The following is a 56,698-nucleotide window of genomic DNA, read 5'->3' as shown; positions in this document are numbered from 1 at the left end:
GCCGCTCCAGATCCGCCCGCAGCACCACGGCGCGCAACTCGGCCACCGCTTCGACGTCCGCCACCGAGGCCGGCCGTAGCTCCCAGTCCGTCATGATCGCCAGGCTACAGCGCGCAGTTCCTCCCGCTCTCGTTGCTTCCCCGGCACCGCGAACCGGAAGGACAGCCCTTTGACGGAGCGCCGGCAGCGCGTGCTGACCGGGATGCCCGGCTGACCCGCCGTGGGTCTCTCCGAGACCCTGGCCGCCGGCCGACCGCTCACCTGACTCGGACGTGGTTCAGGCGGGGCGGCGCCAGGCGCGCAGCGCACGGTCCACCCGGTCGAGTCCGTCGTGCCAGGGCCACGCGGGCACCACTGGCATGCCGACAGCTTGGGCGCGCCTCGTGAGTTGCGCGTCGATGAGGGTGCTGACCCTCGCGCGGTGCCGCTGATCGCCCCCGTCGGGCTCCCGCGCCCGGAAATTCGCGGTGACCCGCTCATCGTCGGGTTCGCCGAGGACGACTGCGCGGGCCGCGCCACCGAACCCCGCCGCGAGCTCCGGAACCAGGTGGTCGCCTTCGAACACGACCGGGGCGCCGTACTCGATGTGGTCGGCGATCACCGCCTCGACTCCGGGACGCAGCGCGTCGGCCACCGCGAAATGCAGTTCGGCGATCCTCTCCGGAGCCCAGGACCGTGCCTCGGGGTGGGTGTCCCAGTAATGCAGGACGGGTGACTGCTGCGGGGTGGTCAGCGCTCGAAGCGCCGTGACGATGTCGTCCGCCTCGGCCAGCGGAGCTCCGTAACGCGCGGCCAGCGGAATCGCGATGCTCGACTTGCCGACTCCCGATGCGCCGCACACGAGGGTCACCGTCCAGGACCGCCGATCCGGCTGCGCCTGTTCTGCCATGACCGGTCATTCTCGCCGACCGGCCGTCCCACCCGCCACCGTCGTTCGCGGGGTGAGCGCTCCCTGAGGGATTCCTGATCGACTTCTGGGCGGGATCCTGACTGCCCCGGTGTTCTCCGGCTGCCTGTGTCGCGTACCGGCGCCGCCCCGGTCGACGTCACCGACGGAGGTGCGGCGTGCCGTGCGGCTCGGGCGGACGCGGCGCCCCGCGGGCCGGGTGCGTCAGGCTCGCGCGCATCCGCCGCGGGCCCCGCCCTTCGGGCGGCCGGCGCTGCTCTCGGAACCCGCCTTCGTGCCCGGCGACGGCGGCACGCGGGCGACATCGTCTGCAACGGCGTCCACCCCTACGTCGCCGGCGGTGAGAAGGCCCGGCCGTTCGCCGAACGGCGCCGCGACCGGATGCCCGGCCCGGGCAGCGCTGTCCGGCCCTCTCGACGTGCTCTACCCGGGCCTTCCGGTTCAGCGCTGACCAAGGTGACGGCACCCCGCCGAGCCGGGCCGAGGCCACGCCGACGCGACCGACCCGCACATGCGCGCGGGCGCGCCGGACAGGTCCGGCGCGCCCGAGAGCCGACTGCGGGGATCTACTTGGTGAGCGGCGACAGCTTGGGGTCGTTGGCGTATGCCTCGGCCGCGTTCTCCTTGGTCACGATGACCGGCGGGAGGAGGTACGACGGGACGATCTTGGTGCCGTTGTTGTACGACTTGGTGTCGTTGATCTGCGGCTTGTCGCCCTTCTGCAGGGACTGGACCATCTTGATGGTCTCGGCGACGAGCTTGCGGGTGTCCTTGTTGATGGTCGAGTACTGCACACCGGCCATGATGGACTTGACCGACTCGACCTCGGAGTCCTGACCCGTGACGACCGGGACCGGCTTTCCGGAGCCCTTCACCGAGGTGATGATCGCTCGGGCAAGGGTGTCGTTCGGGGACAGGACACCGTCGAGCTTCTTGCTGCCGTTGTACGTCGAGGTCAGCAGGGAGTCCATCCGCTGCTGGGCGTTCTCCGCCTTCCACCCCTGGGTCGCGGTCTGCTTGATGTCCGTCTGACCCGAGCCGACAACGATGTCGCCCTTGTCGATGAGGGGCTTCAGCACCTCCATCGCGCCGTCGAAGAAGACCTTGGAGTTGTTGTCGTCCGGCGAGCCGGAGAACAGCTCGATCGTCCAGGGGCCCTTCGGCTTCTTGGCCTTCATGCCGTCGATGAGGGCCTGGCCCTGCAGCTGACCGACCTTGAAGTTGTCGAACGCGATGTAGTAGTCGACGTCCTTCGTGTTGGTGATGAGCCGGTCGTAGGCGATGACGGTGGCGCCGGCCTGCTTTGCCTGCGCGACCTGGGTGGAGAGCTGCGCGGCGTCGGTCGCGCCGATGACGATCACCTTCGCGCCCTTGGTGACCATGGAGGAGATCTGCGCCTGCTGGTCCGCGACGGTGGTCGAGGCGCCCGCGTACTGCACGTCGGCCTTGAAGCCGGCGTCCTTCAGGCCGTTGGTGAACAGGTCACCGGCGAGCACCCAGTTCTCCGAGGTCTTCGCGGGGAGCGCGACACCGATCAGGGAGTCCTGAGCGAAGCCCTTGGCGTTGCTGCTGCCCTTCCCGTCGGTGGAGCCCTCGCGTTCGTTGGAGCACGCCGTGCCCAGAGCGAGCAGTGCGACGGCGCCGATCGCGGCGATGCCTCTGGTGATGGTTCTGCGCATGATGGGGATGAGCCCTTCCTCGTGATGCGGGGACAGTCGAGAGCCGCGCGGAGGCGGCACCGTGGGTTACGGCCGGCCGGTCAGCCTGCGACCGGAGCCTTGTCGGGGTCGGAAGCCGGTTTCTGCGGATCGGCCGGTGTGGTCGTCTCGTGCCGGCCGAACGGGCGCATCAGCGATCCGATGATGGAGAAACGCCCCTGGCTCTTGCTGTAGACGTCGAACGCGACGGCGAGGAGGAGGACCAGGCCCTTGATGATCTGGACCATGTCGGAGCCGACACCCTCGAGTTGCAGACCGTTGTTGAGCAGCGCCATGACGAGGCCGCCGACGATGGAGCCGCTGATGGTTCCGAGGCCGCCGGAGACCGCCGCGCCACCGATGAACACGGCCGCGATGGCGTCGAGTTCCCAGCTCAGACCGTCCTGCGGGCCGGATGCCGCGGACCGTGCCACGAAGATCATGCCGGCCAGCGCGGCCAGTACGGACATGTTCATCATGACGAGGAAGTTCACCCGCCTCAGCTTCACGCCGGACAGCTCGGCCGCGCGCGAGTTGCCGCCGACGGCGTAGATGTGCCGGCCGCCGATGGTGTTGCGGGTGTAGTAGGAGTACGCGAGCACCAGGACGATCAGGATGATGCCGGAGATGGGCAGGCTGGTGCCGATGCGACCACCGGCGAAGCGGAGCGTGGCGAAGACGATGACGGCGACCATGACGACCAGCCGTATCGCCGTCACCCACAGCGGCGCGGCGTCGGCCTTCATCTCGCGCCGGACCCGCCGTGCCCTCAACTCCCGCCACACCACGCCGAGGCAGGCCGCCAGGCCCAGCACCAGTGTCAGGTTGTTGTAGCCGGTGTCCGGCCCCACCTCCGGCAGGAAGCCCGCGCCGATGTCACGGAAGCCGGTGGGGACCGGCACGGTGTCGGCGTTGCCGATGTACTGGTTGCCGCCGCGGAACAGCAGCATTCCGGCCAGCGTGACGATGAACGCCGGCACCCCTACGTAGGCGACCCAGAAACCCTGCCAGGCACCGATCGCCGCGCCGACGAGCAGCCCGAGCACGATGCCCAGGGGCCACGGCAGGGAGTGCTCCTGCATCGTCTTGGCGACCACGATCCCGGTGAACGCCGCCACCGAGCCGACCGAGAGGTCGATGTGCCCGGCGACGATCACCATCAGCATGCCGATGGCCAGGATCAGGATGTAGGAGTACTGGCTGACCACGGCGATGAGGTTGCCGGAGGTCAGCGTCAGCCCTCCCGTCCAGATCTGGAAGAGCAGCACGATCGCGACGAGCGTGGCGATCATGCCGAACTGGCGGGCGTTGGAGGTCGTGCCTCCGAACAGGTTCTTCTGCAGCTCTGTGATACGGCTCATGGGCTCGGTGTCTTCTTCATAGAGGTCATCTGTTTCATGAGGAGTTCCGGGTTCGCGTCGCGGCGGGTCACCTCACCGGTGATGGCGCCTTCGAACACCGTGTAGATGCGGTCGCACAGTCCGATGAGCTCGGGCAGTTCCGAGGAGATGACGACGACGCCCTTGCCCTGGCCGACCAGCCGCTGGATGATCCCGTAGATCTCGTACTTGGCACCCACGTCGATGCCTCGCGTCGGCTCGTCGAGGATCAGCAGGTCCGGGTCGGTGAACATCCACTTCGCCAGGACGACCTTCTGCTGGTTGCCTCCGGAGAGCTTCACGACCCCTTCGTCGACGCTCGGGGTCTTGATCCGCAGAGTCTGCCGGTACTCCTCGGCGACCTGGTGCTCGCGGACCGGGTCGATGACCTTGTGCCGGGCGATCTTCGACAGTTTGGCCGCCACCATCGAGGACTTGATGTCGTCCAGCAGGTTGAGGCCGATGGACTTGCGGTCCTCGCTGACGTAGGCGAGGCCCTGCCGGATGGCGTCCGCCACCGACTTCAGCTGGATCTCCTTGCCGTCCTTGAAGACCCGGCCGGACAGGTAGGTGCCGTAGGAGCGGCCGAACAGGCTCATCGCGAGCTCGGTACGGCCGGCGCCCATGAGACCGGCGAAACCGACGATCTCGCCGCGCCGGACCGTGAAGCTGGAGCCCTTGCACACCAGCCGTTCGTCCGAGGCCGGGTGCCGCACGGTCCAGTCCCGGACCTCGAAGAAGACCTCGCCGATGTCGGGCGTGTGGTCGGGGAACCGGCTGTCGAGCTCGCGGCCGACCATGCCGCGCACGATGCGGTCCTCGTTGACCCCGTCGGCCCTGACGTCCAGGCTCTCGATCGTCCGGCCGTCGCGCAGGATCGTGATGGTGTCGGCGATCGCCTCGATCTCGTTCAGCTTGTGGGAGATGATGATCGAGGTGATGCCCTGCTCCCGGAAGCCCCGCAGCAGGTCGAGCAGGTGCTGGGAGTCGGTCTCGTTCAGGGCCGCGGTCGGCTCGTCGAGGATGAGCAGCTTCACGTCCTTGGCGAAGGCCTTGGCTATCTCGACGAGTTGCTGCTTGCCGACACCGATGTCCTTGACCAGCGTGTCCGGGTCCTCGCGGAGCCCGACCTGCTCCATCAGCTCGAGCGCCCGGCGCTGTGCGGCCTTCCAGTCGATCCCGCCGCGCCTGCGCGGCTCGTTGCCGAGGAAGATGTTCTCGGTGATAGACATCTCGGGGACCAGCGCCAGCTCCTGGTGGATGATGACGATGCCGGCCCGCTCGCTGGCGCGGATGTCGTGGAACCGGACCGCGTCGCCCCGGTAGACGATGTCGCCCGTGTAACTGCCGTGCGGGTGCACCCCGCTCAGCACCTTCATGAGGGTGGACTTGCCTGCGCCGTTCTCGCCGCAGATCGCGTGGATCTCACCCTCCTTCACCAGCAGGTTGACGTCGGCGAGCGCCGTCACGCCCGGGAACGTCTTGGTGATGGACCGCATCTCCAGCAGGACCGGATCATGGCTCATGCGCGGAGCTCCACGTGGCGGTCGCCGCGACGGCGGCGCGGATCCGCTTCTCCTGGGATGCAATCTTGCGTGGGCATCAACTTGCCTCCGATGACACTGCGCCGCGCCTCCATGTCGGGCGTGTTACCTCTGCGGCACCGGACTTTAAATCCATTTGTTTTACTAAGTCAACGCCTCGTAGCAGTATGTTCGTTGAGCCGAGCAGAGAGAGGAGCTCGTGTGCGGCAGGCAGGGACAAATCTTCCCAAGGTCGGGCGGTACAACAGGGCGGTGGTCCTGGACCAGATCCAACTCGTCGACGGAATCAGCCGGGTTGAGATCGCCCAGCGGACCGGTCTCACTCCGCAGACCGTCTCCGGCATCGTCCGCCGGCTGCTGGACGAGGGGATCGTGCGGGAGGACGGTGCCAGCCGCGGCGCCGGCGGCGGCAAACCCCGCACCACCCTGCGGGTCAACGCGGACGCGGGCAGTGCGGTCGGGCTCGTCTTCGACCCGGTCGAACTCACCTGCTCCGTGGTCGACCTGCTCGGGCGTCCGCTGGTCGTCAAGCGGCGCCCCACTCCTCCCGGCACCGATCCGTCGCACGTGGTGGCGGCCATGGCCGAACTGGTCGCCGATGTGCTCGCCGAAGCACGGATACCGCGCAGCAAGGTCCTGGGGCTGGGGCTCGCCACTCCGGGGCCGATCGACCAGCAACTCGGCGTGGTCGTCGCCCCGCCTCAGCTCGCGCACTGGACGCGGGTGCCCCTGCAGGAGATGCTGAGCGAGGTCACCGGCCTGCCGGTGACGCTCGACAACGACGCCACCGCCGCCGCGATCGGCGAGCGCTGGTCCGGCGCGGGTAAGGGCGTCGCGAACTTCGCCTACCTCTTCTTCGGCACCGGCATCGGCGGTGGCCTGGTCCTCAACCACCAGGTCTACAGGGGCGGTTCCCTCAACGCGGGCGAGTTCGGCCACTCCACCGTGCTGTCCGACGGGCCGGAGTGCTACTGCGGCAACCGGGGCTGCCTGGAGACACTGGTCAACCCGTCCGCGATCGTCGCCGAGGTGCACCGCCGGCTCAAGGACCGGTCCGACGGCGTCAGTGCGCTCTCGCAGTCGTTCCGCCGCGATCCGGCCTCCGTCGACCACGCGGCGATCCAGCTCGCGGCGGGAGCCGGCGACCCCGTCGCCGGTGCCGTCATCGACGAGGCCGCGCAACACGTCGCCTCCGTCGCGGTGAGCATCGCCAACTTCATCGACGTCGACCTCATCATCCTCGGCGGTCACGGCATCCAGCACGTGGAGTCCAGATACGTCGACGCCGTCGCCTCCGCGCTCGCCCGAAGACCGCTGGCCCGGCACATCCGGGTCGTCGATGCCGCGGCCTCCCCGCTCGGCACGGACGCGGCCGTCGTGGGCAGCGCCGCGCTGGTCCTGCACGCGACGTACTCGCCGCAACTGTCGGCGCTCGTCCTGGACTGAGGGGAGCGGGCGAGCAGAGCCCGGGACGGTCTCCGGCCGCCTCGGGCGCGTTCTGCCGGAGGTCCCGGCTCCGTCCCCTCCCGGCCGGCAACGCCCCGAACGGCACCACTGCGGCGGTGACCGGCACACCTTCGGCCACCTGCGGCACGACCGGGGCGGCGCAGTCCGGGCCGCTCCCGGCGCGGGCCGGGGTACGCAGTCCGGTGGGTCAGGCTCGCCAGATGTTGTCGAAGGCCGCCTTCTCGACCGCCCGCCGCTGCCGCACCGCCTGCAGCTCCTCCACCGCGTCGTTGACCGCGGCCAGCACGGTCGCCGCAGCGTCGTCGGTCACGTCCGGGACCTCGGCGGCCGGGCCTGAGCGAACCCCGGCGGCGGAGGCGAGGGCGACCAGAACGGGCTCCATGGACGTCCAGCGGGTGACCGCATCCTGGCGGGCGGGGGAGTCGACCAGCACCTGCTCTCCGGTCGCCCAGGGCCTCCAGCGGGGACGGTGCACGGTGGCCTGTCCTGCCGCCCGCAGGGCGGCGCGGTAGACCGTGGACAGATCACGGCCCCTGCGCCACAGCCAGTCCTCCACCGATTCGTACGGCGGCTGGTCGACGAGCACCGACGCGGCCTGGTCCAGCAGGGCGTCACCGGTGGCCGGCCGTAGGCCCGGCACCAGGTGGTCACCGTCCAGGGTGACGGCCTCCGCGCCGAGCAGATCGATCACCTCGGCTCCCGCGAGCGCGAGCGACAGGTCGCCCGACTCCACGGGAGGGCTGGGCGCCACCTCCATGGTGACGATCAGCAGATCCCGCGGTGTGGTCATTCCGGCTCCCCGTCGAAGAGATCAGCAAGGATACGTCGTCGGACAGCCGCGGCGCGTCTGGGACCTTCCAGCGTATGCCGGTACTCGATCGGACGCACACGGTCGTGGCTCGCAGCGCCCGCCGGGGAAGATGCCTCCGTTGGGCCACGTCATCGACGTGACCCTGCGCGGGTCGCGGGCCAGCGGTTCCGAGGCCGGCCTGTTCGAGTAACGGGTGGTCGTGCGGGCAGGGCTTGTCGCTCTCGCCGAGTCCGAGGAAGTCCGCCGTGGTCACGCGCAGGCCCGCGGCCACGAGCTGCGGCACGACGGCCGCCCAGTCGTGCGACGGGGAGGGGAACCCGTGGAGCACGGTGACGGGAGCGCCCTGCGGTGGCCCGTCCTGCCGTACGAAGACGGTGTGCCCGAATCCCGGGAGGGACGGGCGTGGGCCGCCGGCGATCCACTCCTGGCGGGACTGCGCGGTGTCGGCCATCATCGCTCCGATCGTGGGCGCGCGGCAGGCGGGAACGACTGGGCGGCGGGAGGCGCGCGGCAGGCCCCGCCTCTCGCACGGCAGGGCCTGACACGCCAACGAGGGCTCCGCTGGGGGAAGCGGGCCCTGTTGCTCCACCGTCCACCCTGGCCGTGGCGCGGCCGGCGCGCATCCCGGGACGCTCCGCCGGGTGACGGCGGGCGCACCGCGCGCCGGCGGTGCGCGCACCGCCGTCGGCGTTGACCAGGCCGACGGGCAGCTTGTGCAGGTGCCCGACCGGGTCGATGTCGGCGCCGACGTAGAGCACGGCGAAGAGCGTCGCCAGGACGCCCACGATGACGCCGTTGGAGAGCCACAGGGGTTTGCGGCGCAGTATTCGGAAGGGGTGGATGTTCAATGCTCATTCCGTTCTGGACAAACGCCACCCCCGCGTTCTGCGATGTGTGGCGTTCCGGGCCCTGGACGAAGCCGCCGTTCCCGCCGTCGCCGTTCCGCCAGGTCGCCTACGCCGCGGCCGGCCCGTAGGTGTGGAAGCCCTCGCCGGATTCCAGCCCGAGCTTTCCCTGGTCCAGGTAGGCGGTCTTCAGGTGATCGGCGAAGGCCAGCCCCTCGGCGTCGGGGAAGGCGGAGGCGACGGCGTACGCGGTACGCAGACCGATCTTGTCGAATACCTCGAAGGGGCCGGAGGGCGCGCTGGTGGCGATCTTCCAGGTGGTGTCGATGGTCGCGACATCCGCCACACCGTTGATCAGCAGCTTGGCGGCGGCGTGGAGCATCGGGATGAGCAGTGAGTTCAGGACGTGGCCGGGCTGCTCCTTGTGCAGTTCGATGGGCACCGTCCCGATCTCGCGGGCGAACTCGACGACCGCGCGGTACACGGCGGGATCGGTGTGCGAGGTGCCCATGACCTCGGCGATGTTGTGCCGCCAGATGTGCGTGGCGAAGTGCAGTGCGAGAAAGCGGTCCGGCCGGCCGGTGGCCTCGGCGAACCGGCTCGGCAGCAACGTCGAGGCGTTCGTAGCGAACACGGTGCGCTCGGGCGCCAGTTGGGCAAGCCGTCCGTAGACCTGTCGCTTGAGCTCGATGTTCTCCGGGACGGCCTCGATGACCAGGTCCGCGTCGGCCACCGCCTGACCCAGGTCGGTGGTGAGGTGGATGCGTGCGACCGCGTCCCGGGCGGGGGTCAGCTTGTCGGCGCCCAGCTCGGTGACGTACTGCTCGACGAGGGCGCCGAGCCGGCGTGAGCCCTGGTCGAGGGCGTCCTGGCTGATGTCGTAGGACTGTACGGGAATGCCGTGACGGGCGACCTGGAACGCGATCTGCGATCCGAGCACACCGGTGCCGAGAACGGTGACCGTCTTGAAGACCGCCATCGGATTTCCTTTCCGTGTTCGCCCGGGTGTTGATTCGCCCGGGCGCTGTGGCGTCAGCGGCGGCCTGCCGCCGAAGCGGCTGCTGCAGGACGTGGATGAGGGTGCGGGTGACTGCCGAGGTCCGGTGGGACGACTCTCAGGGAGAAGCGGTCACGTCCCCGAATCTAGGGCTGGAAATCCTCCGAGTTTTGACTCCGGACGACAATTTTTTGACCCTGGACGACATGGCCCTGATACGTTCGGCCGCTCTGCGGAACTTCCGCGCCGTCGTTGCCGAGCTCGGCGGGAACGCCGAGGCGCTGGCGTTCCAGGCGGGCCTCCCGGTGGCTGCGCTGGACGCCGACGAGATACTCGTCGACGGTGACGCGGTGGCCGCGGTACTGGAGCTCGCCGCCCTGAGCCTGACGTGCCCGGACCTGGGGCTGCGGCTGGCCGCGCGCCAGGACCTGGGTGTCCTGGGGCCGCTGGCGCTGGCGATCCAGAGTTCGCGGAGCGTCGCTGACGCGCTGGAGAGCACCTCCCGCTACCTGTACCTGCACGGACGGTCGCTGCGGCTCAGCGTGGAACCCGACCCGCGCCGCGCACGCGGGGTGGTCGCCGTGCGCTACGGCGGAGACGCAGCCCAGGCGCTCTCCGCGCAGAGCGTGGATCAGGCGCTCGGCTTCACCCACCGCGTGATCACGTGCCTGGTGGGCGGCCCGTACGGACTGCGCGGTGTCGAGCTGCAGCACCCACCGCTGGCCCCCGTCCGCGTCTACGAGTCGTTCTTCGGCGCCGAAGCACGATTCCGCCGGCCGGAGGGGCTGCTGCGTATGCCGCGCAGTTCACTGGCACTGCCGCTCAGCAGCCGCGACGAAACGTTGCGGGCACTCGCCCTGGCCTTCCTCGCCCAGCAGGCCCCGGAGCCGTCCGCGGAGCTGAGGCCACGGGTTCATGCCGCTCTCGCCCGGTCACTCGGCGCGGCCAACGCGTCCGGCATCGACCCGGTCGCGCGTCTGCTGTCGGTGCACCCGCGAACCCTCCAGCGCCGGCTCGCGGCTGAGGGCACCACGTTCGCCGCGATCCTCGACGACGTACGACGCGACACCGCCCGCCACTACCTCGCCGCCACCGACCTGCCGATGAACCAGATCGCGTCACTGCTGGGTCTGTCGGAGCAGTCCGCGTTCACCCGGTGCTGCCGCCGCTGGTGGAACCGATCCCCCTCACAGGTACGGCGCGACGCACGCCGGGACCGTAGCGGATAGTCCCCGGCGCAGTCCGTACCGGCGAACCCCCACCGAGCGGGCGCGCGGGCGGACCCTCGCATCGTCCTGAGGTTCCGCCCGGCACCCGGCAGCTGTGCCTGCGCCGTCGACGAAGGCGCGTCAGTGATGGTGGCCGTGCCGGCCGAGGGACTCCACGGGGGTCGCGCCGGGGCGGGTCCACTGCGGCACGGGGCGGCTGGTCGGGCCCCAGGTGGCCTTCCCGTCCGCGTCCGAGCGCCAGGACCAGCACGCGCTGCGTCCCTCGGGCCAGCCCTCCGGCTTGTCCTCCCACGCCTCGCCGCGGCCGTAGGGCGTCATGTCGAGCAGGGTCAAGGACCCGTTGACCGGCTCGTTGCCACGGCCCGTCGTGGCGTAGGTGAGGAACACGCGGTCGCCGTCGCGCAGGAAGCAGGTGAGGTAACCCATGCTGCCGCCGACCGGCGCCTCCACGTCGCGCACCGAGTACCAGGGCTGGGTGTAGCCCATGAACTCGACGTAGGAGGCCACCTCGTCCCACGGGCCCGTGGTGACGACGGCGAACGAGACGCCGCGGGCGTTGAGGTAGACGGCGTCCTTCAGGTGCCAGGCCGTGGTGGTGCAGCCCTCGCACTGCCCCTGGTGCGGCGCGCCGTCGTACCACATGTGCTTGTAGACCACGAGCTCGTCGCGGCCCTGGAACAGGTCGAGGAACGGGACCGGTCCGTCGGGTCCGACGACCTCGACCGAGCCGTCGAGCTCCACCATCGGCAGCCGGCGGCGGGCCGCGGCGAGGGCATCGCCCTCGCGGGTGTGGGCCTTCTCGCGGACCAGCAGCTCGTCACGGGCGGCCTGCCAGGTGGCCAGATCGACGACGGGCGGGCGGCCGGGCAGCGCGGTGGTCGGGTCGTCCGGCGTGGTCGTCATGGTGTCCTCCGAGATGTCTCGTGCCGGGCAGCGTCGTACGGCGTTCTACGACGGTCACCAGAACAGACTCGCGCCCCGGCGGGAACTCATCGCAGTGGGGTACGCCCTCGGCCGGGCCCGCACGGATCACCTCGGGCTGACAGGTCCATCGCCCCCATCCGCGCGGCAAGCCGTTCGGCCCGGCCGAGGCCGGCTACCGCAAGGCCCTCCACGACTACCGCGACATCAGATCCGGCCACCCGGACTCCCGCGCCGCCGCACGGGTGCCCGACCGGCTGAAGGCCTACTACGCGATGGTGGGCGCCGCCTACGGGCAGGAGGACTACTGCGCCGCGATACCGGGGCTGACGTACCTGCGCACAGTCCCGGCCACCATGGGCAGGAAGGAACTCGGCGCGCTGGCCGAGTGGCCCGACGACCGTCTGGCCACCTCCTTGTACGAATGCGGGTCGGACCACCTGGCCGGCAGAACCGCCGACTGGACGGAGCTCTTCGGCGACCTCCTGACCACCTTCCCCGACTCGGCACAGGCGGCGAAGGTCGCGCCGGCCGTCGGCTCTGCCGTGGACGGTGCCGCCAGGGCCGTGCGGGGCTCCGACCCGTGCGCGGCCGTCGAGCGGTTGCGCACCCTCGGCAGCCAGATCGGAGGCCTGCGGGGAGGTGCGGCGGGAGTGGCCGAGGCCCTCGCCGAGCACGCCGACCGGGCCGGAAGGAGCGCCGACTCGGGCGTCCACACCTGCGGGATCGACCAGTACAAGGACGGCGACTTCGACCAGGCGCGCGAGTCGATGAACCAGTTCGTCCGCGACCACAAGAGCGGCCGGAACCGGGCGATGGCGAAGAAGTTCGCCATCGCGGCGGAGATCGCGGACGAGCTGCCCGCGGCGGGCAAGCGCCTGCCCACGCTGGCGTCCGGCGGCAGCATCTCCGTCACGATCAAGAATGACAGCCCCCACGCCGTCACGGTGCTGTACACCGGCCCGGTGACCGGAAGCATCACGCTCAAGGCCTGCGGCGGCCGCACCTCCTACTCCCTCCCGGACAGCACGCTGCCGGGGTTCAAGCCCTGCCAGAAGAACGGCGGGAACTACCCGCAGCGGACCATCCGCCTGCCCGTCGGCACCACGTACTTCCTGCACAGGTCCACGGCGGCCGACGGCTCGACCCCCGCGTCCGACAAGGTCACCCTCAAGTCCGGCTACATCTACACCGAGTGCGCCTACACGACGAAGTCCCTGGGATTCTGACGAGCCGCCGCCCACGTCGCGGCGAGGCGGATCACGATGACCGGCGTGACCGTGACCGGGGGTTCTCGCGGGACTCGTGGTAACTCCGGTGAATTTCCGGGGCGGTTGAACACTCGGGGTGCCGCGTCCGTATGAGTCGGTGGCCTGTTGCGTCAGGCCGTCACCCATCGGGCGCACAGGAGGGTTTCCTTGGGACGCAATACGCGCAGACGTGCCACCGGCACTCGGAGCGGCACCTTTGTGGCGGTCGCCCTGATGCTGGGAGGCGGTGTCCTCGTCACGGCGAACGTGTTCGCCTCCGCGACCGAGGGAGACGCGACCGGCGTGTCGGCCGAGCCGTCGGCATCCTCGGGCTCGCAGGCCTTCACGGTCGACTGTCCGGACGTCGGCAACGAGCTGACCTCCGTCCCGGAGCAGGCGAAGGAGGACGTCGACAAGGAACTCGCCGGCCTGGACGCACAGATCGCCGAGGCCTACCAGCGGCTCAAGGAGTCCTCGGCGGCCCAGCAGCAGGACGCCGCCTTCGTCGACAACGCGATCCTGGGCCCGCTGAAGGACAAGCGCGCCGCGACGATCGCACGCATCGTGGAAGCCATCGACCGGGCCGGCGACCCTCCCCAGGGCGTCGACGGTCTCGCGCAGTGTACTCTGCGCCCGTCGGGCAACGAGGGCCGGCCGGGAAGCCAGCAGCCGACCGCGGGCGACGCCAACCAGGGCAACCAGGGAGGTCAGGGGGCCCCGGCCAACCAGGGCGGTGGGGGACAGGGCGGAAACGGCCCCGTCGCGGCGGACTACGCCGACATCATGAGCGTGAGCCCGAACGCACCGCGCGCACCGCAGCCGACGGACGCCTCTTCGGGTTCGTTCAGCTCCAGTTGCGGCGTGAACGCCAACGGCCTGTTCAACTCCGACAACATCATCGTCGCCCCCGGAGTGACCAACGGCGCCCACCACTTCCACGACTACATCGGCAACCAGTCCAACAACGGACTGGCCACCATCGACGACCTCCAGAAGGCCGACACCAGCTGCGAGGACAAGGGCGACAAGTCGTCGTACTACTGGCCGGTGCTGCGTCTGCAGAACGGCGCCAAGGAGCGGGACGCCGACGCCCCCGGCGGCGGAACCGAGGGCAACGCGGGCCAGATCGTCACCCCCAAGCAGGTCACGCTCACGTTCGTCGGCAACCCCGTCTCCAAGGTCACGCCCATGCCGCGCCTGCTGCGTATCATCACCGGTGACGCCAAGGCGTTCGTGAACGGCCCCGCCAACGCCAACGCCTCATGGAGCTGCACCGGTCACGAGGACCGGCAGCTGAAGGACAAGTACCCGCTCTGCCCCAGCGGCAGTGACGTGGTCCGCACCTTCAGGTTCCAGAGCTGCTGGGACGGCCAGAACGTCGACAGCGCCAACCACCGCACCCACGTGGCCTTCGCCGACGCCGCGGGCAACTGCCCCCAGGGCTTCCGCGCCATCCCGCAGCTGGTGCAGCGCATCGTGTACGGCGTCGACGCGCCGAGCCTCGGCGACGGCGGCCGCAGTGTCCCGCTCTTCGCGGTGGACTCCTTCCCCGAGAATCTGCACAAGCCGATCACCGACCACGGCGACTTCATCAACATCTTCGACGAGAAGCTGATGCAGGAGGTGGCGGACTGCATCAACGAGGGCCGCGTCTGCGGCGCCGGCAAGCAGCCGGCGGAGGAGCCCACGTCCGGCAACGGGAACGGGAACGGCAACGACAACGGCGATGACAACGGGAACGGCGGCGGCGCACAGGATCCCGGCGACGACGGGAACGGCGGCCAGGGTGCCGAGCCCCCGGCCGATACACCGGACGACGGGCAGAACGGAGGCGGCGCACCCACCGCTCCCGCCACGGTGACCCCCAAGGCCGCCCCGAGCCACACGGTGAACGAGAACCCGGCGGCCGAGCCGACCCGCACGGAGGAGCAGAACACCACGGCCGACCCGGCGGCCGGGGCCCCCGAGCACCACCACGGCACCCACGACCCGGCGTCGCCCGCACAGACCCCCGCCACCGGCGTGGTCGCCCCGAGCCCCGCCGGACAGGCCGACCAGCAGGCGATCAACGGCGGACTGGCCGACACCGGGGCCAACCTGTGGCCGGCCGCGCTCGGCGCGCTGCTCGCGGTCGCCGGATTCATCCTGCTCCGCCGCGTCAAGCGCGGCTCCCTGTAGCTCCGCCTCCGAGGAGGAGCCACCCGCGGGCTCTGTGGCGACCGGCACACCGCTCAGTCGCCACAGGCCCGCGGGATCGGCCCCCATGGCCCCCTAAGAAGCCGTGGGGGCCGATGCCGCTCCGGCGGCGACGTCCCGGGGGCCTGTTCCGGGGCGCTCACGTCTCCCGAGGCCGGGATGCGCGCCACCGTTCCGGCGTCCCGGAAGCGGCGGCGACTGCCGCCCGGCCGCGACGGCGCCGCGCACGCCGGCGGACATCACCGGCGCCGCCTATGCGACGGCTGCCGTCCGCCAATCGAGCACGGGGGAACCACCTTGAACCGCACACTCGCCCACCGCACTGCCGCGACCGCGCTGTCCGCCGCCGTCGCCACCACTCTGCTCGCCGTCGGCTCCGCCGACGCCGGGCCGCCGCGCCCGCCGCCCCGCATCCGGACAACGGCGGACGCGGGCCGCGACAGACCTCAGGAGAGGCGGCCGACGTGCGCGAGGGCCTGTCTCAACAGGACTCCCTGCCCGCCGGGCATCTCCTGCTGCAGTTGCGGTGACGACGCTTCCTGAGGGGTGAACCAGACCAGGTCGAGAGCGTCCTGCCGAGGGTGGCAGTCGCCCGCCACCGGGACGACATAGGCCAGGGAGACGGCGTGCTGCCGGGGGTCGTGGAAGGGCGTGACCCCCTGCGTCGGGAAGTACTCGGCGATGGTGAAGGGCTGCAGGGAGACCGGGATGCGCGGCAGTGCCATCGGGCCCAGATCCTTCTCCAGATGGCGGAGGAGCGCCTCACGGACGCGCTCGTGGTGGAGCACCCGGCCGGAGACGAGGGCGCGGCTGACGCTCCCGTCCGGTCCGATGCGGAGCAGAAGACCGACGTGCGTCACCTCTCCGCTGTCGTCGACCCGCACCGGCACGGCGTCGACGTACAGGATCGGCATACGTGCGCGGGTCAGCTCCAGGTCTTCGGGAGACAGCCAGCCGGGCGAGGTATCGGTCATGTCAGCCATCGAGTGATCGTAACGGGAGAGCCCGCGGCTCGGGGAGATCGTCGGCGCGGCGCCGCGAACCGGGGCAACCGTCGCCGAGGCGGGGAGTTGCCGGGGGCGGCTGTGACCGGGGGCGACTGGTCGGCTTCTCGCAGTACCCGTACGGTTCCGACACGAGGCCGACTTCTTCGACCGGCATCAGAGCTACGACCGCTGCTACACCGCCACGTATCTCGTGAACTGGCTCGTCACCGCTCTGTACGGATACCGGAGGGAGGACCGGGAGGGCCGCTACGCGCTGGTGCGCGCCTACGCGGAGGGCAAACGCCCCGCGGGAATCCCGGAGGCGGCCGCGGCGATCCTCGCCCGGCACGCGCCGATCGCCGCGGTGATGTCCGACTTCAACCGAAAGTTCCAGCGCGAGAGCAGGCAGACCCCGTACCCGCTCGAAGAGATCCGCCGGCTTGGCGGGACGTACAGCTCGTCCACCTGCTGACGGACGCCTCGCTCGAGGCCCGCACCCGATACGGGACGACAGCTCCTCCCGTTGCCGGCGGTCAGGCGTCCGGGCGGGTGCCGCGTGCGGCGCCCGCCGATGCGGCCACCACGCACAGCACCGCGATCCACTGCGACCAGCGCAGCGACTCCTGGAGCACGACGAGGCCGATGAGGGCCGCCATCGCCGGCTCGAGGCTCATCAGGATGCCGAACACGCGCGGCGGGATCCTGCGCAGTGCTTCCAGATCCAGCGAGTACGGGATCACCGACGACAGCAGTGCCACACCGAGTCCCACGACCAGGACCCACGGCTGAACCAGCGCCGTTCCGCTGTCGGCCACGCCGAACGGCACGGCCACCAGTGCCGCCACGGCCATTCCCAGGGCCAGACCATTGCCTTCCGTGGTGTGGCGGCCCAGCGCGGCGCCGACCAGGATGTACAGGCCCCAGCACGTTCCCGCGGCGAGGGCGAACAGAAGACCCGCGAGGTCGAGGTCGCCGCGTCCCTCCATCAGCAGGACCACACCGCCTGCCGCGAGCACGGCCCAGAACGCGTCCAGCCATCGCCTCGACCCGGCCAGGGCCACCGCCAGCGGCCCGAGGAACTCGACGGTCACCGCGATCCCCAGCGGGATCCGGGCCAGCGCCAGGTAGAAGCACAGGTTCATCGCGCCGAGTGTCACGCCGTAGCCGAGGACCACCGTCCACGTGCGACGATTCATACGCAGCGAGGGCCGCCACAACAGCATCAGCACCGCCGCGGCGAAGAACAGCCGCAACGCGACCGTCCCGAAGCTGCCCACTTCGCCGAACAGGTGCTTGGCCAGTGCCGAGCCCACCTGAACGCTGATGATGCCGAGCAGTACCAGTGCCGTCGGCGGGATCGCGTCGAAGGTACGTCCAGCCAGCGCGGTCAGGGCGGATCGGGGCGACGGGCCGCGTTCAGTCCTGTCGACGTTCATGATGGCCACGCGTGGATTGTCGACGATCAGGCGTCGCGCGGCACGTGGTTTTCCGGGGCTCCGGGACGCCGGGACCCGACTCCTCTCCTGCGTGTTCGGCCGTGCTGGGACCGGGCCGTGCTGTGACCGTCCGCCGATCCGGCCGCAATTCGCCTGACCCGGCCGCGGGTCAGGACACCACGGGTCGTGGTGGGGGTATACCGGGGAGGCAGCGGCAGCAATGGAGATCCGTTCCACGACCGACCAGGACCTCGACGTCTTCGCCTCTCCGCACTGCCTGCACTGGTTCTGACCGCGCGCCAGCCGACCCCGCGGAGTGTCGTGAGTAGTCATCTCATATGGCCAGCCTCGAACATGGTGGACGGAGGCGTCCGCGAGGAAGCATTTCGTCTGTCCCGAAAAGCGGGCGCTGTTCCGGGTGCGCTCTGGCTGCCGCCTTCCCCTTTCCCGTCGCCTCCTGCTCTGGTTCTGCTCGGACACGGAGGCAGCGGGCACAAGAGGAGCGAGCGGGTGAGCAGTCTGGCCCGCTGGTTCGCGTCACGCGTCGGAGTTGCCGCACTCGCGATCGATGGGCCGTATCACGGCGACCGTGTCCCCGGAGCGCTGTCGGCCGCCGAGTACCAGCCCCGCATCGTCGAAGAGGGGATCGAAGTCGTCCTCGATCGGATGACGGACGACTGGCGGACGGTTGTGGGTTCCCTCGGGGCACTGGGCATCGTGGACGCCGCCAACCTTGCTTACCTGGGCATGTCCATGGGGACGCGCTTCGGGCTTCCGCTGGCGGCTGCCCTGGGTGACCGAATCCGCTGTGTCGTCTTCGGCAAGTTCGGCCTCCGGCAAGGGCCCGGCATGCCCGTCGGCTTGAACGTGCCGCAACGCGTCGTGGCAGACGCGCGGCGGATCACCGCACCCGCTCTTTTCCACGTCCAGTGGCAGGACGAGGTCTTCCCCACGGAGGGCCAATTGGCGCTCTTCGAGGTGCTTGGATCGCCCGACAAGCAACTGATCGGCTACGCGGGCTCCCATGCGGAGACCAAGCCGGAAGCCATCGCGTGCTGGCGCGACTTCATCGCGCGCCACCTCCGCAACGGCGGGTCGGCAAGTCAGTGTTGACCGGATCGGCCACTGCCGGTGTCGAGATCGCTCACGGCTTGTACCGCGGTCGCGCAGTGAGGAAGCTCGGCCACCAGGGTGGGACGTTACCCGGGCACCAGGGGGCGGGGTAGGAGTCCGGCGTGCCGAGCCATGTCACGGGGAACCAGGTGAACCACAGGGTGAAGATGAGCCCTACGGTCAGTGCTGTCCGTCGGTGATGCGCGGCCGGCTGAAAACGGTGGCCCGGAACATCGTCGTCGACGGAAGCCGTAGCGCTGCCGCGCGGCGGGAGGCCGCGGCGGGTCCGGAGACCCTCGAGATCGTGCAGGCGGACCAGTCCGATGCGGTCATCGACGAAACGCTGACAACCAGCCTGCTGGGCCGGCTCTCGACAGCGCACCGCGAGGTGCTTGTGCACATGTACTTCCACGGCGGATCGATACAGGAAACGGCGCAGCTCCTGGGAGTGCCCGTCGGCACCGTGAAGTCGCGACAGCACTACGCGACAAGCAGGCTGCGGACGTACATGAGAAGAGAGAAGCTGACAACGATCTCCGCAGACGTGCGGAACATGCGCCGCGCCGGGTGAAGGTGCGGACCGCGCCGGTGGCCCGGCATGCGGTCGAGTGCGGCGCCAGGACCAGCACCCCCGTCGAGGTCCACGATCACCTGGCCGCTTCTGGTTCCGCCCACCGCTTCACGAGAAGCTTGTCAGAGCCGGCGGACGGCAAAAGGCGAAGGCAAGGAGATCTCTCTCCTCGCCACTCTCAACGTATAGCGCACCGGGGGGCTTGCGGCAAGACCCGGGTGGTGGCGCACAATCGTCCGCCGAGGCCACAACCTGCGGAAATGAGGGCAAGACGTGCGTGTGTTGTCGACGTATGGGGGACGCGGTGACGTCGAACCGGTAGTGGGACCGGCAGTGCGGTCACGAGCGCTCGGGGCGGTGGTGCGGGGGTGCGCGCCGCCCGGCTGGGCGGAGCGGCCGGCCGACTCGACAGAGGGCGGGCAGCCGGCCGTGCGACGGGACACGGCTGCCTCGGAGGTATCGCGATGACCGTGCAGTACGTGCGGGATCTGCGAGAGATCGGCGAGACGCAGGTCGCGGTCGTCGGCGGCAAGGGCGCGCACCTGGGCGGGCTGTCGCGGATCGAAGGCATCCGCGTGCCGGGTGGCTTCTGCGTGACGACGGACGCCTTCCGGCGGATCATGGCGGAAGCGCCGTCGATCGACGATCGGCTCGATCAGCTGTCGCGCCTGGACCCGGACGACCGGGACACGATCCGCAGGCTCAGCGCGCAGATCCGCCGGACCATCGAAGGGATCGCCGTCCCGGGCGATCTCGCGGCGGCGATCACCCGCGCACTCGCCCGGCTCGGCGAGCAGGCCGCCTACGCCGTCCGATCCAGCGCGACGGCCGAGGACCTGCCGACGGCCTCCTTCGCGGGCCAGCAGGACACATACCTGAACGTCGTGGGACCGACGGCGATACTCCAGCACGTCAGCCGGTGCTGGGCCTCGCTGTTCACCGAGCGGGCCGTCACCTACCGCCTGCGGAACGGCATCGACCATCGCACGGTCCACATGGCCGTGGTCGTGCAGCAGATGGTCTTCCCGCATGCGGCCGGCATCCTGTTCACGGCCGACCCCGTCACGGGCGACCGGAAGGTCGCCACCGTGGACGCCGGCTTCGGTCTCGGCGAGGCCCTGGTCTCCGGCCTGGTGAACCCGGACGTCTTCAAGGTGCGGCACGGCGAAGTCGTCGCCAAGACGATCGCCGCCAAACAGCGTGCCGTTCACGCCCTGCCCGGCGGCGGTACGCAGGAAGTGACGATCGACTCGCGGCGGCAGGAGCAGCCGGCGCTGACGGATGCGCAGGTCGTGCGGCTCGTGCAGCTCGGGCGGCGGATCGAAGCGCACTTCGGCCGCCCGCAGGACATCGAATGGTGCCTGGTCGACGACGGCTTCCGGATCGTTCAGAGCCGGCCCATCACGACGCTGTTCCCCATTCCCGAGGCCGGCGACCAGGAGAACCACGTCTACGTCTCCGTCGGCCATCAGCAGATGATGACCGACCCCATGAAGCCCCTGGGGCTCTCCATGTGGCAGCTGACGGCCATGGCACCGATGCACGCGGCCGGCGGGAGGCTGTTCGTCGACGTCACCCGGCGCCTGGCCTCGCCCGCGAGCCGCGCCGGCCTCCTGGAGGTCATGGGGAAGGGCGATCCGCTGGTCAGGGACGCCCTGGAGAGCGTCCTCGACCGCGACGATTTCGTCCCGTCGCTCCCGGACGCGGGTCCTGGCGGGCCGCCGGCCGGCGGCGCGTCCGCCCCGCTCGAGACCGATCCGGCCGTCGTCACCGAGCTGATCGAGCGCAGCCAGGCGTCCATCGCCGCCCTGGAGCGCGACATCCGGACGAAGACCGGACCGGCGCTGTTCGACTTCCTGCTGGAGGCCTTCGAGGAGCACAAGCGAGTCCTCGGCGATCCGCTGAACATGAAGGCGATCATGGCGGGGATGGAGGCCACCTGGTGGCTCAACGACAAGCTGCAGGAGTGGCTGGGCGAGAAGAACGCGGCTGACACGCTCACGCTGTCCGCGCCCGGCAACATCACGTCGGAGATGGGACTGGCGCTGCTCGACGTCGCGGACGTGATCCGCGCGCAGCCGGAGGTGGTGGCGTACCTCCAGGGCGTGGAGGACGAGGGCTTCCTGGACGAGCTGCCGAAGCTCGCCGGCGGGACCGAAGCGCGCGACGCCATCGAGGCCTACCTCGACCGGTACGGCATGCGCTGCGTCGGCGAGATCGACATCACCAGGCCGCGTTGGCGCGAGCGTCCCACCACGCTCGTGCCCGTGATCCTCGACAACGTCAGGAACTTCGAACCGGGGGCCGCCGAGCGGCGCTTCGAGGAAGGCCGGCAAAAGGCGCGGCAGAAGGAGCAGGACGTGCTGTCACGCTTGCGGGCACTTCCGGACGGGGACCGGAAAGCCGACGAGGCCAAGCGGATGATCGACCGGGTCAGAACCTTCATCGGGTACCGGGAGTACCCGAAGTACGGCATCATCTCCCGCTACTTCGTCTACAAGCAGGCCCTGCTGGAGGAGGCCGAGCGCCTCGTGCAGGCCGACGTGCTTCCTGAGCGGGAGGACATCTTCTACCTCACGTTCCAGGAACTCCACGACGTCGTGCGCTCGAACCAGGTGGACGGCCGGCTCATCCAGCAGCGCAAGGACGCGTTCCGGTCGTACCACGCGCTCACACCGCCACGGGTGCTCACATCGGATGGCGAGGCCGTCACCGGGGCGTACCGGCGCGACGACGTGCCGGCCGGCGCGCTGATCGGCCTCCCGGTCTCCGCCGGGACCATCGAGGGGAGGGCCCGCGTCATCCGTGACATGGCGGAGGCCGATCTCGAAGCGGGCGACATCCTGGTCACGGGCTTCACGGACCCCAGCTGGTCGCCGCTGTTCGTCGGAATCGCCGGCCTGGTGACGGAGGTCGGCGGTCTGATGACCCATGGCGCAGTGATCGCCCGGGAGTACGGCCTGCCGGCCGTCGTGGGCGTGGAGCAGGCCACCCGGCTGATCCGGGACGGGCAGCGGATCCGTGTGCACGGAACCGACGGGTACGTCGAGATCCTGCCTTGACCGGCCGCACCGAGAAGGCCCGGCGGTAGCGTCCGGCCGAAACGACGCCGAGCAGTTCACGACCGCCCCGCGACCGCCGCCCGCAACGCGCACACGCGGAGACGACCCGTAACTGTTCGTCACCTGGGAAGTGCCTCTTCCGGCTACCACGTGCAGGGACCCGGGGCGCCGGTGGAGCCACGCGCGGTACCAGGACCGAAGCGCTTGACCCTCACGTGGCGTCATGCCGCATTGTCGGTGGCGTGGAGGAACACCTGACCGTGGGACGCGTGGCCCAACTGGCCTGCGTGAGCGTCCGCACACTGCATCACTACGACGAGATCGGCCTCGTGCAGCCGTCCGCGCGGACCTCGGCCGGATACCGGGCCTACTCGGCGGGCGACGTGGAGCGCCTGAGGGAGGTGCTCGCCTACCGGCGGCTGGGCTTCGGTCTGCGCGAGATCGCGGATCTCGTCGACGACCCGACCACCGACGCGGTCGCGCACCTGCACCGGCTGCGCGGCCTGCTGCTCGACCAGCGCGACCGCGCTGCCGCCATGGTGACGGCCATAGACAGGGAACTGGAGGCACGGGCAATGGGGATCAGGACGACACCGGAGGAACAACTGAAAGTATTCGGCGCACAGTTGTACGAAGTCATCGGGTCCGCCTACCCGGCGACCCGACGCACCGAGCCGCGGATCGCCGCGAGGGTCTGGGATGCGCTCGGGGACGCGCGGACGGTACTGAACGTGGGCGCCGGCACCGGCTCCTACGAACCCCCGGACCGCGACGTGACCGCGGTGGAACCGTCGGCGGTCATGCGGGCGCAGCGCCCCGCGGGCGCGGCGCCGTGCGTGGCCGCCGTCGCGGAGAGCCTCCCGTTCGAGGACCGGTCCTTCGACGCCGCGATGGCTTTCAGCACCGTTCACCACTGGCAGGACCCGATCGCCGGGCTGCGCGAGATGCGGCGAGTGGCCCGGCGCGTGGTCGTGTTCACGCACGACGCCAGTGACACCGGCTGGCGTCACCGGTTCTGGCTCACCCGCGACTACCTGCCCGAGGTCGCAGGCCTGGTCGCCGGCCGGCCCTCGGTGGACCAGCTGGCCGGTGCGATCGGGGCCCGCATGGAGCCGGTGCTCGTCCCGTGGGACTGCGCTGACGGCTTCTTCGAGGCCTACTGGCGCCGGCCCGAGGCGTACCTGGACGAACGTGTGCGCCGCGCGATATCGGTATGGACCAGAGTCGGGCCGGAGGCCGAGCATCGGGCGGTGAACAGGCTTCGCGACGACCTTTCCTCAGGCCGGTGGGCCGAGCGCAACCGCGACCTCGTCGCCCTCGACGCGGCAGAGCTGGGCCTTCGCCTACTCGTGGCCTGAACCGTCGTGCGCGAGGGCCGCGCCGGCGCGCCACCCGGTCGGCGTCCGGCGCGGCATGCCGTCCGCCCCGGGCTATTTCCGGCCCGCCGCCCCGCGCGCGTTGGCGGCCGCGTGGTGCAGCGAACGCCACCCCACCACCGCCCAGGCGGCCACGAGTACCGGGTAGAGGGCCACGGCAAGCCAGACGAACACCTGCGAGCCGGTGCGGCCGGCGAGGGCGCCGGTGCCGGTGACGCAGGCGCCGAGGGGGAAGATGAACGACCACCAGGTGGGCGCGAAGTCGAGCCCCGCCCGGACCTGCCGTACGGTCAGCGCCACGGCGAGTACCAGCCACAGCATGGCGAAGCCCCACAGCCCGATTCCGCCCAGCAGCGCCGCGACCGCCGTGCCCCGCGCGTACGGCGCGGGCAGCGCGCTCGGTGCCGCCGTGGCCAGTGCGCCGAGCGCCGTCACCGCCTGGCTCACGGCCCCCAGGCCGATCCACACCGTGGGCACGACCGTACCGGTGGGCGCGGCGTGGTGGATCAGCCTGCTGTAGACCATGGCCAGCACCAGCAGGACCGCCACCAGGCCGAGCCCGAACATCGCGTAGCAGCCCAGCAGCAGGGCCAGCCGCGCCTGCCCGGCCGGGGCGTGCGGGACGAGCAGCGCGCCCGTCGCGGCCGACACCAGCGGCGGCACCACCGGCATCAGCCAGCCGCCGAACGCCGCGTCCGGCGAGAAGCGGTGCCGAGTGACCATCAGGTACGGCACGGTGCAGGCGGCGGCGAGACCGAGCGCGGTACCGAGCGACCACAGCACCCAGTCCACGTCCAGTGCCGCCCGTGCCCCGAGCACGGGCCGACCGAGCAACTGAGCCCCGGCGCCGACCGTGAGCAGCGCCATCGGCGGCGCGCCGAGGAACTGGGCCTGCGTCGGATCGGCGGCGTGCGTCCGCAGTGCCCGCTGCCGGACGTAGCCGGCGGTCAGTGCGAGGAGCAGCAGCGCGGCGGCCGCCCACACCACCGTGGCCGCCTCCCGCAGGCCGGGGAAGCTGCGCGGGAGGGTGACCGAGGCGTTGGCGACGATTTCGGTGCCCATGACGGCCGCGAACCAGCTGGGGATGAGCAGCCGACGCCCCGTTCCGTTCCCCGCGGGCAGCCGGGGACGGGCATGAACGGCGTGCCTGGGGCCCGAGTCGTTCCTGGACGGGACGGCTGGGGCGCTGCTCGGGTGGGATGTCACGGCGTGGGACGCTCTTTCCTCGTCTTGCGAATCACCGTCGGCAAGCGCCGACCGGCGGCCCAGGCCCACCAGCTCGCGGGTCGCGGCCGAGTCGGGCGGCCCGTTGGCGGTACGAGGCTACGGTGACCTCCCGTTCCCGGCGCACAACCGCGTCTGCCATGACGCCCCCACATCAGGACACTCGACATCGGCCGTCACGCCTCGGCTGCAAGAGGGGCGGAATTTCACGCGGAGGCCCGCCCGGCTGTGCGATGTCCTGATGTGGTGCCGTTGTGGCATACCGCGTGCCTCTACCGGTTTCCGCGATGTCCTAGCGTCGAAGTGGAAGCGCGATCCTTGGGCGCGATGGGGATGGCCGTGCCGTCCGGCCGCCTCCGCCATCGGCCCTTCCGAATGAGAAAGAAGGCGTTCCGCACAGTGGCGTCGAAATCACGCGCCGGAGAGCCGGTGCTCCATGGGCCGGAATTCGGCCTCAACGAATGGCTCGTGGACGAACAGTACGAGCGGTACCTGAACGACCCGGGCTCGGTCGACCGGACCTGGAGGGACTTCTTCGCCTCCCCGGCCCCCGCGGCCGGTCGCCGGGCAGGCAACGGCACGCCGCCGACCGGGCATCACGGTACGGACGACGCCGCGATCAAGGCCGTCCGGGTCGCCGGACTGATCCACGCGTACCGAGTCCGCGGACACCTGGTCGCCGACACCGACCCGCTCGCGGCAGAGCCGGCGGCCGCACACCCCGAGCTCGACATCACGGCGTTCGGCCTCGGGGACGGCGACCTGGACAGAGAGTTCGTCGTCGACGGCTTCGCCGGGCGCTCCACCATGACTCTCCGCGATGTGCTGAATGCTCTGCGGGAATCCTACTGCCGCACCGTCGGCACGGAATACATGCACATTCAGACCTCCGGGGAACGCGGCTGGATTCAGCAGCGGATCGAAGCGTCCCAGCCCCGGCCGGACCGCGCCGAGCAATTGCAGATCCTCTACCGGCTGGGCGCGGCGGAGGCCTTCGAGACCTTTCTGCAGACCAAGTACGTCGGCCAGAAAAGGTATTCCCTGGAGGGCGGGGAGTCGGCGATCGTGCTCCTCGACGCCCTGCTGCTCCGCTCCATCAGGCAAGGCGTGGGGGAAGCCGTCATCGGAATGGCGCACCGGGGCCGGCTCAACGTTCTGGCCAACATCATCGGCAAGTCCTACACCGAGATCTTCCACGAGTTCGAGGACGCCGTGGACATGCGGTCGGCCCAGGGATCCGGGGATGTGAAGTACCACCTCGGCGCGGAGGGGACCTACCGTGCCCTGGACGGCGGCACGATCGCCGTCTCCGTCGTGGCGAACCCCTCGCACCTGGAGATCGTGGGGCCGGTGGCCCAGGGAGTCGTGCGCGCCAAGCAGGACAGCGCCGCAGAGCGCGGCGAGGCCTTCCCCGTACTGCCGATCGTCGTCCACGGCGATGCAGCGTTCGCCGGTCAAGGCGTGGTCTCCGAGACGCTGAACATGTCACAGCTGCCGGGCTACCGCACCGGCGGCACGGTTCACATCGTCATCAACAACCAGCTCGGCTTCACGACCACGGCGGCCAGCGGCCGTTCGAGCACCTATGCCACCGATGTGGCAAGGACGGTCGAGGCCCCGATCCTCCACGTCAACGGGGACGACCCCGAGGCCGTCGTCCGGGTCGCGCGCCTGGCCTTCGACTACCGTCAGGCGTTCCACAAGGACGTCGTCATCGATCTCATCTGCTACCGGCGCCACGGGCACAGCGAGGTCGACGACCCGTCCATCACACAGCCGGCGATGTACGACCGGATCGACGGCAGGGCGTCGGTACGCAAGCTGTACGCCGAGGCGCTGGTCCGCCGAGGGGACATCGACGAGCGGCAGGTGGAGGGCGCGCTGCGGGACTACCAGCAGCACCTCGAACGGGCCTTCGTCGAGACCCGGGCGCTGCCGGGGCCCGGCTCCCCGCCGCCTGTCACCCCCGTGGACGCCGCAGCGGGAGCCGCCCCCCGGGTGGCGACTGCGATCACGGAGGCGACCGCCCGGCACGTCATCGCCTCCCAGACCGGTCAGCCCGCCGGCTTCACCGTGCACTCGCGCGTTCTGCCGCAGCTCCAGAGGCGCACCACGATGCTGGACGCGGGAACGATCGACTGGGCCACCGCGGAAACCCTCGCCCTGGGCTCCCTGCTGCTGGACGGGGTCCCGGTGCGGCTGGCCGGTCAGGACTCCCGCCGCGGCACCTTCGGCCAGCGGCACGCCGTGCTCACCGACCGGCGCACCGGACTGGAGCACACACCGCTGAACTCCCTCGGCTCGCGGGCCGCCGGCTTCACTCCCTACGACTCGATGCTGTCCGAGCTGGCGGCGCTGGCCTTCGAATACGGCTACTCGCTGGCGCGGCCCGACACCCTGGTGCTGTGGGAGGCCCAGTTCGGCGACTTCGCCAACGGCGCCCAGACGGTCGTCGACGAGTACATCGCGTCGTCCGAGCAGAAGTGGGGACAGCGCTCCGGTGTGACGCTGCTGCTGCCGCACGGCTTGGAGGGACAGGGACCGGACCACTCCTCCGCCAGGATCGAGCGGTTCCTCCAGCTGTGCGCGCAGGAGAACATGACCGTGGCCGTGCCGTCCGTGCCGGGGAACTACTTCCATCTGCTCAGGCAGCAGGCGCTGGGCGAGCACAAAAGGCCACTGGTCGTCTTCACCCCGAAGTCGATGCTGCGGCTGAAGGAGGCGACCTCGGAACTGGCGGAGCTCACCACCGGCGCGTTCCGGCCGGTCATACCGGACGGGACGGCGGACGCCGCCCGGATCAGGCGCGTGCTGGTGTGCTCGGGCAAGGTCTTCTACGACCTGGACGCCCACCGGCGGCGGTCGGACCTGACCGACACCGCGATCGTCCGTGTGGAGCGTCTCTACCCGTTCCCGGAGGAAGAGCTCAGCGCGGAGCTCGCCCGCTTCCCCGCCGACGCCGAGGTGCGATGGGTGCAGGAGGAGGCCGAGAACCAAGGGGCCTGGACCTTCATGGCGCCGCACATGCACCGGCTGGCCGGCCGCCCCGTCGGATGCGTCAGCCGGCCGCAGGCCCCGGCCCCCGCGGTGGGCTCCGCCCGGCGCCATGCGGGCGAGCAGAAGGACCTCGTGGAGTCCGCCTTCCGCTGACCGCTCCGCCCGCAACGGCGCCGTGGAGCACCGGCTGTCGTCCCGGACACCCCTCGGACCGGATCCGAGGGGTGTCCGGTCGTATGCGGGCTCGTACCCCGGCGCCGGGACGGACGGGTCGGCGGAGCCGGCCACGTTCGTGCCCTCCGGAAAGGCCCCTCCGCACCTCGGCAACCCCCGGGACTGCGACGTGCCGGCCTGTGCCGCCCCGCGGGGCAGTCGTGCCGCCCGGCCCAGCCGGCTGCCGCACCTTGCTACCGGAAGGGCCCGCTCGTGGACGGCGGCGCCCTGATCTGCCGCACGCGGCCGGCGAGGTCGGCGCAGCGGTCCCGGACCTGAGACCGGTGCGCCCCGCCGCTGCTACCCGCACCAGCGACGTGCGACCCGCTGCCGGGATGGCAGCGGGTCGCACGTCGAGCGGTGCCGGAGGATCGGCGGCGGCGGGTCAGGTCGCGCGCTGCCCGACCTTCTCCCGCACCGTCGGGGCCTCGGCTGCCGGTGTGCGGATCCCGGTGAATCCGAGCAAGGCGCCGAAGGCGGTCAGGGCCGCGGCGATGCCGAAACTGAGGGCGTAGCCGCGCACGGTGGCGGTCACCGGGTCGGCGCCCGCGTGCCGCAGGACGGCGGCGTGGCTGGTGCCGACGGAGACCAGGGCGGCCAGCCCGATGGCGCTGCCGATCTGCATGGACGCGTTGTTCATGCTGGTGGCGATCCCCGCGTCCTCACCCGTGGCGCCGTCGACTCCGGCGACGGTGGATCCGACGAGGACCAGGCCGCCTCCCAACGGCACGAGGATCAGCCCGGGCAGCACATCGGCCACATAGGAGCCGTGCGCGCTCAGCCCGGCGAGGAGAACGTAGCCGGCCGTGGAGATCGCGAGCCCTCCTCCGTTCAGGGCCCGCAGCCCGAAGAGGGGGAGCAGGCGTGGTGCGATCACGGTGGCGCTGAAGAAGATGACCAGCCCGAACGGTATGAAGGCGAAGCCGGTCGCCAGCGTGGAGAAACGCAGTACGTGCTGCACATACAGGCTCAGTGAGAAGAAGAACGTGGCGAATCCGACGTAATAGCAGATGCGGACCACGTTGGCGATGCTCCGGTTGCGGGAACGCAGGAACGCGAGGGGCACCAGCGGCTGCGCCACCCGGGCTTCGACCAGCACGAATCCGATCAGGAGGACCACACCGATCCCCACGCAGCCCAGGACCGGGAGCGAGAGCCACGCGTGGTCGCCCTTCTCCAGCAGGCCGAACACGACCAGGAGCAGGCCGGCGGTCACCAGGACGGCTCCCAGGACGTCGGGCCGCCCGCGCCGGGCGGCGGCCCGGCTCTCGGAGACCAGCTTGGGGGTGGCGAGAAACGCGACAGCGGCGATGGGCAGGTTGACGAAGAAGATCCAGCGCCAGGACGCGATGTCGGTGAGGACACCTGAGAGCACGACGCCCAGAGCCACGCCGACTCCGGCGAGGCCGCTCCAGACGGCCATCGCCCGCGCCCTTTCCCGCGGCCTGGTGAACAGCAGCGTGACCAGGGACAGCGCCGCCGGGCTGACGAGCGCCGCTCCGATGCCCTGCACGAAGCGGCTGGCGACGAGCACACCGGCCTGCTGCGCTGCTCCGGCGCTCGCGGACGCGAGCGTGAAGATCGCCAGACCCGTCAGGAACAGCCGCCTGCGGCCCAGCAGATCGCCCAGGCGCCCACCGAGCATCAGCAGTCCGCCGTAGGTGACGGTGTAGCCGTTGACGATCCACGCGAGGCCGGTGGTCGTGAAGCCCAGATCCCGCTGGATGGGGGGAAGCGCGACGTTGACCACCGTCACGTCGAGCAGCAGCATCACCTGCACGAGGCAGATGATCCCGAGCGCGCGCCATCTGCGCGGATCGGGTTCGGGAGTCGGACTGGTCGAAGTCATCGCTGATCGCATTCTGTTCGGCCGGGCTGCACCGTGCGCCTTGGACGCCCCCGTACGGGGCGAGGCTTCAGGCAGGCCCGATCCCCGGGCATTTCCTGAAGCTTCAACTCGCAGGGGCCGCACGGGCTTGGCCGCAGCTTCGGACAGCGATGGTGCACATTCAGCCCTCAGGCGGCGGTCAGGAGGGGACCCAGGATCCGCCGCCGCATCCACCGCACACGCCCTGCCGAACCGGCCCGAGCCGGCCACCAACCCACCTCCGGGGGCGGCCCGTTGCGCCTGGTCACCGGGAGCGCGCCTCGGTCGCCGCGCCCTTCGCGCCCACGCCGGTCGTCCGGAAGCTGGCCCGGAACGCACCCGGCGTCACGCCCAAGTGCCGCATGAACGCCCTGCGGAGCGACTCGGGTGAGCCGAAGCCCGTGCGCCGCGCCACCACCGCCATGGGGTCGTCACCCGTCTCCAGCATCACCTGGGCGGCCTCCAGCCTGACCTGCTCCACATACCGGGCCGGAGTGGTTCCCACCTCTTCGTAGAACAGTCGCGTCACGTGACGGACGCTGACACCCGCCCTGCGGGCCATGGCCGGCAGTGTGTGATCGCCGCCGGGGTTCTCTGCGACCGCGTCCAGAACCCCGCGGAGCATCTCCTGGCGCGCGTGCGGGACCCGGGAGCGGACGCTGAACTGGGACTGGCCGCCGGGTCGCTGCATGAAGACGACCATGTCCTTGGCGACCGCCCGAGCGACCTCCGCACCGCAGTGTTCCTCGACGAGCGCCAGGGACAGGTCGATACCGGCACTGACGCCCGCCGACGTCATCATCTGCCCGTCCCGTACGAAGATGGCGTCCGGTTCGACCCGTACGGACGGGAAACGCAGCGCCAGTTGCCGTGAGTGCCGCCAGTGCGTCGCGGCCCGGCGGCCGTCCAGAAGCCCGGCCGCGGCCAGCAGAAACGCCCCCGTGCACACCGATGCCGTGCAGTCGGCCTTCTCGCTCAGGTGCCGGACGACTTCCAGGAGCGCGTCGTCCTTGATCACGGTTTCCCATTCCGGGCCGCCCGGGATCACCAGGACGTCGCACGGCTCACGCACGTCGTCGACGGAAAGGTCGGCGCTGAGACGGGTTCCGGCAGAGGTGACCACATCGGCCCCGTCCTCGGACACGATCTGCACCCGGTACCGCCCGCCGAACTCGTTCGCCGACGTGAACACCTCGATGGGCCCGGTCACGTCGAGCAGCCGCACCCCGGGGAAGACGAAAACCGTCACGGTGAGCGGACCCGTTCCGGGGTGCTTGCGGATCATCGGATACCTCCGGGCCGTGCGCGGTGCGAACACCGGATCGAGAGGGCGCTGGACGGCTTGTTCACCTGTGCTCCGGAACAGGCCGGGGCCGATCAGACATCGGCGGGGAAGTCGGTGGACACCGTCAAGGCGTTCCACGCGGTGAGGTCGTCGGCCAGTTGCTTCCGGCCCTGTTCGACCAGGCGCAGGGCATCACTGCCGAGCACGAGGTGGACCGGCGGGTTGTCCGCGTCCAGGACCTGAAGCAGGGCCCGGGCGGCGCGGGCCGGGTCGCCGGTCTGCTTGCCGCTCTTGGCCTGGCGGGCGGCGCGGATCGGATCGAAGAGGGCGTCGTAGTCGGGGATGGTGCGCGGGGCACGGATCATCGAGCGGCCGGCCCAGTCGGTACGGAACGAGCCGAGCGCGAGGGAGGTCACGTGGATGCCGAAGCCCGCGACCTCCTGGGCCAGGGAGGCGGCGATGCCTTCCATGGCGAACTTGCTGGCCCCGTAGAAGGCGACGCCGGGCAGGGCGGTCAGGCCCGCCATGGACGACAGGGTGAAGATGTGGCCGCCGCGGCGCCGGCGCATGTGGGGAAGGACGGCCTTGATGACCGCGACGCTGCCGAAGACGTTGACATCGAACTGGCGGCGCAGGTCGTCCATGCTGGACTCCTCGACGGTGCCCTCCAGGCCGTAACCGGCGTTGCTGATCAGCACCTCGACGGGCCCGATGTTCCGCTCGACGTCGTCGACCACCGCGATGACGGCGTCCTCGTCGGTGACGTCCAGGAGCCTGCCGTGGGCGCGGCCGGGGGCCAGGGCTTCGAACTCGGCAATCTGCTCCGGTTTGCGGACCGTACCGACGACGCGGTGTCCAGCGGCCAGTGCCTCCTGGGCGAAGGCGCGGCCCAGGCCGCTGCCGACGGCGGTGATGAAGAACGTCCGGTTCATGGCGAAGCTCCTGCGCGGCGACGGATGTGTGGTGGGACCGGCTCATAGGTGCCGGCCCGGGACTGGGGCGCCACGCCGCCGCCTTTGCCGCGGGCCGCCCGACCCCGGCCGCCCCAGGGCCGCAACCGACCCGCTGGGGCCGGCAGGCGATTGCTCCAGGGCGGAGCAGGCACCGGGCGCGGCCGGCCCCGGACTGCCGTTCGCCGGGTTTCCCACGTGTCATCCTGCGCCAGTGACCAGCACTGATGCCACGACCGGTTTGCTCCCTGCTGGTAGGCGGAGCCTCTCAGCGGGCCCACAGGGAACGGCATGAATCCGGTCCTGTCGGCCGGCGGTGCGTGGCGTGACGTCGTTCGGGCGGCCGCCGGGACGGTGCGCGGAGTCGGCTTCGCCGTCCGGGCCGGGCCCGCGATCGGCTCCTCTGCGGTCGTCGTCGGACGTTCCTCAGGTCGGTTTGTGCTCAAACCGGACATACGGCGTCCTGGCTGTAGGGCTGCCCGACGCGATGTGACGAGCCTTCCCGGCCGCCCCTGCTCGCCTGGCATCCTCTCTGGAACTGGTCGGCGACCGCTGGTCCCTGCTGGTGGCGCGCGAAGTGATGTCCGGCGACCACCAGTTCAGCCAGGGCGCCGGAGAATGCGGGCCCCCGGGATCGCAAGGATCAACGGACCGACTGACATCCTGACCGCCTCAGGACACCGGAGCCCGGTCAAGGGGACGGTATTCGGTGATGAGGTAGTCGGCCTCGTCGTCGACGGCGTTCTCCCGCCAGTCGACGTGGATCTCGGTGGGGTGTCCGTCCGGGGCGAACACCGCACGCGCCACATCGGCTCCGCCTGCACGCGCCTCCTGGAGAGTGGTGAGGAGACCGGCCAGCGTGGGGACGTCCTCCGGGTTCGCCTCGACGGTCCGCCGGGCCTGCTCGTCGAGGCCGACCACGTCGACGACCTTCCCCTTCCCCACCGTGATGCGGTACTCCCCGAGGCCGCTGCGTTCCCCGGACTCGGAGAGAAGCCGGAACGAGTACCTGTCCGGCTCGGACCATCGGGGCGCCTTCAGGTCGTCGCCGGCGGACGGTGCGGTCCCTGCCCCGCAGCCGACCGCGGCGAGGCCGAGCCCAGCGGACGCGAGGAGCAGATACACACGGGTTTTCGTCACGGAAGGGCCCTTCAGCAGGTCATGTTGCTCCTTCGACGTCCTCACCATTGATCCGGTTCCTGCCCGCGCCCGCATGCTCGCCACCCCACCGACGCCCTGACACGTGCGCGGCAGTCGCCGGCGGGCCGCGTCCCGCTCGTGCCTATTTCGAGTGCGCTGCCGCACCGCCCTGTGGTGGCATGCGCCCCATGATTGAGCCGTCCCTGCGCGACCGTATCGAGCAGTACTACGCAACCGTGCCGCTGCTGTTCGCCGAAGCCGAGACCTTCGGCTCTCTGTGTCTCTTCGTGCGGAAGGAGGCCGGTGCCCCGTACTACGGCGGACCGAACCATGCCCGCCCCGGTCCGGGAGGCGGCTCCGTGACGCCGTCCGCGGCCGACATCGACCTGGTACGCGCCAGGCAGCGCGAGCTCGGGGTGCCGGAGGCCTTCGAGTGGCTGGCCGAGGTGACGCCGTGGCTGCGCCGCCGCATCGAGGCTGCGGGCCTCCCGGTGGCAGAGCGCCCCCTGATGTTCCTCGACCCGCTGCACCGGCTGCCTCCGCAGCCCCTCCCCGATGGCGTCACCATACGGGCCGTGACCGCCGACGATCCCGCCCTGCCGGCCGTACTCGCCCTCCCCGGGCTCGCATTCGCGGACGAGGGAACCGCGGTGGGGCCGGCGGGCCGCGCGGAGCTGGAGGCGGCGGCCGAAGAACTCGGTACGGACGGCACAGCCGCGACGATCCGCCCCTTCCTCCGCGCGGGCCACAAGACGCTCGTGGCCGCCTTCGCCCCGGACGGCACCCCCATGGCCGCGGGCCACTATCACCCGGCGAACGGCACCACCGAGATCGGCGGCGTCGGCACCCTCCCCGCCGCCCGCCGCCGGGGCCTCGGCGCCGCTGTCACGGCGGCCCTGGCCACGCATGCCCGCGACCACGGCGTGAACACCGTCTTCCTCGCCTACGCGGATGAGGCCGTCGCGTCCATCTACGCCAAGCTGGGGTTCCGCCCGGCCGGCACCACCCTGCTGATCGCCGATCAGCCGGCCCGCGGTCAGTAGAGGAGGAAGCGAGTTGCTTGTCGGAGCGGTCTGTGATGATCGTGCGTCCGCACTGGACCGGCTGATCGACGCCCTCAGGCAGTGGCTGCCGGAGCACTGACCTCCCCGGGCGGAGCCCGAGCCGCCCCGCGCACACGAGTGCGGCCGCCGCGTGCCTGACGGCACCTGGCCCCGGCGTTGACGCCGGGGCCAGGTGCCGTGGACGCGATCAGCCCTGCGTCAGCCGTCGGACTCCGGCGACGGGATGTAGGCGCCCGGCACGTCCTCGGGTGCGAAGAGCTTCGCCTCGCCGGGGTACGGGGTCCTCCACTCGTGCGTCTGGTACCACGTGAAGTGGTTCATCTGCGCGGGGTTCGCGAAGTCGGGCTTGGCGTTGGGCCCGGTCAGCCGCTGCTTGGACTTCCATTCCTCCCACTGCGCCGCGAGCGCCCGCTTGTCCGCCGGCACCTTGGTCGACGGGACGGCCGCGGCGCTCGGGTCCTGCGGTGCCGGGGTGTCCAGGCCGCAGGCGGGCGGGGTCTTCAGGCCGTCGGTGAGCGGCGTCCGGTTGGGCAGCGCCGTGAACGGCGTGTAGTCGGCCTTCTTGGTGAAGGCCCCGAACATCGGGGTGGCGGCGCTGTCCTTCTGGTTCATCGGGTGGATCCCGAGGATCTGCTCGATGGTGCGGATCATCGTGATCTGCGAGTAGTAGCGGCTGTCGACGGCGCCGTGCCGGGCCCAGGGGCTGATGATCTGGACCGGGGCGCGGTGGCCGTCGACGTGGTCGAGGCCGGCCTGGGAGTCGTCCTCGACCACGAAGATCGCGGAGTCCTTCCAGTACTTGCTGTGCGAGATCTCGTCGACGATCCGGCCGACCGCGAGGTCGTTGTCCGCGACCTGCGCGGCGGGGCCCGCGGGTCCGCCGGTGTGGTCGCTGGAGAGCCAGAACATGTTCAGGTTCGCGGGACCGTTCTTCTCGAAGTCCTGCTTCCATATCTCGGCGCGGTAGACGTCCGGGACGCTGGTGTCGAACTTCGGGAAGCCGGGCACCGAGACGCTGTTCAGCGACGGGATCGGCGAGGACGACACCAGGTTGTACGCGGTGTTCTGCCCGGTGGCCCGCATGTTCTTGGTGTCGCAGTACAGGTTCTGCCAGGTCGCGCCGGACGGCTTGGTCAGGAACTGGTGGAACTCGCCGAAGTCGCGCACGCTCTTGCCCTGCGCCTGGGCGCCGGTCCAGATGAAGCCGGTGCGCTGGTGGCCGAGGGCGTCGTCCTCGGTGTCGTAGCTGCGCGCGTACTCACCGGCGGAGGACTCGGTGTACTCCGGGTTGTCGGCCTGCATCAGCCAGTTGTGGCCCTCGGCGGAGTTCGTGCCGATGTCGTACGTGTTGTCGTATAGGCCGAACTGCCGGGCCAGCGAGTGCTGGTCCGGCGTCACGTTCTCGCCGAACTCCGCCAGCGACGGGTCGCCGTTACCCTGCGGGATGTCGCCGAAGACCTGGTCGTAGGTCCGGTTCTCCTTGACGATCATGAAGACGTGCTTGATCGTCGACGGGTCGCCGAGCCGCTTCGGGACGGCCACCGGCTTCGCGTGGCCCTTGTCCTTGCCCTTGTCCTTCGCGAGCTTGACCGAGCCGTTGGTCCAGCCGTTCTGCTGGAAGACCTTGGCCGTCTCGGACTTGATGACCTTCTCGCTCGGCAGCGTGAACCGCTGCACGCTCGAGGTGGTGTCGTGGGTGCCGTGCCCGGCACTGCCGGTGGGCCGGCGGGCGTCGATGCCGCGGGTGTTGGAGACCACGACCTGGTCGCCGACGGTGGCGATCTCCGCGGGGAAGTAGTCCGTCGGGAGGAGGCCGACGTAGCTGACCGGCTCCTGCGGGGAGCTGTACCGGTAGACGGCGACCGCGTTGGCGCGGCCCAGCGTCACCAGCAGGTGGCCGTCGTCGGTGAGCGTGACCGCGTTGGGCTCGTAGCCCACCGACGCCTCCGGCCACGGCTGGGTGGCGATGGTCTGCACGACCTTGTTCTTGCGGGTGTCGATGACCGAGACGTCGTTGGTGGCGGTGTCCGTGACGAACAGGGCCCCCTTCTTGGCGTACAGGGCGGTCGGGTGCAGACCCACGTCGATGCTCGCGACGGCGGCCGCCGGGTCCGTCAGGTCGATGACGCTGACCGTGCCGGTGGTGGTGGCACCGGTCTTGGGGTCGGCCGGCACCTGCGTGCCGTACGAGTTGATCGTGGTCTCGCCGGGCTTCGCCGGTCGTCCGCCCTCGTTGCTGACGTACAGCCTGGAGCCGACCACGACCATGTCGCGCGGGGCGTTGCCCACGGCCCAGCTCTGCTTGACGGTCCCGGTCGCCGTGTCGATGGCGACCACGCGGTTCTGGCCGTTGACCGCGGCGTACACGGTGGAACCGTCGGACGAGAACACCGGCTCGCCCACCAGGGCGTGCTTGGAGCCGTCCGCCGGGATGGTGACGGACGTCGGGTTGGCGAGGCTGCCGTCGGGGTCCACGGTGAACCGGGTGTAGCCGTCGGTCTGTCCCAGCCACAGCTGCGAACCGTCGGGCGAGTACGTGGGGCCTTCCTGGCCCGCGCTGTTGCTGCCGATGCGCAGGTCCGCGGACGCGGAGTTGCCGACGAGCTGCTGGACCTTCCAGTTCTTCAGGTCCACGACGGCCAGCGCCATGCCGCCGTCGGTGACGGAGGCCGCGAGGTGGGTGCCGTCCGGGCTGACCGAGGACGACATGATCTTGCCGTTGTTGATGACGAGGCGTTCACCGTACGGGGCGATGTACTGGTCGCTGGAGACGACCTGGCCCCGGTCGGTGACCTGGCCGACCTGGTCGTGGCCGAACTGGGTCGTCTGGGCGAACCCGATCCCGGTACCGGTGGCGAGGACGACGGCGGTCGCGGCTGCCAGCGTCAGGCTTCTGCGGCTACCGAACCGTCGGCCGAGGAGGGCATGGGCGTCCCTCTCGGCGCCCACGCGGCGGCGACGTGTGACCTGCATGTTGAGTTATCCCTTCGGGGAGGTGGCAAGCAGTTCGACGTTGCCGTCGAACTGCCACAGCGGGTTCGGCGCGTCCCCCACCGGGGTCCGCACCAGGAAGTAGCCGTTGACTTCCTTCGGTCCGTCGCCGTCGGCGACGTACCGCCCGTCCGGTGTGACGTCGAGTTGGTAGACGGCCTGTCCTGTGGCCGCGACGCCGGGGAGGTGCCAGGAGACGACGCAGCGCCAGTCGTTGCCGGATCCCTCGGCGTCGGCAGTGACGCTGCCCTTGGTGCACGCCGCCGTGGCCTTCAGCTGCGCCTCGGTGACGGCGGGGCGGTTGAGCTGGTCGGTCTGCGTGCGGTAGAGGTGGGCGAACGCCGTGGCGACCGAGCGCTGCACCTTGTCCTGCTCGAGCCCGGAGCCCGTGGCCCCGGTCGCCGGGGCGACGACCGCGACCGTCACGGCGAGCAGCCCGACGAGCGGCACGACCCCGGCGAGCACCGCGCGGCGCCCCGAGCCGTCGTACGTCGAGTTGGTGAAGTCGCGCCGGAGGAAGAGCAGACAGGCCAGCACGGTCGCGACCACCGCCCACACCAGGCTGACCACGATCCCGATCAGCAGCGGGGCGAGCTGTGCCGGGCCGGTGAACAGACCGTTCCAGGCGATGAAGGCGTAGCCGGGCAGGGCGAGGCGTACGGCGACGGGGAGCGGCATCATCTGGGCGAGCTGCATCGCGAGCGCGACGAGGCAGGGCAGCAGCAGTCCCATGGGGGACCGTCCCAGCGCGACGGACCCCAGCAGCCCGACGCCGGCGAGGGCCAGGGTCGGGGCGAGGACGCAGGCCCAGGCGAGCAGCACCTTGCCGGCGGCGTCCGCGGGCGTCAGGAGATGGCCGTCGAGCCCGACCAGCGGCTGGTCGCCGACCGCCACGACTCCGCCGACCGTGCTGGAGCAGGCCAGCCCGGCCACGAGCAGCAGCAGGACGGTGAGGCTGGCCAGTGCCTTCGCCGCGAAGATGCGCCGAGGCGAGCGGACCGCCACGAGCAGATGGCGCCAGGTGCCGAGGCGGTCCTCGGAGGCGAACACGTCGCCGGCGACCACGGAGGTCAGCAGAGGGAGCGCCCAGGTGCCCGCGAAACCGAGCGTCACCAGTGGTCCGGCCCACCCCGTGGCGTGCATCCAGCGACCGAAGAGAGTGTCGACCGGCAGCGTGCTCTGCCGGCTCACCGCGGCGACGAAAAGCGCCGGCGCGGTCCAGCAGGCGAGGACCAGCGAGCGGATCCGCCACTGCGAGACCAGCTTGACCATCTCGAAGCGGTAGCCGCGCGGAACCGAGACGCGGACGTGTGCACTGGCAACGTTGTCGACGGCGAGGGTCGCGGTCATCGGCCAGCCTCCTGCTGTTCGGTGAGGGCGAGGAACGCGGCTTCGAGCGGCGACACGACGGGTGCGAGCTCGCGCACCGCGACGCCCGCGTGCACGAGCCCGGCCACCAGCTCGTCGAGGGCGGGCACCAGCGTGCGGACGACGAGCGCCTCGGCGTCCTGCCGTGCCCCGGCATCGTCGACGACGTGGATCCCGGCCGTTTCGGCGGCCAGCCGGCGGGCGGCCTCCGGGTCGGAAGTCCGCAGCCGGTAGTCGAGTTCACGGTTCTCGGCGGCCAGCTTGCCCAGCGGGCCCGAGAAGACGACCCGTCCGGTGGCGAGGATGGTGACCTCGGAGCACAGCGCCTCGAGGTCGTCCATGCGGTGGCTGGAGAGCACGACGCCGGTTCCCTCGTCCGCGAGCCGGGTGAGGACACCGTGCACGTGCTTCTTGCCGGCCGGGTCGAGGCCGTTGGAAGGCTCGTCGAGCACGAGCAGCCGGGGCCTGGTGAGCAGGGCGGCGGCGAGCCCGAGCCGCTGACGCATGCCGAGGGAGAACCCGCGGGCCCGGTCGTCGGCGACATCGGTGAGCCCGACCTGGTCGAGCACGTCGTCGATCCCCGCCCTGCGCGCGTCCTGACCGCGGAGGGCGGCCAGGGCGGCGAGGTTCTGGCGGGCGGTCAGCGACGGGTAGAGACCGGGCCCGTCCACGAAGCCGGCGACACCGTCGGGAGCGGCGAGCGCCCGCCCGACCGGCGCACCCAGGATCTCGAGGCCGCCGCTGTCGGCGACGGCCAGGCCCAGCAGGAGGCCGAGCAATGTCGTCTTGCCCGCGCCGTTCGGTCCGACCAAGCCGTGGATCCGGCCTTGCGTCACATCCAGATCGACGCCGTCGAGTGCGACGACGTCCCCGAAGCACTTGGTGATCCCGCGAGCCCGGACGGCGAGGAGTGTGTCCATGAGTCCCTTCTTCCGCAACGCTCATGGACCCTAGGGAGGGCACGCACCCCCGTCAGCGACGGTCGGTTGAATGGCCATGGAACGTATCGTCAAGACATCGGCAAGTCCGGGTGCGCGAAGTGGGCCCCATCGACCCAGACTTGGGCAGAACCTTGCAGATGCCACGGATCCGGTGGCCGGCCACCCTGGGCGTGGCGGGCGTGGCGGGACGCCCGGCCGGCAGCGGCTTTCCGCAACAGGACGCGTGCGAGGACCGGATGAAGAGGGCTGTGAGCGCGGTAAGGCGTCCCCTCACGTCAGCCGGGAGGGCCCCACGGAAGGGAGAGACCACCGCCGCATAGGGGCCGGGAGAAGGCCGAGGCCGGCGGGAAGGCCGCTTCAGAGCCCGCCCGCGGCCGCGCGAGCGGAAGCCCGGAGCGCCACGCGGCGCGCCGGCTCTTCCATGACGTGCACCAGCGAAACCAGTTCGCCGCTGACGCGCTCCATGAGTCGCGGCCACAGCCCGATGTCCTCGCCTTCGTGGTGTGTGGTCAGGGCGGCAAGCATGATGTCGATGTGGTCGGCCACGACCTGCGTGCGCGCGAGGTCGCCGTCGGCGACCTTGCGAACCAGTGCCGGCGTCAAGCCGAATTCCCGCCGGAACATCGTGTGCACAACGTGCATGTCTTTTACGTTGGCCATGGGGGTGGCGATATCGGTGCTCATCTCTTTTTCCTGAAAAGGTGCGTTCCCGATGAATGTGGTCGAGGTCGGGAGATGTGCGGCGATTCCTTCGACCTGATACTTGCTTTGTCAAGCAGATAGTCGGCTCGACGGTGATGTCAACCCGACCTCTTGGTGCACCCGTGGGTGATCGGCGGTCGGCGCGCCGCGAGTGAGGGCCGATGCCGCCCCCGGGGGCATGGGTTCCGTGTGGGCGCCAAGTCCGAAATTTGACGATTCGCGATCGAGAGACTCGCCGCCCACCCGGGGGTTCCTATGCTTGACGAGTCAAGTATATGCTTGACTCGTCAAGTATGTGGCTCGGGCGCTGCTCGCATCCCCGGCGTGCGTCGCGCATGCGGTGCAGGGGGCCCGGGGCCCGCTGCGGGCGCGAAGCGGAGCCGTCCGGACACTCCAGAACCAGGAGGCATCTCATGGGAATGCTCGACGGGAAGGTCGTGCTGATCACCGGCACCGGAGGAGGCCAGGGGCGCGTTGCCGCGCTGGCCTTCGCACGGGAGGGTGCCAAGGTCATCGGTTGCGACATCAAGCCCGATGGGAACGACGAGACGATCGATCTCGTACGGCAGGCCAACGGGGAGATGACGGGCATCGCGCCCGTCGACCTCACCGATCCCGAGCAGGTGGAGCGTTTCGTCGAGGACGCCGCAGCCGCCTACGGGGGCCTGGACGTGGTCTACAACAACGCCGCGATGCAGTATTTCGGGCCGATGCCGGACTTCTCCATCGAAGCGTGGCGGGGGACCATAGCCGGTGAGCTCGACATCCCCTTCTTCGTGACGAAGTTCGCCTGGCCGCACCTGGTCAGCCGCGGCGGCGGCGTCATCATCAACGTCGCATCCGTGGCCGGCCTGATCGCCCATGAAGTTCCGCCGATGGTCGCGCACACCGCGGCGAACGCCGGCGTCATCGCCATGACGCGCCAGTTCGCACTGGAGGGCGCACCCCACGGCATCCGCTCGGTGGCGATCAGCCCCGGACCGACGTTGACCCCGGCCAGCGACCGCGACCTCGGTGACAACCAGGCACTGCGGGACGCCATCACCCGAAAGACGCTCCTGAAGCGTTTCGCCCAGCCCGAGGAAGTCGTCGAACTCGCGGTGTTCCTCGCATCCGACCGGGCTTCGTACATCACCGGCGCCAACTACGCGGTCGACGGCGGCGCGAGCGCCTGGTGACCCGCCGGCCGCGCCGGGAGGCACGGTCTCACCGGCGTGGCGTCCCCGTCAGGCAGGCGGTCGCACAGGTTGCGGCGCCGGCTCGCCGTTGGAAGGCGGAGCAAAGGGTCCGCGTCCGGCCGTCTGCCAATCGAACAAGGAAGAGCAATGAAGAATCCCAAACCGCATCGCGGCCGCACGGCCCTGGTCACCGGTGGTTCACGCGGCATAGGTGCGGCCACCGTCCGTCGCCTCGCACTGGAAGGCGCGGACGTCGCCTTCAGCTACCTCAACTCCGAGCAGAAGGCGAAGGAACTCGCCGCTGAGGTGAGCGCCCAGGCCGGCGTACGGGTGGAGGCCCTGCGAGCCGACGCCGCCAGCGCGGAGGAGATGGCAGGACTGGTCACCGAGACCGTCGAACGCCTGGGACGACTGGACATCCTGGTGCACAACGCCGGCCAGTTCCTCACCGGCCTGATCGGGGACTCCGCCCGCGACGTGCAGGACGTGGCACGTCAGTTCAACACCAACCTGCACGGCGTCGCTGCCGCGACCCACGCGGCGGCCCCTCACCTCGAAGAGGGCGGCCGAATCATCTTGATCAGCTCCGTGACCGCATCGCGCATTCAGGGAATGCCCGCGGGAGACTACGCCGCCGCCAAGGCCGCCGTGGAGGCCTATGGCCGCGCCTGGGCCCACGAGTTCGGGCCTCGCGGCGTCACCGTCAACTGCCTGCAACTCGGGCCTGTGGAGACGGACATGGCGCCCAAGGAAGCGATCGCCGGCGTCCTGCAGTCCATTCCGATGCGTCGCGCCGGCAAGCCGGCGGACATCGCCGACGTCATCGCGTACCTCACGGGCCCCGGTGCGAGCTGGATCACCGGGACCACACTTCGCGTCGACGGCGGGCTCTACGCGTAGACCGCGCGGGCGGCCGACGCAGCCCTCGTCGTGACGTCGCTGCCGCGGCTGCCGGAGACGCTTCTGCGTGGGCCGACTCGCCTGCTCCGGTGCAGTCCCGCCGGGGATCGACCGTGCGAAAGCACGGTCCTCCCTTACCGCTGCCCTTTGCCGAATTGGCATACCTGAAATCCAACAGAGGAGAAAGAAATGAGCATCGTCGTTCCGGGCGAGGATGACCCCCGTTACACGAACAGGAACGGCATCTACGTGCCGCCCGGCGGGGGCGACACGAGGTGGATCGTCGGAGACACCTACAGCCTCAAGGTCGGAGGGCCGGAGACCAACGGGGCACTCACCTTCCTCGAGGCGACCGTTCCCGCCGGAGCCGGGGCGTACCCGCACGTGCACACCAAGCACGACGAGGCGTTCTACCTGGTCTCCGGCGAGCTGGAGTTCCTCAACGGGGACGAGAGCTTCACTGCCGGACCGGGGGCCTTCTACTACGTCCCCCGAAACACGAGGCACCGCTTCTTCAACCGCAGTCTCCACGCCGCCAAGATGGTCTTCATGTTCCTTCCGGGAGGATATGAGGAAATGCTCTACGACGGCGCCCCCAAGGCCGAGTACGGGGTCACCCCGCCGAGCATGATGGACAATCTCCCGACGCTCGACCCGGAGCTCCTGGAGCGTTTCGGCGTCGTGGTCCTTCCGGGCGACATGCCCACGGACGAGCAGTAGACGGCCGGTCCGACCATGCGCGCCCGTTCCCGTCCATATGGCTGAGCGGGTACGCAGCAGCCCCACACCCTGGCACGGGTGTGGGGCTGTGACCGTTCCTGTCGACAACTCCTCGGACGTGTGCCGCGGCGTCGCGTGCGCTGCCGGCAGCGCACGTCAGGGGAACCGGGGCCGCCATGCGTACGCTGGTGGCGGAGACGCCCGGGCCACCGGGGTTGTACAGCAGGGAGCCGATGCGCGCGGAGCCGCTCCCGGTGGCCTTCATCCTGGTGGCGGTCAGTGAGGTGTCGCCTGGCTCGCGGTGCGCGTGGTCCAACGGCGCTTTGAGCGTCGTGCACTGGAACGACGGCTGGTCCGCGCAGGGCTGCCAGTGCGGCCGCTGCCGGTAGCAGCGCAGGAGCGCCGTCGGTACGGCGGCCGCGGCAGCGGAGGGCCCGCCCCTGCGGAGGCATGTGCCGCGTCATGCCTGAGGCGGGAGGACGTGCACGCGGAGATCGGCAGTCCGCCGGCGCTCAGCGGTGGGGGCCTCGGCACCTGTCCGTGCGCGGTGCTTCCGGCAACCAGTTTCGCGGTACCTGATCGGACCACCACATTTCGTGTCCACTCGAGCGTTCGACTGGGCTGAACGCGTGAAGCGCGCCGCCCGATCTCCGGCGGACCCGCACGTCGCGTAAGGGATCGGGCTCCCGCGCGCGGCCGCGGTCAGTCGGGGATCGCGAAGACCGGGGTGAGCCTGGCACGCGCCAGGGCGTGGTCCACGAGCCGGAAGCCGAGCCAGGCCGGGGTGGCGTCCGCGGTGACGTCGAGCGTGGGGGTGTCCAGCGCGTGGACGACGAAGATGTACCGGTGAGCGGCTTCCCCCGGTGGCGGTGCGGCGCCGAGGTAGCTGCGCCGGCCGGTGTCGTTGGCCAGCATCTTGGCGCCGGGGGGCAGGTGCTCCCCGCCGGCGTCGCCCGCCCCGGCGGCCAGCTCGTTCACCGTTGCGGGGATGTCGAAGACGGCCCAGTGCCAGAAGCCGCTGACCGTCAGCGCGTCCGGGTCGTAGCAGGTGACCGCGAAGCTCTGCGTCCCGGCCGGATGCCCTTCCCACGCCAGGTGCGGGGAGCGGTCCTGGCCCGGCCTGCCGAACAGGCCGCTGCGCTGGGGAACGCCCAGCGTCTCGCCCTCGGCGATATCGGCGCTGCGGAGCGTGAATGCGGGGACCGGGGGCAGCGCGCTGTAGGGATCGAAGGGCCGGGTCATGGGCGCTCTCCTGGTTGGTGGCGGCCTGGGCGCTCGTGCCTCGCGGCTCAGGGAAGGTGCAGGTCAGTCCGGCCTGTCGCGCTCCGCACGCGCCGTGCATGGCGGATCATCCCCGGACATACCATGCTTTAAGTGACGGATTCCGCTAATCATGGCAGATGACCACAGGAAGGCGATGGCCCGATGGCGAAGCTGCTTTTCGTGATGACCGGGACGGCGTACTGGACGCTCAAGGACGGCACCAGGCACGCCACGGGCTACTGGGCCGAGGAGTTCGCGGCCCCGTACAAGGCGCTCACCGACGCCGGCCACCAGATCACGGTCGCCACCCCCAACGGGGTGATCCCGACCGTGGACATGATGAGCCTGCGGCCCGCCATGGCCGGCAGCGCGAAGATCGCCATCGAGCTGGAGGAGATCATCCGCTCTGCCGAAGTGATGCGGCGGCCGATCCATCTGGCGAACGCCCGCCTGGAGGACTACGACGCCGTCTACTTCCCGGGCGGCCACGGGCCCATGGAGGACCTGTGCGTCGACCCTGACGCCGGCCGGTTGCTGACCGCGGCGCTCGCCTCCGGCAAGCCCCTCGCGGTCGTCTGCCACGCCCCGGCGGCGATGCTGGCGACCAGGATCCACGGTGTCTCGCCCTTCGCGGGCTACCGGGTCACGGCGTTCACCAACGAGGAAGAGGACGCGGTCGGGCTCGCCGCGAAGGCGCGCTGGCTGGTGGAGTCGGAACTCATCGACATGGGCGTCGACTTCACCAAGGGGGAGATGTGGAAGCCCTACACGGTGGTCGACCGGAACCTGTTCACGGGGCAGAACCCGGCCTCGGCCGCGATCCTGGCCGAACGCCTGCTCAAGGTCCTTTAGCTGTCGCCGGTCCGGCCGGGCCCCGCGGCGTGGCAGTGCCGCGGGGCCGGTCGCTGACGGCCGGGAGCGTGGATCAGTGCAGGACGACGGGGGCGACGGTTTCGTCCTCGACACCGTCGGCGCTGGACGCGACAGCCATGGAGCCGGGGCGTCCCACGTTGATGAAGGTCACGGCGATGAGCGCCGCGAGGACCTGGACGCCGACCGCCCACCAGGTCGCGCGCGTGTAGCCCTCCACCAGGCCCTGTGCCTGGAGCAGCTTCTGGCTGCCCGCGCCCGCGGTGTGTGCCGCGAGGTAACCGGTGGTCGCGGACGCGGCCACGGTGTTCAGCAGCGCGGTGCCGATCGCCCCGCCCACCTGCTGCGACGTGTTGACCATCGCCGAGGCGACTCCCGCGTCCTGTGCTTCGACGCCGTACGTGGCCAGCGACATGGCCGGCATGAAGGCGGCGCCCATGCCGATGCCCGCCAGCGCCAGGCCGGGTCCGGCCAGAGCCCAGTAGGCGGAGTCGACCTCCAGCTGCGTCAACAGCAGCAGGCCGATGCCGGCGACACCGAAACCGGGAGCCATGATCATGCGGGCGGGCAGCCGCGTGGCCAGTCGGGCGCCGATCTGGGTGGAGCCGACCACGAAGCCGAGGACCATGGGCAGGAAGGCGAAGCCGGTCCTGATCGCGGAGTACCCCTGGACCACCTGCAGGTAGTAGGTCATGAAGAGGAAGACGCCGAACATGCCGATGATCGCCAGGCCCAGCGACAGGTAGATACCGCCGCGAGTGCGGTGGATGATCACGCGCAGCGGCAGGAGCGGGGCCTTCACCTTGGCCTCGACGAGCGCGAAGGCGATGAGCAGGACACCGGAGGCGACGAACAGTCCGATCGTCGAACCGTCCGACCAGCCGCTGGTCTCGGCGCGGGTGAAGCCGTACACCAGCGCGACCAGACCGAGGGTGGAGAGCACCACGCCGGGGATGTCCAGCGACGAACGGTTGCGGCCGCCCTCGGGCTCGCGCACCACGAAGTAGGCGCCCAGCGCCGCGACGACCGCGAAGGGGATGTTGACAAAGAACGTCCAGCGCCAGTTGAGGTACTCGGTCAGCACACCGCCGAGCAGAAGGCCGACCGCGCCGCCACCGCCGGCGATCGCGCCGTAGATGCCGAACGCCTTCGCGCGCTCCTTGGCGTCACTGAAGAGCACCGCGAGCAGGGACAGGGCCGCCGGCGCGAGCAGCGCGCCGAAGGCCCCCTGCGCCGCGCGTGCGCTCAGCAGCATCGCCTGGCCGGTGGCGGCGCCGCCGATCGCGGAGGCCACTGCGAAGCCGGACAGGCCGAGGACGAAGGTGCGCTTGCGGCCCCACAGGTCGGCGATCCGGCCGCCGAACAGGAGCAGGCCGCCGAACGCCAGGGCGTAGGCCGTGATGACCCACTGCTTGTTGGCCTCGGAGATGCCGAGGGCGTGCTGGGCGCTCGGCAGGGCGATGTTCACGATGGTCGCGTCCAGCACCACCATCAACTGGGCCAGGGAGATGAAGATCAGGGCCTTCCAGCGCCTGGGGTCGGACGTGACGTGTTCGGCCGTATGAGCCATGGGGGTATCCACCTAGACGTGCGACATGCACGGAAGAGACGTACAAGTAGGGGTTGTGTATGGGTGATTCGGTGAGCTGCAGGCGCGCGGTTGTGCGCCGTCGGGCTGGTCGTGGTCGTGGCGACCGGAGAAGGACGTGAGTTCGGTCCGGGACGGCCGCCGACTGCCGCGAGCCCGCATGCGCTCTGCACTTCCGCGCGAGGCGGGCACACGCAGGCCGCTGATGAGGAGGTCCAGACGGCGGTGGACGTCCGCGTCCCGGTGGTTCGTTCCGGGCAGCGGGCGCGCGAGCAGGGACATCGCGACCAACAGATCGTCGAGGCCGACATCGGCCCGGATCCGGCCGTCCCGCCGGGCGTTGTCCATCAGCCTCCCGGCCGCGGTCTGCACCCGCGCGCACTGCGCAGACAGTTCCGCCGGGACCTGCTCGCCCTTGTCGAGCAGCAGTCCGCACAGCGCTCCGAGCCGCTCGTCGGCCGCGTCGTGCAGGAACCGCTCCAGGGCGGCGAAAGCGTCGGTGTTCTCCGCCGCGGCGCGCTCCGCGTGCCCGGCGATGCCGCGCATGACGGACAGCAGCACGGCGTGCAGCAGGGACGGCCGGTCGCGGAAGTGCCGGTAGAGCGTGGCGCTTCCCACCCCGGCGCGCCGCGCGATCTCCTCGAGCGGGGCTGCGGCCCCCACCTCCGCGAAGACCGCCCGCGCCGCAGCCATGATCCGTTCGCGGTTGCGCACGGCATCCGTACGGGTGCGGGGACCACGGCGCACGGCTGGTCCGGTGATGTCGGCGGAGCCGGCGCGGTTGGCGGCCGTCGTGGCTCTCCCGATGGCGGTCAAGACGGCTTCCGGCTCGCTGCGGGCCAACTCGGCCCCGAGCCGGACCGGTTCCCGCGCCGCGGGCTCGGCGGGTCGCGTACCAGCACTTCGACCCGCCATCCGGCGGCGAGCAGGTGCCGACTGCTGCTGCCGCACGGTCGGCCGGTCGCTCCCGTGACGACCGCGGTCGTCTCTGTTGGCTGCATGGGTTCTCCAGGGGTCGGGTCTGGCACACCGGCTCGCCGCTCCGTAGAGTGAAAACAAACGGAGCGCCGCTCCGGTGCATGCCCAATATACGGAGCGCTGCTCCGGTAGTCAACGGAGCAGTGCTCCGTATGCGTGGTATGTTGAGCGTGGCCGGCTGGGGCGCCGGTGAACAGCCGGGCGCCGACCCCGCCGTCGGGGTCGGCATGTTCGATGTCGCGCGCCCCGGGGAGCGTCGCCGCCCTTTCCGTGGGGTGGGAGGTGCCCCGGAATATCGCGCCGCGCGCGACGGCCGTCGCGCCCCGGCTCGGAGTGTGCGGCTCCGGATGAGGTCGAAGCCGGAAGTGCTCAGGGCTCCATGCCGGAGCTTGTGGCCGCACTCGCCACCACGGCAGATGGCTGACGAGTCGAGGACTCACTGCCCGGTGTGCGCACTATCAGTCAGTAAGGGGAGATCGAAGTCTTATGTCGCAGCAGCTTGCCGCCAGGACCGCCTTCGTTACGGGCGGATCTCGCGGTATCGGGGAGGCAATCGTCAAGCGCCTTGCGGGGGAGGGGGTTCGAGTCGCGTTCACCTACGTCAGTTCCGAGGATCGCGCCGAGGGGGTCGTCCGGGAAGTGGAGGCGGCTGGTGGGACGGCGATCGCCCTCCGGGCCAGCAGCGGCGAGCCAAAGGACATCAAGGAGGCCATCGCGGCGACCGTCGAGAAGTTCGGTGGACTGGACATTCTCGTCAACAACGCCTTCGCCGGTATTCGCGGACCTTTCGACACCTACTCCGTGGATGATTTCGAGACCATGGTGGCCGTGAATCTCCGCGGTACCTTCATCGCCGTCCAGGAAGCCGCCGCGCACCTCCGTAACGGGGGCCGAATCGTCAACATCGGCAGCGTCACGGCGGACCGGCAGCCGCATGAGCTCTTCGGGACGACGGTGTACACCATGTGCAAGTCGGCCATATCCGGTCTGACGCGAGGTCTGGCGCGTGAACTCGGCCCCAAGGGCATCACGGTCAACACCGTTCAACCGGGCTCCATTCAGTCCGCTGTCAAGCCGAAGGACGTGGCCGATCATTGGCTCTCCCTGACGCCTGTCGGACGCCTCGGACTGCCGGAGGACATCGCGGGCGTGGTCGCCTACCTCGCGAGCCCGGAAGCGGGTTTCGTCAACGGCGCCACTTGGGATGTCGATGGTGGATTCGCCTCCTGACGCAGCACTCCGCGCGACGTAGAGGGCTTCATTTCGTACCCAGTGTTCGCCGACCACTGCTCGGCGCGCAGCCGCTCGGCTGCGCGCCGAGCAGGGCGGCCTGACAACTCAAGTGCAGAAACAGGAGGCGGCCATGCCCAGGGCAGTGCGGTACAGCAAGTTCGGCGGGACGGAGGTACTGCAGGTGGTGGAGGTCGACACACCCGAGCCGGCCGGAGGAGAGTTGCTGGTCCGGGTCAAGGCGGCCGGCATCAACCCCGGTGAGGCCAAGACCAGAGCCGGGATGTTGCTGAACCGCTCGTTGCCTTCTGGCCAGGGCATCGACCTGGCCGGCGTCGTGGTGCGGACCGGGCCCGGCGTGGCAGGGTTCGCCGCCGGAGACGAGGTGGTCGGGTTCACCTGGCAGCACGCCAGCCACGCCGACTACGTGGTGGTCGAGGCGGGCAACCTGATCGCCAAGCCGGCGGGGCTGCCGTGGGAGGTCGCGGGCTCGCTGTTCGTCGCCGGTACATCGGCGTACGCGTCCGTGCGTGCCGTCTCCCCGCGGCAAGGCGAGACGGTGGTGGTCTCGGGGGCCGCCGGGGGCGTGGGCATGCTGGCGGTCCAACTGGCCCGGCGGGCCGGGGCCGACGTGATCGGCATCGCCGGACCGGCGAACCACGAATGGCTCTCCGGGCACGGCGTCACTCCCGTCGGATACGGGGAGGGAGTCGCGGACCGCCTGCGGGCGGTCGCCGGCCGTTTCGACGCGTTCATCGACACCTACGGCGACGGCTACCTCGAACTCGCGGTCGCCCTCGGCGTGGCCCCCGGCCGTATCAACACGCTCGTCGACTACGGCGGAGCCGCGCGACTCGGCGCGAAGACCGAGGCAAGCAGAGCGGTCCCAAGCGCCGGTGTCCTCGCTGAACTCGCGGACCTGGCCGCCTCCGGCGAACTGGACGTGCCGATCGCCGCGACGTATCCGCTGGACGAGGTCCGGGCCGCGTACGACGAACTTGCCGGCCCCCACCCCCGGGGCAAGATCGTGCTGCTCACCTGAACTGGGGGCATGGGTCCACCGCGGCCCTCACGGGGGTGGGCCGCGCGGGGCGGGAAAGCAGGGAAGGCCTGGCGCCGACTCTCACCGCCGAGCCGTAGGACCCACGGGTCGCGGCGCTGACACATGACGACGGCGGTGGCGGCGCCGCAGGGCGGGTCAAGGCCGCACGGGCCCACTTCTTGGTGCCTCTTCTGCATGAACTGTCTGAGCCGGAACGTCCGTAACGCAGCCGACGTAGCACCGGAGTCATCAGGGCCTCAGCAGTCCGCCCACCCACCAGTCGTGCGGCTTGCCGTCATTGGCGATGCCGCGATCGCGCAGAGTCCCTTCGACGGTGAAACCGAGTTTCTCGGCGACGGCACGCGATCCGGTGTTCCCGGCCATGGCCCACCACTCGATGCGGTGGACGTCGAGGGTGGCCCAGCCCCAGTCACACAGGGCCCGAGCGGCCTCCACCGAGTACCCGCGTCCGCGCTGTTCCTTGACCGCCCAGTAGCCGAGTTCGTAGACGCCCGGACTGATGACGAACAGGCAGTACGAACCGACCAGAACGCCGTCGTCCTTGCGGAAGGCGCCGAGGGTGTAGTTCTTGTCCGCGGCCCAGCCCGCGGGCAGTTCCTCGCCGATGCGCTTCTCCGCGTCCGCACGCCGGTACGGCACCGGCACCGGCGTGTAGAACTGGATGTCCTCGTCCTGGCAGGCTTCGTATACCGCATCCACGTCGGCAGGTGTGAAGGCCCGCATCACGAGACGGTCGGTCTCAATGGTCACCGGATCCATTGCGGCAGTATGAACACCACTCGCAAGCGGCGACCAGCGAATATCCGCCGAGCACCGCCAACATCGCACGGTCCCCGGCCGGCCCACTGGTCGTCGCAGCGCCCCCGCTCGGCCTGTCACCGAGACATCCGGGCCGCCGCCACGATCCCGCCGTGACGCCGCACGAACACGGACAGGCAGCCCCGGCATCCGCCCGTGCACCCGGGCTCTCCCCGGCACTGCACGTCCCCCCCTCGCCGGCCGGCCAGAGGGGACCGTGACCGTCGACGGGCAGTGCCCCCTTCGCAAACGGGCCGTGACCACCCTCACCGACCGCCTCCGCCACCGCATTGATGCGGAGTCCGGGATCGCCGGCCGGAGGACCTGCGAGCGGTCCCGTCCGGCGAACCCGGCGCTCGTGCCGTCAGTACGCAGTTGTGTACGGTCGGGTGTCAGCAGCTGAGTCCGCCGTCGACGGTGAGGGCGGCTCCGGTGATGAACCCGGCCTCCGGCCCGACGAGGAAGGACACCGCGGCTGCGATGTCCTCGGCGCGACCGTAGCGCCCCAACGGGACCACAGAGGCGACGGATGACGCCTGTTCCGAGGTGGCCGGGTTCATGTCGGTGTCGATCGGGCCCGGTTCGACGACGTTGACGGTGATGCGGCGCGCAGCGAGGTCCCGCGCCCAGCCCTTGGCGTAGGCGACGACCGCCGCCTTCGTGGCCGTGTAGTCGGCGATACCCGGGAAGGCCACCTTGGTGTGGCTCGAACCCGTGGAGGCGATCGAGACGATCCGGCCCCCGTCCGAGAGCAAGGGCACCGCGGCGACGACCGTACGAACGACGCCTTGGAGATTGACCGCCAGTTGGCGATCCAGGACGTCCTGGTCCCGATCGGCCGCGTCAACGGATCCCTGGACATACATTCCGGCATTGTTGACAACGACATCGAGTCGGCCGAAGTGCTCCCCGACCCGGTGGACCATGCTCCGCACCTGCTGCTCGTCGGCCTGGTCCGCCTGGATTGCCAAACCCCGACGGCCGGTCGCTTCGATGGCGGCCAGGGTCTTCCTGCCCTCGTGGGGGTCCGCGGCGTAGCTGAACGCCACGTCAGCCCCATCGGCCGCCAGCCTGGCGGCGATGGCGGCCCCTATCCCTCGTGACCCGCCCGTCACCAGGGCTACCTTTCCTGCGAGATTCCCGTTCATTGCGTCAAACCCGATTCTCGTGTGATGCGCGGTCCAGGCGGATGGCGCCGAGGACCGACGGATTGATGAGCCGCGCTGGAGGGCTCGGGGCAGGGCTGCAGCACGGATCAAGGGGATCAGTTTCATGCGGCGTGATGCCGGTGGGATGCCGCCAACCCGGTTTGCCGGGTTGCCACTTCTTGGTTGTTGCGGGAGTGCGAGCAGTCGGGCTCACGAGTCCAGTACTACCTCGGTTCCCGCGATGAAGCCCGGCACTGATTGGCTCAGCTCCAGCCGGAGGCCGTTCGGGTCGGCGAGGTGAAGGCTTGGGCGCACGCCCAACTGCCTGGACTTGTATGCGGTGCCTCGATCGTCCATGCGCTGCTTGACAGCGGCCAGTTCTTCGGGCGTGAACGACACCGCGAAGTGATGGATCCCTCCGATGGCCTCCTCGTAACGCGGGTGAGGATGGCCGGGGAAGTCGAAGAATCCGAGCAGGTTCCTGTTCCCGAGGTCGAAGAAGAAGTGCGACGATCCGGGATAGGAGGGGTTGTCCACGAGCTCCACCAGGGGGAAGCCCAGAACTTCCGTGTAGAACATGACGGTTTCCTCGATATCGCGGCAGATGAAAGCAGCGTGATGGACGCCACGTGCGGTGGTGGCGCGTTCACTCAGGGGCCGAAGATGGGTTTGCCTGAGCCGATCCCGACGGGTGATTATCCGCTGCAGTTCCGTACCTTCTGGCTGAGCCATGCCCTTTTCTCCTTTGTCGTATGCCCACGGCCGACGCGGATCACTTGATTCCGCGCACTGCGACTGCCGGCGTCGGCGGACGGGCGGTTGGTCAGTTCTCGAAAGTTTCCCGGGTCACCGGCGGCTCGGCGGCGATCTCGCTGCTCGTGCAGGTGCCGATGCCTGCCGACGCGCCCGGGGTGTAGCGGGGTCAGGGGGTCAGCACCCATCTGCCGCGCTGCCCGCCGCTGCGTAGCGCCTGGTAGGCGCGAGCGGCCTGCTCCAGCGGAACCGTGCCGGCCCTGCGGGCCTCCAGGACCCCCTGAGCCGTCAGCTCCAGCATCCTTCGCAGCTGTCGTCCGTCGGGCGCGACCACGCCGGTGACGATGGTGATGCCGCGTTCCGACTGTGGTTCCGCGCCCGGGTAGACCCCCACATAAGTTCCGTGGTCGCGAACGGCAGGAAAGGACGCCGAGTTGAGGCGGGCGGCGTCCAGTACCGCGTCAAAGCCGCCCGCTTCCTCGAGGCTCGTGATCGCGGCCACCGCTCCGGCGCGGCTGAGGAAAGCCGCGTCGGACGCGCGTGCGAGACCGGTGACGGCCCAGCCGGCATGCGCCGCGAGCGCGACCGCGTAGCCGCCCACTCCTCCGGCCGCTCCGGTGACCAGCAGTCGCCGGCCGTCGGGAGAGCCGAGAGGAGCGAGGAGTTGGCCGGCCGTCAGGGCGTTGAGCGGGACCGTGGCGGCGTCCAGAAGACTCACTCCGTGAGGGACCGGCGCGGCATGCGCCGCGGGGACGATCACGTACTCGGCCGCTGCCCCGGCTACGGTGTTCGGCGTGTGCGGAAAGTGCAGGGCCGCGACGGGGGTGCCGGGCAGGAAGTCGTGCACGCCGGGGCCCACCAGGTCGACGACGCCGGCCACGTCCATGCCCAGCCCCGGGCGACGCTCAGGAACGACGCCGGCTCTACCGCCGGCCCACGCGTCGATGACGTGCAGGTCGACCGGGTTGACAGCTGCCCCCACCATTTTGATGCGAATCCGGCCGCGGGCGGGTTGCGGATCGGGGAGGCGCTCGAGCGTGAAGCCGTTTGCTTCCCCCGGCCTGGTCATGATGAGAGCGCGCATGCTGAGTCTTTCTGCCTGGTGCGGATGGATGACATCGGTCGCGGTCGGAGGCTGCCCCTCCGGAGCGAACGCCGTTGTCAGGTGCGGAGCAGGACGACCACGGCGATGAGCACGCCGAGGGCGACAGACGCGATGCCGAAGCCGATCCGGTGGTCCCGCACGCCGGGTACGTGGTGGTCGGCCGCGAGGCGGCCTGGCCCGGTCAGGGCCAGCGCTGTCGCCCCGGCGGCCAGTACGAGCTCGTATTCCATGCCGTTCGGGGCGAAGAAGCCGCCGTGCCACTTCACGGATATGGCGTTGACCATCATGCCCACGACTGCTGCTGCGGCGACGGGCGTGAGGAGGCCGAGGACGAGGCCCAGCCCCCCGAGCAGTTCGCTCAGCCCGGCGACGACCGCCATCGCCTTGCCCGAGGGGTATCCGAGGGAGGTGAAGAGCTGTCCGGTGCCCGTCAGCCCACCGCCGGAGAACCACCCGAACAGCTTCTGCGACCCATGTCCGGCCATGGTGAGCCCGAGGGACAGGCGGAGCAGGAGCAGCCCGGTGTCGTAGGCGTGCGGCGGTGTTGCTCGCTCCTGCGGTCGCGAGACGCCGGAGGCGGGGTGCTCCAGCGTGTTGCTGTGCGCGGAGGACATAGGAGACCTCGTTCCTTGGGGGTAGGGGTGGGTGGGGGTGTCATACGTCCGCGGTGAAGGAAGGTGGCGCGGACGGACCACCGTGGCCGGGAAGGAGACGTCCGGACGGCGTCCTCGCCGGACGGAATCCGTCATCCGGCCGGGCGGCCCAGTGCCTCGAGAGCCCAACGCGGTCCGTCCACAGGCCAGTCGGGATTCGCGCAAAGCGGCCGCCTGGACGCGGCACGGTCGTCATTCCGCGCGGGCCGATCGGCCCGAGGTCCGGGGGTGATGTCCTCGGGCCGTGAGCCGCGGACGGCTGGGCTTCTCTGCTCGGGCGACGAGGTCGAGGTGGCGTCGTGCGGGATCACAAGTCCTGCCCTTCTGGGTGCCGGCGTTGCGAGGGGACTCGCCCATCTGCAGTTGAAGCTTCAAGTCACGTTTCGCAAGAAGATCTTGGAATGATGTGAAGTGGGATGTACGGCTGTGGGTCTGTGTTCCGCCGTCTCGGGGTGCGGCCTCGGGCGGTTTCCGTGAACCGTTGCGTGCTGCACGGCCGGGGGAGTGGCCGGCGGAACTCGGCGGGTATGCGGCCGGCCGAAAAGCGCCCTGATCCGGGTGTCGAAGTGCATGGGTGCGGGGTGCCGCTCCCGGACTGCCGGAATGTCACTACCGGCCGGCGGGGGAGGCCTTCTGATCCCGCGGTCCGTCGGCGCTCGACCGGCCAGTCGGCTCCTTCGGGCCCTGGAGTGCGTGCGGCGCACGCCTGGTCGCCCCCGTGGCCAGTGCGGTCCTGGCTTGCGAGGTCATTGCCCTCCTTGGGGGTTGCTCGCCATCGGAGCGGTGCTCCGTTACGATGTGAACGGTCCAGAACATACGGAGCACTGCTCCGGTAGTCAAATCGGTGGAGCCCTGCTCCGCCTTCAGCGAGGTGTTGATCTTGCCGCAGGTGAACCGCGCGGACGCGCTCCGGAACCGTGACCTGCTCCTGGCGGTCGCGAGAGAGGCCGTCGCAGAGAACGGGACGGACACCTCCCTGCGCGAGATCGCCCGGCGCGCCGGCGTGGGCATCGGCACGCTGTACCGCCACTTCCCCACCCGTGAGGCGCTGCTCGAGGCCCTGCTCGAGTCCAACTTCGCCACGCTGCACGGGCGGGCCGAACACCTGCTCGCCTCCGCGGACCCCGGCGAGGCGTTCCTGACATGGCTGCGGGAAATGGCCTCCGGGGCCGCCACCTATCAAGGGCTGCCGGAATCCATCAGGGACGCCTTGGCCGACGACGAATCCCGCCTGCACGCAACCTGCGCCCAGATGAAGGCCGCCGGAGGCTTGCTCCTGGAGCGGGCGCAGAAGGACGGCGGTGTGCGGTCGGACGTCTCGCTCAGTGAAGTGATCGACCTCGCGCTGGGGCTCGCCTGGGTGGCGGAGAAGGCCTCGGAAGCCTCCGACCTGGCCGCCCGCCTGCTCACGCCGACACACGGGCCCGCCGCCGAACGCGGCCGCTGAGGCCCTGCGGCGCCAGTGCTCCGAACGCATCGCGGTGTCCGGTGCGGGGTGCGCGTCGGCCCCGGGGGGAATGCATGCGCTCGTCAAATATGTATACTTCAAGCATTGAAGGCGACCGGTCGTCTGTAGTCCCGATCGGACTGACCAGTGGACGTAGCTCCCTCCGAACCGGGTCGCCGTGGAGCGCAGCGGCCGGCGGACACGGCTTCGCCGCTCTCTCCACCAGCCCACTGCCGCTGCCCTGTCTCCGAGGGCGGCCGGTCCCGAGCGGACGCACAACACCCTTACGCGAGCCTGCTTGCCGAGAGAACAAGGCTCGCAGCATGGAAAGGCTGTACCTGTGGCTGAGCTGTTTTACGACGCTGACGCCGACCTGTCCGTCATCCAGGGCCGCAAGGTCGCGGTCATCGGCTACGGAAGCCAGGGCCACGCCCACGCGCTGTCGCTGCGTGACTCGGGCGTCGACGTGCGCGTC

47 protein-coding genes and 1 pseudogene (1 of these 48 cut by a window edge) are annotated in these 56,698 nt (G+C 70.3%); 21 read left to right on the top strand and 27 right to left on the bottom strand.

Annotated elements, in window-relative coordinates; translation table 11 throughout:
* The 5 genes from ACWDAS_RS35895 to mmsA all read right to left on the bottom strand — a co-directional run.
* Positions 1–94 carry the 5' portion of an N-acetyltransferase family protein gene (locus ACWDAS_RS35895; RefSeq protein ID WP_450399242.1) on the bottom strand. Its footprint begins 365 nt before the window's first position, so 94 of the gene's 459 nt are visible here — the first part of the coding sequence; its start codon is at positions 92–94; the stop codon falls past the left edge of the window.
* 183 nt (positions 95–277) lie between these two features.
* Positions 278–889 (bottom strand): AAA family ATPase, encoded by a 612-nt coding sequence (locus ACWDAS_RS35890; RefSeq protein WP_450399239.1) that lies wholly within the window; start codon positions 887–889, stop codon positions 278–280.
* A gap of 584 nt (positions 890–1,473) precedes the next feature.
* Positions 1,474–2,586, bottom strand: a complete 1,113-nt coding sequence (locus ACWDAS_RS35885) for a substrate-binding domain-containing protein (RefSeq protein WP_450399238.1) — start codon at positions 2,584–2,586, stop codon at positions 1,474–1,476.
* A gap of 80 nt (positions 2,587–2,666) precedes the next feature.
* Positions 2,667–3,965 (bottom strand): multiple monosaccharide ABC transporter permease, encoded by a 1,299-nt coding sequence (mmsB, locus tag ACWDAS_RS35880; protein ID WP_450399236.1) that lies wholly within the window; start codon positions 3,963–3,965, stop codon positions 2,667–2,669.
* Complete coding sequence (gene mmsA / locus ACWDAS_RS35875) at positions 3,962–5,509, bottom strand: multiple monosaccharide ABC transporter ATP-binding protein (RefSeq protein WP_450399234.1); 1,548 nt, start codon at positions 5,507–5,509, stop codon at positions 3,962–3,964. Before mmsA ends, mmsB begins: the two co-directional genes overlap by 4 nt.
* 270 nt (positions 5,510–5,779) lie before the next feature.
* Here mmsA and ACWDAS_RS35870 point away from each other — a divergent pair, with 270 nt between their 5' ends.
* Positions 5,780–6,973: an ROK family transcriptional regulator gene (locus tag ACWDAS_RS35870; RefSeq protein ID WP_450399231.1), complete on the top strand. Its 1,194-nt coding sequence runs from the start codon at positions 5,780–5,782 to the stop codon at positions 6,971–6,973.
* A 208-nt stretch (positions 6,974–7,181) separates the two neighbouring features.
* Here the strand turns inward: ACWDAS_RS35870 and ACWDAS_RS35865 are convergent, their stop codons facing one another.
* The gene (locus ACWDAS_RS35865) at positions 7,182–7,784 is read right to left on the bottom strand and encodes a GOLPH3/VPS74 family protein (protein ID WP_450399230.1); all 603 of its coding nucleotides are present in this window, start codon (positions 7,782–7,784) and stop codon (positions 7,182–7,184) included.
* A 975-nt stretch (positions 7,785–8,759) separates the two neighbouring features.
* Positions 8,760–9,629 (bottom strand): 3-hydroxyacyl-CoA dehydrogenase, encoded by an 870-nt coding sequence (locus tag ACWDAS_RS35860; RefSeq protein ID WP_450399228.1) that lies wholly within the window; start codon positions 9,627–9,629, stop codon positions 8,760–8,762.
* 224 nt (positions 9,630–9,853) lie between these two features.
* On the opposite strand from ACWDAS_RS35860, the gene ACWDAS_RS35855 reads away from it, so the two are divergent.
* Positions 9,854–10,876: an AraC family transcriptional regulator ligand-binding domain-containing protein gene (locus ACWDAS_RS35855; protein ID WP_450399226.1), complete on the top strand. Its 1,023-nt coding sequence runs from the start codon at positions 9,854–9,856 to the stop codon at positions 10,874–10,876.
* Positions 10,877–10,996: 120 nt separating this feature from the next.
* Here ACWDAS_RS35855 and ACWDAS_RS35850 read toward each other — a convergent pair whose 3' ends face one another.
* A complete protein-coding gene (locus tag ACWDAS_RS35850) occupies positions 10,997–11,779 on the bottom strand; it encodes a DUF899 domain-containing protein (RefSeq protein WP_450399225.1) in 783 nt (260 codons plus the stop codon).
* A gap of 263 nt (positions 11,780–12,042) precedes the next feature.
* Here ACWDAS_RS35850 and ACWDAS_RS35845 point away from each other — a divergent pair, with 263 nt between their 5' ends.
* Both ACWDAS_RS35845 and ACWDAS_RS35840 read left to right on the top strand, forming a co-directional pair.
* Positions 12,043–13,026: a hypothetical protein gene (locus tag ACWDAS_RS35845; RefSeq protein WP_450399224.1), complete on the top strand. Its 984-nt coding sequence runs from the start codon at positions 12,043–12,045 to the stop codon at positions 13,024–13,026.
* Positions 13,027–13,281: 255 nt separating this feature from the next.
* On the top strand, positions 13,282–15,225 hold the full coding sequence (locus tag ACWDAS_RS35840) for a DUF1996 domain-containing protein (RefSeq protein WP_450399271.1): 1,944 nt from the start codon (positions 13,282–13,284) through the stop codon (positions 15,223–15,225).
* Between the two features lie 464 nt (positions 15,226–15,689).
* On the opposite strand, the gene ACWDAS_RS35835 is transcribed toward ACWDAS_RS35840, so the two are convergent.
* Positions 15,690–16,217 carry an NUDIX hydrolase family protein gene (locus tag ACWDAS_RS35835; RefSeq protein ID WP_450399269.1) on the bottom strand — a complete coding sequence of 176 codons (528 nt, stop codon included), beginning with the start codon at positions 16,215–16,217 and terminating at the stop codon, positions 15,690–15,692.
* A 223-nt stretch (positions 16,218–16,440) separates the two neighbouring features.
* Between ACWDAS_RS35835 and ACWDAS_RS35830 the strand changes: the two genes are divergently transcribed.
* Positions 16,441–16,701: a hypothetical protein gene (locus ACWDAS_RS35830; RefSeq protein WP_450399221.1), complete on the top strand. Its 261-nt coding sequence runs from the start codon at positions 16,441–16,443 to the stop codon at positions 16,699–16,701.
* 61 nt (positions 16,702–16,762) lie between these two features.
* Here ACWDAS_RS35830 and ACWDAS_RS35825 read toward each other — a convergent pair whose 3' ends face one another.
* Positions 16,763–17,665: an EamA family transporter gene (locus ACWDAS_RS35825; RefSeq protein ID WP_450399266.1), complete on the bottom strand. Its 903-nt coding sequence runs from the start codon at positions 17,663–17,665 to the stop codon at positions 16,763–16,765.
* Between the two features lie 510 nt (positions 17,666–18,175).
* On the opposite strand from ACWDAS_RS35825, the gene ACWDAS_RS35820 reads away from it, so the two are divergent.
* The 4 genes from ACWDAS_RS35820 (at position 18,176) to ACWDAS_RS35805 (ending at position 23,769) form a co-directional block, all read left to right on the top strand.
* Entirely contained in the window at positions 18,176–18,778 is a 603-nt protein-coding gene (locus tag ACWDAS_RS35820; RefSeq protein ID WP_450399220.1) for a dienelactone hydrolase family protein, read from the top strand.
* 199 nt (positions 18,779–18,977) lie between these two features.
* Positions 18,978–19,349 (top strand): sigma factor-like helix-turn-helix DNA-binding protein, encoded by a 372-nt coding sequence (locus ACWDAS_RS35815; RefSeq protein ID WP_450399218.1) that lies wholly within the window; start codon positions 18,978–18,980, stop codon positions 19,347–19,349.
* Positions 19,350–19,813: 464 nt separating this feature from the next.
* A complete protein-coding gene (gene rph / locus ACWDAS_RS35810; protein WP_450399217.1) occupies positions 19,814–22,411 on the top strand; it encodes a rifamycin-inactivating phosphotransferase in 2,598 nt (865 codons plus the stop codon).
* A 242-nt stretch (positions 22,412–22,653) separates the two neighbouring features.
* Positions 22,654–23,769: a MerR family transcriptional regulator gene (locus tag ACWDAS_RS35805; protein ID WP_450399214.1), complete on the top strand. Its 1,116-nt coding sequence runs from the start codon at positions 22,654–22,656 to the stop codon at positions 23,767–23,769.
* A gap of 72 nt (positions 23,770–23,841) precedes the next feature.
* Here ACWDAS_RS35805 and ACWDAS_RS35800 read toward each other — a convergent pair whose 3' ends face one another.
* Positions 23,842–24,849: an SLAC1 family transporter gene (locus tag ACWDAS_RS35800; protein ID WP_450399212.1), complete on the bottom strand. Its 1,008-nt coding sequence runs from the start codon at positions 24,847–24,849 to the stop codon at positions 23,842–23,844.
* 489 nt (positions 24,850–25,338) lie between these two features.
* On the opposite strand from ACWDAS_RS35800, the gene ACWDAS_RS35795 reads away from it, so the two are divergent.
* On the top strand, positions 25,339–28,161 hold the full coding sequence (locus ACWDAS_RS35795; RefSeq protein WP_450399209.1) for a multifunctional oxoglutarate decarboxylase/oxoglutarate dehydrogenase thiamine pyrophosphate-binding subunit/dihydrolipoyllysine-residue succinyltransferase subunit: 2,823 nt from the start codon (positions 25,339–25,341) through the stop codon (positions 28,159–28,161).
* Positions 28,162–28,606: 445 nt separating this feature from the next.
* Here the strand turns inward: ACWDAS_RS35795 and ACWDAS_RS35790 are convergent, their stop codons facing one another.
* From ACWDAS_RS35790 to ACWDAS_RS35775, 4 genes are all read right to left on the bottom strand, one after another.
* Positions 28,607–30,070: an MFS transporter gene (locus tag ACWDAS_RS35790; RefSeq protein ID WP_450399207.1), complete on the bottom strand. Its 1,464-nt coding sequence runs from the start codon at positions 30,068–30,070 to the stop codon at positions 28,607–28,609.
* A 283-nt stretch (positions 30,071–30,353) separates the two neighbouring features.
* Positions 30,354–31,373 carry a GlxA family transcriptional regulator gene (locus ACWDAS_RS35785; RefSeq protein ID WP_450399206.1) on the bottom strand — a complete coding sequence of 340 codons (1,020 nt, stop codon included), beginning with the start codon at positions 31,371–31,373 and terminating at the stop codon, positions 30,354–30,356.
* A 92-nt stretch (positions 31,374–31,465) separates the two neighbouring features.
* Positions 31,466–32,305, bottom strand: coding sequence for an oxidoreductase (locus ACWDAS_RS35780; protein WP_450399203.1), 840 nt, complete (start codon positions 32,303–32,305; stop codon positions 31,466–31,468).
* A 690-nt stretch (positions 32,306–32,995) separates the two neighbouring features.
* Positions 32,996–33,463: a DUF6174 domain-containing protein gene (locus ACWDAS_RS35775; RefSeq protein ID WP_450399201.1), complete on the bottom strand. Its 468-nt coding sequence runs from the start codon at positions 33,461–33,463 to the stop codon at positions 32,996–32,998.
* Positions 33,464–33,651: 188 nt separating this feature from the next.
* Between ACWDAS_RS35775 and ACWDAS_RS35770 the strand changes: the two genes are divergently transcribed.
* Positions 33,652–34,506, top strand: a complete 855-nt coding sequence (locus ACWDAS_RS35770; protein WP_450399199.1) for a GNAT family N-acetyltransferase — start codon at positions 33,652–33,654, stop codon at positions 34,504–34,506.
* Positions 34,507–34,725: 219 nt separating this feature from the next.
* Here the strand turns inward: ACWDAS_RS35770 and ACWDAS_RS35765 are convergent, their stop codons facing one another.
* From ACWDAS_RS35765 to ACWDAS_RS35750, 4 genes are all read right to left on the bottom strand, one after another.
* Positions 34,726–37,500 carry an alkaline phosphatase family protein gene (locus tag ACWDAS_RS35765; RefSeq protein ID WP_450399196.1) on the bottom strand — a complete coding sequence of 925 codons (2,775 nt, stop codon included), beginning with the start codon at positions 37,498–37,500 and terminating at the stop codon, positions 34,726–34,728.
* A 6-nt stretch (positions 37,501–37,506) separates the two neighbouring features.
* Positions 37,507–38,868 carry an ABC transporter permease gene (locus ACWDAS_RS35760; protein WP_450399193.1) on the bottom strand — a complete coding sequence of 454 codons (1,362 nt, stop codon included), beginning with the start codon at positions 38,866–38,868 and terminating at the stop codon, positions 37,507–37,509.
* On the bottom strand, positions 38,865–39,806 hold the full coding sequence (locus ACWDAS_RS35755; RefSeq protein WP_450399191.1) for an ABC transporter ATP-binding protein: 942 nt from the start codon (positions 39,804–39,806) through the stop codon (positions 38,865–38,867). The genes ACWDAS_RS35760 and ACWDAS_RS35755 overlap by 4 nt, the downstream gene beginning before the upstream one ends.
* Positions 39,807–40,184: 378 nt before the next feature.
* Positions 40,185–40,511, bottom strand: a complete 327-nt coding sequence (locus ACWDAS_RS35750) for a hemerythrin domain-containing protein (protein ID WP_450399188.1) — start codon at positions 40,509–40,511, stop codon at positions 40,185–40,187.
* Between the two features lie 431 nt (positions 40,512–40,942).
* Between ACWDAS_RS35750 and ACWDAS_RS35745 the strand changes: the two genes are divergently transcribed.
* The 4 genes from ACWDAS_RS35745 to ACWDAS_RS35730 all read left to right on the top strand — a co-directional run bounded on the left by ACWDAS_RS35745 (position 40,943) and on the right by ACWDAS_RS35730 (position 43,716).
* Positions 40,943–41,707 carry an SDR family NAD(P)-dependent oxidoreductase gene (locus tag ACWDAS_RS35745; protein WP_450399185.1) on the top strand — a complete coding sequence of 255 codons (765 nt, stop codon included), beginning with the start codon at positions 40,943–40,945 and terminating at the stop codon, positions 41,705–41,707.
* A gap of 147 nt (positions 41,708–41,854) precedes the next feature.
* Positions 41,855–42,607 carry an SDR family NAD(P)-dependent oxidoreductase gene (locus ACWDAS_RS35740; RefSeq protein WP_450399182.1) on the top strand — a complete coding sequence of 251 codons (753 nt, stop codon included), beginning with the start codon at positions 41,855–41,857 and terminating at the stop codon, positions 42,605–42,607.
* Between the two features lie 189 nt (positions 42,608–42,796).
* Positions 42,797–43,327, top strand: a complete 531-nt coding sequence (locus tag ACWDAS_RS35735; protein ID WP_450399179.1) for a cupin domain-containing protein — start codon at positions 42,797–42,799, stop codon at positions 43,325–43,327.
* 176 nt (positions 43,328–43,503) lie between these two features.
* Entirely contained in the window at positions 43,504–43,716 is a 213-nt protein-coding gene (locus ACWDAS_RS35730; RefSeq protein WP_450399177.1) for a hypothetical protein, read from the top strand.
* 313 nt (positions 43,717–44,029) lie between these two features.
* Here the strand turns inward: ACWDAS_RS35730 and ACWDAS_RS35725 are convergent, their stop codons facing one another.
* Positions 44,030–44,569, bottom strand: a complete 540-nt coding sequence (locus tag ACWDAS_RS35725) for a YbhB/YbcL family Raf kinase inhibitor-like protein (RefSeq protein ID WP_450399174.1) — start codon at positions 44,567–44,569, stop codon at positions 44,030–44,032.
* A gap of 183 nt (positions 44,570–44,752) precedes the next feature.
* Here ACWDAS_RS35725 and ACWDAS_RS35720 point away from each other — a divergent pair, with 183 nt between their 5' ends.
* Entirely contained in the window at positions 44,753–45,442 is a 690-nt protein-coding gene (locus ACWDAS_RS35720; RefSeq protein WP_450399172.1) for a type 1 glutamine amidotransferase domain-containing protein, read from the top strand.
* A 73-nt stretch (positions 45,443–45,515) separates the two neighbouring features.
* On the opposite strand, the gene ACWDAS_RS35715 is transcribed toward ACWDAS_RS35720, so the two are convergent.
* Together ACWDAS_RS35715 and ACWDAS_RS35710 are read right to left on the bottom strand one after the other, a co-directional pair.
* A complete protein-coding gene (locus tag ACWDAS_RS35715; protein ID WP_450399169.1) occupies positions 45,516–47,030 on the bottom strand; it encodes an MFS transporter in 1,515 nt (504 codons plus the stop codon).
* 12 nt (positions 47,031–47,042) lie between these two features.
* Positions 47,043–47,864: a TetR/AcrR family transcriptional regulator gene (locus ACWDAS_RS35710; protein WP_450399167.1), complete on the bottom strand. Its 822-nt coding sequence runs from the start codon at positions 47,862–47,864 to the stop codon at positions 47,043–47,045.
* A gap of 648 nt (positions 47,865–48,512) precedes the next feature.
* Here ACWDAS_RS35710 and ACWDAS_RS35705 point away from each other — a divergent pair.
* Together ACWDAS_RS35705 and ACWDAS_RS35700 are read left to right on the top strand one after the other, a co-directional pair.
* A complete protein-coding gene (locus ACWDAS_RS35705; protein ID WP_450399164.1) occupies positions 48,513–49,256 on the top strand; it encodes a 3-oxoacyl-ACP reductase family protein in 744 nt (247 codons plus the stop codon).
* Between the two features lie 133 nt (positions 49,257–49,389).
* Positions 49,390–50,298 (top strand): NADP-dependent oxidoreductase, encoded by a 909-nt coding sequence (locus ACWDAS_RS35700; protein WP_450399161.1) that lies wholly within the window; start codon positions 49,390–49,392, stop codon positions 50,296–50,298.
* A gap of 249 nt (positions 50,299–50,547) precedes the next feature.
* On the opposite strand, the gene ACWDAS_RS35695 is transcribed toward ACWDAS_RS35700, so the two are convergent.
* From ACWDAS_RS35695 to ACWDAS_RS35685, 3 genes are all read right to left on the bottom strand, one after another.
* Complete coding sequence (locus tag ACWDAS_RS35695) at positions 50,548–51,078, bottom strand: GNAT family N-acetyltransferase (RefSeq protein ID WP_450399158.1); 531 nt, start codon at positions 51,076–51,078, stop codon at positions 50,548–50,550.
* A 431-nt stretch (positions 51,079–51,509) separates the two neighbouring features.
* Positions 51,510–52,265 (bottom strand): SDR family NAD(P)-dependent oxidoreductase, encoded by a 756-nt coding sequence (locus tag ACWDAS_RS35690; protein WP_450399156.1) that lies wholly within the window; start codon positions 52,263–52,265, stop codon positions 51,510–51,512.
* A 210-nt stretch (positions 52,266–52,475) separates the two neighbouring features.
* Positions 52,476–52,997: a VOC family protein gene (locus ACWDAS_RS35685; protein ID WP_450399154.1), complete on the bottom strand. Its 522-nt coding sequence runs from the start codon at positions 52,995–52,997 to the stop codon at positions 52,476–52,478.
* Positions 52,998–53,017: 20 nt separating this feature from the next.
* Here ACWDAS_RS35685 and ACWDAS_RS35680 point away from each other — a divergent pair, with 20 nt between their 5' ends.
* Positions 53,018–53,182, top strand: a complete 165-nt coding sequence (locus tag ACWDAS_RS35680) for a hypothetical protein (protein WP_450399152.1) — start codon at positions 53,018–53,020, stop codon at positions 53,180–53,182.
* Positions 53,183–53,187: 5 nt separating this feature from the next.
* Here ACWDAS_RS35680 and ACWDAS_RS35675 read toward each other — a convergent pair whose 3' ends face one another.
* Positions 53,188–54,087, bottom strand: a complete 900-nt coding sequence (locus ACWDAS_RS35675) for a zinc-binding dehydrogenase (protein WP_450399263.1) — start codon at positions 54,085–54,087, stop codon at positions 53,188–53,190.
* A 92-nt stretch (positions 54,088–54,179) separates the two neighbouring features.
* Positions 54,180–54,737, bottom strand: coding sequence for a DoxX family protein (locus ACWDAS_RS35670; RefSeq protein WP_450399150.1), 558 nt, complete (start codon positions 54,735–54,737; stop codon positions 54,180–54,182).
* Between the two features lie 928 nt (positions 54,738–55,665).
* Here ACWDAS_RS35670 and ACWDAS_RS35665 point away from each other — a divergent pair.
* Both ACWDAS_RS35665 and ACWDAS_RS35660 read left to right on the top strand, forming a co-directional pair.
* On the top strand, positions 55,666–56,223 hold the full coding sequence (locus ACWDAS_RS35665; RefSeq protein WP_450399261.1) for a TetR/AcrR family transcriptional regulator: 558 nt from the start codon (positions 55,666–55,668) through the stop codon (positions 56,221–56,223).
* Between the two features lie 340 nt (positions 56,224–56,563).
* Positions 56,564–56,698 (top strand): annotated as a pseudogene (locus ACWDAS_RS35660) (ketol-acid reductoisomerase); the annotation flags it as partial.

The sequence above is a fragment of the Streptomyces sp. NPDC001070 genome (assembly GCF_053598835.1).
Note: the sequence above shows the minus strand (reverse complement) of the source record. Positions and strands in the feature narration are given on the sequence as shown.

Excerpts from the sequence above, each read along its gene's own strand:
- ACWDAS_RS35750 (WP_450399188.1), bottom strand. The coding sequence starts at position 40,511 with ATGAGCACCGATATCGCCACCCCCATGGCCAACGTAAAAGACATGCAC.
- ACWDAS_RS35780 (WP_450399203.1), bottom strand. The coding sequence starts at position 32,305 with ATGAACCGGACGTTCTTCATCACCGCCGTCGGCAGCGGCCTGGGCCGC.
- ACWDAS_RS35730 (WP_450399177.1), top strand. The coding sequence starts at position 43,504 with ATGCGTACGCTGGTGGCGGAGACGCCCGGGCCACCGGGGTTGTACAGC.
- ACWDAS_RS35860 (WP_450399228.1), bottom strand. The coding sequence starts at position 9,629 with ATGGCGGTCTTCAAGACGGTCACCGTTCTCGGCACCGGTGTGCTCGGA.
- ACWDAS_RS35785 (WP_450399206.1), bottom strand. The coding sequence starts at position 31,373 with ATGATCCGCAAGCACCCCGGAACGGGTCCGCTCACCGTGACGGTTTTC.
- ACWDAS_RS35740 (WP_450399182.1), top strand. The coding sequence starts at position 41,855 with ATGAAGAATCCCAAACCGCATCGCGGCCGCACGGCCCTGGTCACCGGT.
- ACWDAS_RS35770 (WP_450399199.1), top strand. The coding sequence starts at position 33,652 with ATGATTGAGCCGTCCCTGCGCGACCGTATCGAGCAGTACTACGCAACC.
- rph (WP_450399217.1), top strand. The coding sequence starts at position 19,814 with ATGACCGTGCAGTACGTGCGGGATCTGCGAGAGATCGGCGAGACGCAG.
- ACWDAS_RS35695 (WP_450399158.1), bottom strand. The coding sequence starts at position 51,078 with ATGGATCCGGTGACCATTGAGACCGACCGTCTCGTGATGCGGGCCTTC.
- ACWDAS_RS35690 (WP_450399156.1), bottom strand. The coding sequence starts at position 52,265 with ATGAACGGGAATCTCGCAGGAAAGGTAGCCCTGGTGACGGGCGGGTCA.
- ACWDAS_RS35680 (WP_450399152.1), top strand. The coding sequence starts at position 53,018 with ATGCCCACGGCCGACGCGGATCACTTGATTCCGCGCACTGCGACTGCC.
- ACWDAS_RS35700 (WP_450399161.1), top strand. The coding sequence starts at position 49,390 with ATGCCCAGGGCAGTGCGGTACAGCAAGTTCGGCGGGACGGAGGTACTG.
- ACWDAS_RS35790 (WP_450399207.1), bottom strand. The coding sequence starts at position 30,070 with ATGACTTCGACCAGTCCGACTCCCGAACCCGATCCGCGCAGATGGCGC.
- ACWDAS_RS35800 (WP_450399212.1), bottom strand. The coding sequence starts at position 24,849 with ATGGGCACCGAAATCGTCGCCAACGCCTCGGTCACCCTCCCGCGCAGC.
- ACWDAS_RS35840 (WP_450399271.1), top strand. The coding sequence starts at position 13,282 with ATGCTGGGAGGCGGTGTCCTCGTCACGGCGAACGTGTTCGCCTCCGCG.
- ACWDAS_RS35865 (WP_450399230.1), bottom strand. The coding sequence starts at position 7,784 with ATGACCACACCGCGGGATCTGCTGATCGTCACCATGGAGGTGGCGCCC.
- ACWDAS_RS35675 (WP_450399263.1), bottom strand. The coding sequence starts at position 54,087 with ATGACCAGGCCGGGGGAAGCAAACGGCTTCACGCTCGAGCGCCTCCCC.
- ACWDAS_RS35795 (WP_450399209.1), top strand. The coding sequence starts at position 25,339 with ATGGGGATGGCCGTGCCGTCCGGCCGCCTCCGCCATCGGCCCTTCCGA.
- mmsB (WP_450399236.1), bottom strand. The coding sequence starts at position 3,965 with ATGAGCCGTATCACAGAGCTGCAGAAGAACCTGTTCGGAGGCACGACC.
- ACWDAS_RS35755 (WP_450399191.1), bottom strand. The coding sequence starts at position 39,806 with ATGGACACACTCCTCGCCGTCCGGGCTCGCGGGATCACCAAGTGCTTC.
- ACWDAS_RS35885 (WP_450399238.1), bottom strand. The coding sequence starts at position 2,586 with ATGCGCAGAACCATCACCAGAGGCATCGCCGCGATCGGCGCCGTCGCA.
- ACWDAS_RS35890 (WP_450399239.1), bottom strand. The coding sequence starts at position 889 with ATGGCAGAACAGGCGCAGCCGGATCGGCGGTCCTGGACGGTGACCCTC.
- ACWDAS_RS35725 (WP_450399174.1), bottom strand. The coding sequence starts at position 44,569 with ATGACCCGGCCCTTCGATCCCTACAGCGCGCTGCCCCCGGTCCCCGCA.
- ACWDAS_RS35825 (WP_450399266.1), bottom strand. The coding sequence starts at position 17,665 with ATGAACGTCGACAGGACTGAACGCGGCCCGTCGCCCCGATCCGCCCTG.
- ACWDAS_RS35855 (WP_450399226.1), top strand. The coding sequence starts at position 9,854 with ATGGCCCTGATACGTTCGGCCGCTCTGCGGAACTTCCGCGCCGTCGTT.
- ACWDAS_RS35735 (WP_450399179.1), top strand. The coding sequence starts at position 42,797 with ATGAGCATCGTCGTTCCGGGCGAGGATGACCCCCGTTACACGAACAGG.
- ACWDAS_RS35685 (WP_450399154.1), bottom strand. The coding sequence starts at position 52,997 with ATGGCTCAGCCAGAAGGTACGGAACTGCAGCGGATAATCACCCGTCGG.
- ACWDAS_RS35705 (WP_450399164.1), top strand. The coding sequence starts at position 48,513 with ATGTCGCAGCAGCTTGCCGCCAGGACCGCCTTCGTTACGGGCGGATCT.
- ACWDAS_RS35850 (WP_450399225.1), bottom strand. The coding sequence starts at position 11,779 with ATGACGACCACGCCGGACGACCCGACCACCGCGCTGCCCGGCCGCCCG.
- ACWDAS_RS35760 (WP_450399193.1), bottom strand. The coding sequence starts at position 38,868 with ATGACCGCGACCCTCGCCGTCGACAACGTTGCCAGTGCACACGTCCGC.
- ACWDAS_RS35715 (WP_450399169.1), bottom strand. The coding sequence starts at position 47,030 with ATGGCTCATACGGCCGAACACGTCACGTCCGACCCCAGGCGCTGGAAG.
- mmsA (WP_450399234.1), bottom strand. The coding sequence starts at position 5,509 with ATGAGCCATGATCCGGTCCTGCTGGAGATGCGGTCCATCACCAAGACG.
- ACWDAS_RS35720 (WP_450399172.1), top strand. The coding sequence starts at position 44,753 with ATGGCGAAGCTGCTTTTCGTGATGACCGGGACGGCGTACTGGACGCTC.
- ACWDAS_RS35765 (WP_450399196.1), bottom strand. The coding sequence starts at position 37,500 with ATGCAGGTCACACGTCGCCGCCGCGTGGGCGCCGAGAGGGACGCCCAT.
- ACWDAS_RS35745 (WP_450399185.1), top strand. The coding sequence starts at position 40,943 with ATGGGAATGCTCGACGGGAAGGTCGTGCTGATCACCGGCACCGGAGGA.
- ACWDAS_RS35670 (WP_450399150.1), bottom strand. The coding sequence starts at position 54,737 with ATGTCCTCCGCGCACAGCAACACGCTGGAGCACCCCGCCTCCGGCGTC.
- ACWDAS_RS35835 (WP_450399269.1), bottom strand. The coding sequence starts at position 16,217 with ATGACCGATACCTCGCCCGGCTGGCTGTCTCCCGAAGACCTGGAGCTG.
- ACWDAS_RS35815 (WP_450399218.1), top strand. The coding sequence starts at position 18,978 with ATGCGCGGCCGGCTGAAAACGGTGGCCCGGAACATCGTCGTCGACGGA.